45 protein-coding genes and 4 tRNA genes (1 of these 49 cut by a window edge) are annotated in these 47,312 nt (G+C 69.8%); 36 read left to right on the top strand and 13 right to left on the bottom strand.

Features of this window, described 5'->3' with window-relative positions; translation table 11 throughout:
* Positions 1-100: 100 nt before the first annotated feature.
* Positions 101-1,321, bottom strand: a complete 1,221-nt coding sequence (locus tag ACFYOP_RS24345) for a sensor domain-containing protein (RefSeq protein WP_356898639.1) — start codon at positions 1,319-1,321, stop codon at positions 101-103.
* Positions 1,322-1,498: 177 nt separating this feature from the next.
* On the opposite strand from ACFYOP_RS24345, the gene ACFYOP_RS24340 reads away from it, so the two are divergent.
* From ACFYOP_RS24340 to ACFYOP_RS24285, 12 genes are all read left to right on the top strand, one after another.
* Positions 1,499-1,897 (top strand): NADH-quinone oxidoreductase subunit A, encoded by a 399-nt coding sequence (locus ACFYOP_RS24340; RefSeq protein WP_356898638.1) that lies wholly within the window; start codon positions 1,499-1,501, stop codon positions 1,895-1,897.
* Positions 1,888-2,550 (top strand): NADH-quinone oxidoreductase subunit B family protein, encoded by a 663-nt coding sequence (locus tag ACFYOP_RS24335; protein WP_356898637.1) that lies wholly within the window; start codon positions 1,888-1,890, stop codon positions 2,548-2,550. The genes ACFYOP_RS24340 and ACFYOP_RS24335 overlap by 10 nt, the downstream gene beginning before the upstream one ends.
* The gene (locus tag ACFYOP_RS24330) at positions 2,547-3,755 is read left to right on the top strand and encodes an NADH-quinone oxidoreductase subunit C (protein WP_356898636.1); all 1,209 of its coding nucleotides are present in this window, start codon (positions 2,547-2,549) and stop codon (positions 3,753-3,755) included. The genes ACFYOP_RS24335 and ACFYOP_RS24330 overlap by 4 nt, the downstream gene beginning before the upstream one ends.
* Positions 3,752-4,717, top strand: coding sequence for a complex I subunit 1 family protein (locus ACFYOP_RS24325; RefSeq protein ID WP_356898635.1), 966 nt, complete (start codon positions 3,752-3,754; stop codon positions 4,715-4,717). Before ACFYOP_RS24330 ends, ACFYOP_RS24325 begins: the two co-directional genes overlap by 4 nt.
* Positions 4,718-4,719: 2 nt before the next feature.
* Complete coding sequence (locus tag ACFYOP_RS24320; protein ID WP_356898634.1) at positions 4,720-5,511, top strand: 4Fe-4S binding protein; 792 nt, start codon at positions 4,720-4,722, stop codon at positions 5,509-5,511.
* Positions 5,508-6,101, top strand: coding sequence for an NADH-quinone oxidoreductase subunit J (locus ACFYOP_RS24315; protein WP_356898633.1), 594 nt, complete (start codon positions 5,508-5,510; stop codon positions 6,099-6,101). Before ACFYOP_RS24320 ends, ACFYOP_RS24315 begins: the two co-directional genes overlap by 4 nt.
* Positions 6,101-6,478 (top strand): NADH-quinone oxidoreductase subunit NuoK, encoded by a 378-nt coding sequence (gene nuoK / locus ACFYOP_RS24310; protein ID WP_356898632.1) that lies wholly within the window; start codon positions 6,101-6,103, stop codon positions 6,476-6,478. The genes ACFYOP_RS24315 and nuoK overlap by 1 nt, the downstream gene beginning before the upstream one ends.
* Entirely contained in the window at positions 6,475-8,475 is a 2,001-nt protein-coding gene (locus tag ACFYOP_RS24305) for an NADH-quinone oxidoreductase subunit L (protein WP_356898631.1), read from the top strand. The genes nuoK and ACFYOP_RS24305 overlap by 4 nt, the downstream gene beginning before the upstream one ends.
* Positions 8,476-8,478: 3 nt before the next feature.
* On the top strand, positions 8,479-10,071 hold the full coding sequence (locus ACFYOP_RS24300) for an NADH-quinone oxidoreductase subunit M (RefSeq protein ID WP_356898630.1): 1,593 nt from the start codon (positions 8,479-8,481) through the stop codon (positions 10,069-10,071).
* Positions 10,068-11,609 carry an NADH-quinone oxidoreductase subunit N gene (locus tag ACFYOP_RS24295; protein WP_356898629.1) on the top strand — a complete coding sequence of 514 codons (1,542 nt, stop codon included), beginning with the start codon at positions 10,068-10,070 and terminating at the stop codon, positions 11,607-11,609. Before ACFYOP_RS24300 ends, ACFYOP_RS24295 begins: the two co-directional genes overlap by 4 nt.
* 182 nt (positions 11,610-11,791) lie before the next feature.
* On the top strand, positions 11,792-12,655 hold the full coding sequence (gene htpX / locus ACFYOP_RS24290; protein ID WP_356898628.1) for a zinc metalloprotease HtpX: 864 nt from the start codon (positions 11,792-11,794) through the stop codon (positions 12,653-12,655).
* Positions 12,652-13,044: a YccF domain-containing protein gene (locus ACFYOP_RS24285; protein WP_356898627.1), complete on the top strand. Its 393-nt coding sequence runs from the start codon at positions 12,652-12,654 to the stop codon at positions 13,042-13,044. Before htpX ends, ACFYOP_RS24285 begins: the two co-directional genes overlap by 4 nt.
* A 110-nt stretch (positions 13,045-13,154) precedes the next feature.
* On the opposite strand, the gene ACFYOP_RS24280 is transcribed toward ACFYOP_RS24285, so the two are convergent.
* Positions 13,155-14,420 carry an amino acid permease gene (locus ACFYOP_RS24280; RefSeq protein WP_356898626.1) on the bottom strand — a complete coding sequence of 422 codons (1,266 nt, stop codon included), beginning with the start codon at positions 14,418-14,420 and terminating at the stop codon, positions 13,155-13,157.
* Positions 14,421-14,519: 99 nt separating this feature from the next.
* Here ACFYOP_RS24280 and ACFYOP_RS24275 point away from each other — a divergent pair, with 99 nt between their 5' ends.
* A complete protein-coding gene (locus ACFYOP_RS24275; protein WP_356898625.1) occupies positions 14,520-14,789 on the top strand; it encodes a GlsB/YeaQ/YmgE family stress response membrane protein in 270 nt (89 codons plus the stop codon).
* A 66-nt stretch (positions 14,790-14,855) separates the two neighbouring features.
* On the opposite strand, the gene ACFYOP_RS24270 is transcribed toward ACFYOP_RS24275, so the two are convergent.
* The 3 genes from ACFYOP_RS24270 to ACFYOP_RS24260 form a co-directional block, all read right to left on the bottom strand.
* Positions 14,856-15,509 carry an alpha-ketoglutarate-dependent dioxygenase AlkB gene (locus tag ACFYOP_RS24270; RefSeq protein ID WP_356898624.1) on the bottom strand — a complete coding sequence of 218 codons (654 nt, stop codon included), beginning with the start codon at positions 15,507-15,509 and terminating at the stop codon, positions 14,856-14,858.
* 13 nt (positions 15,510-15,522) lie between these two features.
* Positions 15,523-16,029 (bottom strand): methylated-DNA--[protein]-cysteine S-methyltransferase, encoded by a 507-nt coding sequence (locus ACFYOP_RS24265; protein ID WP_356898623.1) that lies wholly within the window; start codon positions 16,027-16,029, stop codon positions 15,523-15,525.
* 212 nt (positions 16,030-16,241) lie between these two features.
* Positions 16,242-16,730: a YajQ family cyclic di-GMP-binding protein gene (locus ACFYOP_RS24260; protein ID WP_356898622.1), complete on the bottom strand. Its 489-nt coding sequence runs from the start codon at positions 16,728-16,730 to the stop codon at positions 16,242-16,244.
* Positions 16,731-16,924: 194 nt separating this feature from the next.
* Here ACFYOP_RS24260 and ACFYOP_RS24255 point away from each other — a divergent pair.
* Positions 16,925-17,006 (top strand) — tRNA-Tyr (locus ACFYOP_RS24255).
* Between the two features lie 100 nt (positions 17,007-17,106).
* Here ACFYOP_RS24255 and ACFYOP_RS24250 read toward each other — a convergent pair.
* The 3 genes from ACFYOP_RS24250 to ACFYOP_RS24240 form a co-directional block, all read right to left on the bottom strand.
* Positions 17,107-17,616, bottom strand: a complete 510-nt coding sequence (locus ACFYOP_RS24250) for a GyrI-like domain-containing protein (RefSeq protein ID WP_356898621.1) — start codon at positions 17,614-17,616, stop codon at positions 17,107-17,109.
* A gap of 160 nt (positions 17,617-17,776) precedes the next feature.
* On the bottom strand, positions 17,777-18,433 hold the full coding sequence (locus tag ACFYOP_RS24245) for an SDR family oxidoreductase (RefSeq protein WP_356898620.1): 657 nt from the start codon (positions 18,431-18,433) through the stop codon (positions 17,777-17,779).
* A gap of 99 nt (positions 18,434-18,532) precedes the next feature.
* Complete coding sequence (locus ACFYOP_RS24240) at positions 18,533-19,765, bottom strand: amidohydrolase family protein (protein ID WP_356898619.1); 1,233 nt, start codon at positions 19,763-19,765, stop codon at positions 18,533-18,535.
* 382 nt (positions 19,766-20,147) lie between these two features.
* Between ACFYOP_RS24240 and ACFYOP_RS24235 the strand changes: the two genes are divergently transcribed.
* The 6 genes from ACFYOP_RS24235 to ACFYOP_RS24210 all read left to right on the top strand — a co-directional run bounded on the left by ACFYOP_RS24235 (position 20,148) and on the right by ACFYOP_RS24210 (position 22,903).
* Positions 20,148-20,220 (top strand) — tRNA-Thr (locus ACFYOP_RS24235).
* 46 nt (positions 20,221-20,266) lie between these two features.
* A tRNA-Met gene (locus ACFYOP_RS24230) sits at positions 20,267-20,339 on the top strand.
* A 117-nt stretch (positions 20,340-20,456) separates the two neighbouring features.
* Complete coding sequence (gene rpmG, locus ACFYOP_RS24225; RefSeq protein ID WP_003956487.1) at positions 20,457-20,621, top strand: 50S ribosomal protein L33; 165 nt, start codon at positions 20,457-20,459, stop codon at positions 20,619-20,621.
* Positions 20,622-20,746: 125 nt separating this feature from the next.
* A complete protein-coding gene (locus tag ACFYOP_RS24220) occupies positions 20,747-21,199 on the top strand; it encodes a MaoC family dehydratase N-terminal domain-containing protein (RefSeq protein ID WP_356898618.1) in 453 nt (150 codons plus the stop codon).
* Positions 21,199-21,627 (top strand): MaoC family dehydratase, encoded by a 429-nt coding sequence (locus ACFYOP_RS24215; protein ID WP_356898617.1) that lies wholly within the window; start codon positions 21,199-21,201, stop codon positions 21,625-21,627. Before ACFYOP_RS24220 ends, ACFYOP_RS24215 begins: the two co-directional genes overlap by 1 nt.
* Before the next feature lie 118 nt (positions 21,628-21,745).
* Entirely contained in the window at positions 21,746-22,903 is a 1,158-nt protein-coding gene (locus ACFYOP_RS24210) for a UDP-N-acetylmuramate dehydrogenase (RefSeq protein WP_388452720.1), read from the top strand.
* Between the two features lie 103 nt (positions 22,904-23,006).
* Here ACFYOP_RS24210 and ACFYOP_RS24205 read toward each other — a convergent pair whose 3' ends face one another.
* Positions 23,007-23,639, bottom strand: coding sequence for an NAD(P)H-binding protein (locus ACFYOP_RS24205; protein ID WP_356898616.1), 633 nt, complete (start codon positions 23,637-23,639; stop codon positions 23,007-23,009).
* 88 nt (positions 23,640-23,727) lie between these two features.
* Here ACFYOP_RS24205 and ACFYOP_RS24200 point away from each other — a divergent pair, with 88 nt between their 5' ends.
* On the top strand, positions 23,728-24,342 hold the full coding sequence (locus tag ACFYOP_RS24200; protein WP_356898615.1) for a helix-turn-helix domain-containing protein: 615 nt from the start codon (positions 23,728-23,730) through the stop codon (positions 24,340-24,342).
* A 9-nt stretch (positions 24,343-24,351) separates the two neighbouring features.
* On the opposite strand, the gene ACFYOP_RS24195 is transcribed toward ACFYOP_RS24200, so the two are convergent.
* Together ACFYOP_RS24195 and ACFYOP_RS24190 are read right to left on the bottom strand one after the other, a co-directional pair.
* Positions 24,352-25,413, bottom strand: coding sequence for an adenosine deaminase (locus ACFYOP_RS24195; protein ID WP_356898614.1), 1,062 nt, complete (start codon positions 25,411-25,413; stop codon positions 24,352-24,354).
* 167 nt (positions 25,414-25,580) lie between these two features.
* A complete protein-coding gene (locus ACFYOP_RS24190) occupies positions 25,581-26,807 on the bottom strand; it encodes a pyridoxal phosphate-dependent aminotransferase (protein ID WP_356898613.1) in 1,227 nt (408 codons plus the stop codon).
* Positions 26,808-27,033: 226 nt separating this feature from the next.
* Between ACFYOP_RS24190 and ACFYOP_RS24185 the strand changes: the two genes are divergently transcribed.
* The 10 genes from ACFYOP_RS24185 to ACFYOP_RS24140 all read left to right on the top strand — a co-directional run bounded on the left by ACFYOP_RS24185 (position 27,034) and on the right by ACFYOP_RS24140 (position 40,372).
* Positions 27,034-27,106, top strand: a tRNA-Trp gene (locus tag ACFYOP_RS24185).
* 104 nt (positions 27,107-27,210) lie between these two features.
* Complete coding sequence (gene secE / locus ACFYOP_RS24180) at positions 27,211-27,498, top strand: preprotein translocase subunit SecE (RefSeq protein WP_356898612.1); 288 nt, start codon at positions 27,211-27,213, stop codon at positions 27,496-27,498.
* A gap of 73 nt (positions 27,499-27,571) precedes the next feature.
* Complete coding sequence (nusG, locus tag ACFYOP_RS24175; RefSeq protein ID WP_356898611.1) at positions 27,572-28,489, top strand: transcription termination/antitermination protein NusG; 918 nt, start codon at positions 27,572-27,574, stop codon at positions 28,487-28,489.
* Between the two features lie 167 nt (positions 28,490-28,656).
* Positions 28,657-29,091: a 50S ribosomal protein L11 gene (gene rplK / locus ACFYOP_RS24170; RefSeq protein WP_005313632.1), complete on the top strand. Its 435-nt coding sequence runs from the start codon at positions 28,657-28,659 to the stop codon at positions 29,089-29,091.
* Positions 29,092-29,171: 80 nt separating this feature from the next.
* A complete protein-coding gene (gene rplA, locus ACFYOP_RS24165; protein WP_356898610.1) occupies positions 29,172-29,900 on the top strand; it encodes a 50S ribosomal protein L1 in 729 nt (242 codons plus the stop codon).
* A gap of 149 nt (positions 29,901-30,049) precedes the next feature.
* On the top strand, positions 30,050-31,024 hold the full coding sequence (locus tag ACFYOP_RS24160) for a hypothetical protein (protein ID WP_356898609.1): 975 nt from the start codon (positions 30,050-30,052) through the stop codon (positions 31,022-31,024).
* 274 nt (positions 31,025-31,298) lie between these two features.
* Positions 31,299-31,829, top strand: a complete 531-nt coding sequence (gene rplJ, locus ACFYOP_RS24155; RefSeq protein WP_005313626.1) for a 50S ribosomal protein L10 — start codon at positions 31,299-31,301, stop codon at positions 31,827-31,829.
* Positions 31,830-31,938: 109 nt separating this feature from the next.
* A complete protein-coding gene (gene rplL, locus ACFYOP_RS24150; RefSeq protein ID WP_005313624.1) occupies positions 31,939-32,322 on the top strand; it encodes a 50S ribosomal protein L7/L12 in 384 nt (127 codons plus the stop codon).
* Positions 32,323-32,877: 555 nt separating this feature from the next.
* On the top strand, positions 32,878-36,360 hold the full coding sequence (gene rpoB / locus ACFYOP_RS24145) for a DNA-directed RNA polymerase subunit beta (RefSeq protein WP_356898608.1): 3,483 nt from the start codon (positions 32,878-32,880) through the stop codon (positions 36,358-36,360).
* 97 nt (positions 36,361-36,457) lie between these two features.
* Positions 36,458-40,372: a DNA-directed RNA polymerase subunit beta' gene (locus ACFYOP_RS24140; protein ID WP_356898607.1), complete on the top strand. Its 3,915-nt coding sequence runs from the start codon at positions 36,458-36,460 to the stop codon at positions 40,370-40,372.
* Positions 40,373-40,447: 75 nt separating this feature from the next.
* Here ACFYOP_RS24140 and ACFYOP_RS24135 read toward each other — a convergent pair whose 3' ends face one another.
* Both ACFYOP_RS24135 and ACFYOP_RS24130 read right to left on the bottom strand, forming a co-directional pair.
* Positions 40,448-41,512 (bottom strand): hypothetical protein, encoded by a 1,065-nt coding sequence (locus tag ACFYOP_RS24135; protein WP_356898606.1) that lies wholly within the window; start codon positions 41,510-41,512, stop codon positions 40,448-40,450.
* On the bottom strand, positions 41,509-41,799 hold the full coding sequence (locus ACFYOP_RS24130) for a hypothetical protein (RefSeq protein WP_356898605.1): 291 nt from the start codon (positions 41,797-41,799) through the stop codon (positions 41,509-41,511). Before ACFYOP_RS24130 ends, ACFYOP_RS24135 begins: the two co-directional genes overlap by 4 nt.
* A gap of 442 nt (positions 41,800-42,241) precedes the next feature.
* On the opposite strand from ACFYOP_RS24130, the gene rpsL reads away from it, so the two are divergent.
* From rpsL to ACFYOP_RS24105, 5 genes are all read left to right on the top strand, one after another.
* Complete coding sequence (gene rpsL / locus ACFYOP_RS24125) at positions 42,242-42,613, top strand: 30S ribosomal protein S12 (RefSeq protein WP_003948652.1); 372 nt, start codon at positions 42,242-42,244, stop codon at positions 42,611-42,613.
* A gap of 2 nt (positions 42,614-42,615) precedes the next feature.
* Positions 42,616-43,086 carry a 30S ribosomal protein S7 gene (gene rpsG / locus ACFYOP_RS24120; RefSeq protein ID WP_014047773.1) on the top strand — a complete coding sequence of 157 codons (471 nt, stop codon included), beginning with the start codon at positions 42,616-42,618 and terminating at the stop codon, positions 43,084-43,086.
* Between the two features lie 38 nt (positions 43,087-43,124).
* Entirely contained in the window at positions 43,125-45,251 is a 2,127-nt protein-coding gene (gene fusA / locus ACFYOP_RS24115; RefSeq protein WP_356898604.1) for an elongation factor G, read from the top strand.
* A 154-nt stretch (positions 45,252-45,405) separates the two neighbouring features.
* Positions 45,406-46,599: an elongation factor Tu gene (gene tuf, locus ACFYOP_RS24110; protein ID WP_356898603.1), complete on the top strand. Its 1,194-nt coding sequence runs from the start codon at positions 45,406-45,408 to the stop codon at positions 46,597-46,599.
* Positions 46,600-46,835: 236 nt separating this feature from the next.
* On the top strand, positions 46,836-47,312 hold the beginning of the coding sequence (locus tag ACFYOP_RS24105; protein ID WP_356898602.1) for a peptidoglycan recognition protein. 2,151 nt of this gene lie beyond the right edge of the window; only the first 477 of its 2,628 coding nucleotides appear in the window; it begins with the start codon at positions 46,836-46,838; its stop codon lies beyond the right edge, outside the window.

Genomic DNA, 47,312 nt, shown 5'->3' with positions numbered 1-47,312 from the left:
CACCCCCCAGGTCATGCCTTCGACAGGGGGACACAGTCATGCCGGGCCCGGAGGCCAGCGGTCCCGTTGCAGGACCGCGAAAAACATAACGGGGGGGGCGTCAGACGCCGGGTGTCCTGCACGCTTCACCGGGCCCGTGGGCCCCCTGAGCGGCCTCACGCGCGCGCCACGGGAGCTCGGCCGTGACCGTCGTCGGCCCGCCGGGCGGCGAGTCCAGGGTGAAGAGGCCGTCCACGGCGTTCAGCCGTTCGGCGAGGCCGGCCAGGCCGCTGCCGGCCGTCGTGTCGGCGCCGCCCTGGCCGTCGTCGGTGACCTGCAGCATCAGCCGGTCCTGCGAGCGCCACACCTCGACGGAGGCGCGGGTGGCGCGGGCGTGCTTGCTGACGTTCTGGAGCAGCTCGGAGACGGTGAAGTACGCGATGCCCTCGATCGCGGCCGCCGGCCGCTCGTCCAGGTCGACCGTGACGGTGACCGGAGCCGTACAGCGGGAGGAGACGGAGGAGAGCGCCGCGTCGAGGCCGCGGTCGGTCAGCACGGCGGGGTGGATGCCCCGTGCCAGGTCGCGCAGCTCCTGAAGGGCGAGCTTCACCTCGCCGTGCGCCTCGTCCACCATCGCGGCCGCCGCGTCCGGGTCCTCGAGGAGCTTCTCCTTCGCGAGACCGAGCCCCATCGCCAGCGCGACCAGCCGGGCCTGGGCGCCGTCGTGGAGATCGCGTTCGATACGGCGCAGGTCCGCCGCGGCCGTGTCGACGACGACGCCGCGGTCCGACTCCAACTCGGCGATGCGGCGTTCCAGTTCGTCGGACGGCGACAGCAGCCCGCGCACCATGGCGCGGTCCGCGTTGGACAGCCCGCGTGCGATGAAGGGGAGCACCGGCCAGAGCACGAACAGGCCCACCGTCATGACGGTGAAGGTGACGACACCCCAGGGCAGCCGGATGACCGAGTACAGCACCGTGCGCCAGGCCACCGGGTCCTTCAGACGGGACCACACCGACACGATCAGGCCGTCCCCGTGGCCCGGGCCGGGCAGCGGGCTCGGCTCGTCGACCCGTACACCGAGCAGCGCGCGCGCCCGGGCCCGCTCCAGCCGCCCGAGCAGGCGGGCGCCCATGAGCGCGAGGGCGAGCAGGGGAAGCCCGACCACCGAGAGGGTCAGTCCGGCGGAGGTCGTGATCGTGACCGTCACGTAGACGAACCCGAACAGTGCGGCCGGCAGGTTGCCGAGCAGATGCGCGATCTCCTTCCACGTGTGGCGGTCGAAGGCGAAGCGCGCAGGCGGCGGCCGGTCGTCGTCGGGGGTGGTGATGCTCGCGGTCATGGGGGCCAGCCTGCCGGGCCGGAACGCCGTACACCATGGGGTACATGGGTGGGGCGGAGTGGGGATAACCCCACCCGGGCCGCCCGATGCGTGACCGACTGCTTACGCTCTCTTTAGCAGGGCCTAGACTCCCGTGCGTACAGATCGTGCGACTGGTCAGGGAGCGAGGGGACGGACGTGCCGGAACCGACCGTGATCGTGCTCGCGACGGAATACTTCCGCGGCTACTCCGTCATCGGGCTGCTCGCGGTGCTCGGCGTGCTGTTCGTCGCCGTCGCGTTCACCGCCGGCCGACTGCTGCGACCGGTCGCACCGACGCCGGAGAAGCTGCTCACGTACGAGTGCGGAGTCGACCCGGTGGGCGAGGGCTGGGCGCACACCCAGGTCCGCTACTACGTGTACGCCTTCCTTTATGTGATCTTCGCGGTCGACTCGATCTTCCTCTTCCCGTGGGCGACGGTGTTCGCCGCCGACGGCTACGGCGCGACGACTCTCGTGGAGATGTTCATCTTCCTCGGCTTCCTGGCCGTGGGACTGCTCTACGCATGGAAGAAGGGGGTCTTGACATGGGCGTGACCCCGAATCCACACCCGAACCCGGCATCGGACGCGGTGCCGGCATCCGACCCGGTGCCGCTGCCGGAGCCGCGGCGACTGGGCGCGCTGGCGCGCCTGGCCCCGGAGCCGATGAAGGTGGTCCTCAACTGGGGCCGCCGCTACAGCCTCTGGGTCTTCAACTTCGGACTCGCCTGCTGCGCCATCGAGTTCATCGCCGCGTCGATGGCCCGGCACGACTTCATCCGGCTCGGCGTGATCCCCTTCGCGCCGGGCCCGCGCCAGGCGGATCTGATGATCGTGTCCGGCACGGTGACGGACAAGATGGCTCCCGCGGTGAAGCGGCTGTACGAGCAGATGCCCGAGCCCAAGTACGTCATCTCCTTCGGCGCGTGCTCCAACTGCGGTGGCCCGTACTGGGACTCGTACTCGGTGACCAAGGGCGTCGACCAGGTCATCCCCGTCGACGTCTACGTCCCCGGCTGCCCGCCCCGGCCCGAGGCGCTGCTCCAGGGCATCCTCAAGCTCCAGGAGAAGATCGCGCACGAGTCGCTCGGCGAGCGCTACGGGCCCGGCGGCGACACCCGCGGCGCGCGTACGACGCCCACCGCGGCGCTGCGGAGCGGTCTGGTCACACCGCCGCCCGCCTCGCCCGGCACCGAGGGGGAGCGGTGAACGCGCACCCTTACGACAGCCTTCCCGACGCCGTCACCGAGATCTTCGGCGAGGAGGCGACGGCCGAGCGGACGTACGAACTCCTCACGGTCGACGTCCCCGCCGGCTCCTGGATCGCGGCGCTGGAGATCGCCCGCGACAAGCTGGGCTGCACCTACTTCGACTGGCTCAGCGCCGTCGACGAGCCCGGCACCGGCTTCCGCGTCTGCGCGCACGTCGTATCGCTGGAGGGCCGTGCGGTGCGGCGGCTGCTGATCCGTACGACCGTTCCGCACGCCGCGCCGTCGCTGCCGTCCGCGGTGGACGTCTACGCGGGCGCGAGCTGGCACGAACGCGAGACGCACGAGATGTTCGGCGTCGACTTCACCGGCCATCCGAACCAGGTGCCGCTGCTGCTGCCGGAGACCTTCGAGGGCCATCCGCTGCGCAAGGACTTCGTGCTCGCCGCCCGGGTCGCCAAGGCGTGGCCGGGCGCGAAGGAGCCGGGCGAGTCCGAGCACGGCGGGCCCAAGCGCCGCCAGATGCTGCCGCCGGGCGTCCCGGACCCGAACGAGTGGGGCCCGCTCAAGGGCCAGCTCCCGCCCGCCCCGGCCCGGCCCGCCCGCGGGCGAGCCGCCGCGGCGGGCGCGGGTGCGGGCGCCGCAGGCGCCGGCGAACGGCCGGCCCGCCGTGCGCGCAGCGTCTCCGAAGGCTCGGCGAGTCAGTCCCCGGCGACCCCGCGCCGCGCACGCGGCGCGAGCGAGGGCTCGGCGTCCCAGGCGGAGGCCGCCGCGCCGTCCGGGCCGGTGGCGCCGACCTCCCCGCCGACCTCCCCGCCTGCGCCGTCCGGTGCGACGGACGCGGCGGGGACGCAGGCACCCCCGCGCAGCGCGGACGCACCGTGGCACCACGCCCGCCCGGCCTTCGGCGAGACCGGCGCCGAGGCGCCTGCCGATCCTGCGGCCGCCTCCACCGGTGAGGCCGGCCGGACCGAGCCCGGCCCCGAGGCGCCGGGGCCGGCGCCGGACGCTCCGGGACGGGACGACGCCCCCGCTGCCGACGCCCCCGGCCCGGACGACGCCCCCGGCCCGGACGACGCCCCCGCCTCCGACGTCCCCGCGCCCGAGGGCGGCGCTTCACGACCAGAAACCACCCGGCCCGCGTCCGGGTCCGACGACGGACCCGATGACGAGCCGAACCGACCCGCCGGAGGCGAGCCCGCGTGAACGACGCACTGGACGTCGCCCTCCGGCTCATCGTGGTCTTCGCCGTGTTCCTCGTCCTCCCGCTCGTCATCGGGCAGACCGAGCACAAGGTGATGGCCCATATGCAGGGCCGCCTCGGCCCCATGTACGCCGGCGGTTTCCACGGCTGGGCCCAGCTCGTCGCGGACGGCGTGAAGTTCGCGCAGAAGGAGGACGTGGTCCCGGCCGAGGCCGACCGCCGCGTCTTCCAGCTCGCTCCCGCCGTCGCGCTGCTTCCCTACCTCCTCGTCCTCGTGGTGATCCCGATCGGCCCGAGCGAAGGCGCCGTCGGTCAGGTCATCGACGCCGGCATCTTCTTCGTGCTCGCCGTGATGGGCGTCGGCGTGCTCGGCTCGCTCATGGCGGGCTGGGCGTCGGCCAACAAGTTCTCCCTGCTGGGCGGTCTGCGTACCGCCGCCCAGCTGCTCGCGTACGAGCTGCCGATGCTGCTGACCGCCGCCTCCGTCGCCATGGCGGCCGGGACGGTCTCGCTGCCCGGCATCCTGAACGCCTTCGAGTGGTGGTGGCTGCCCTGGCAGATCGTGGGCGCGATCGTCTTCTTCGTCGCGGGACTCGCCGAGCTGCAGCGCCCGCCGTTCGACATGCCCGTCGCCGACTCCGAGATCATCTTCGGCGCGTACACCGAGTACACCGGGCTGCGCTTCGCGCTCTTCCTCCTCGCCGAGTACGCGGGCATCGTCGTGCTGTGCGGACTGACCACCGTCCTGTTCCTCGGCGGCTGGCACGGCCCGTTCGGCGAGGACGGCCTCGGCTGGGTCTGGACCCTGCTCAAGACCGCGGTGCTCGCGTTCCTCATCATCTGGCTGCGCGTGACCTACCCCCGGATGCGCGAGGACCAGCTGCAGAAGCTCGCCTGGACCGTCCTCATCCCGCTCGCCCTCGCCCAGATCGCCCTCACCGGCATCGTCAAGGTGGTGATCTAGCCGTGTCCCCGATCCCAGGATCCGGTCTCGCCAAGGGCCTGGCCGTCACCCTGCGCACGATGACGAAGAAGACCGTCACCGCCCAGTACCCCGACGTCCAGCCCCAACTCCCGCCCCGCTCGCGCGGGGTCATCGGGCTGTTCGAGGAGAACTGCACGGTCTGCATGCTCTGCGCCCGCGAGTGTCCCGACTGGTGCATCTACATCGACTCCCACAAGGAGACCGTGCCGCCCGCGGCGCCCGGCGGCCGCGAGCGCAGCCGCAACGTCCTCGACCGGTTCGCCATCGACTTCTCCCTCTGCATGTACTGCGGTATCTGCATCGAGGTGTGTCCTTTCGACGCGCTCTTCTGGTCACCCGAGTTCGAGTACGCGGAGACGGACATCCGCGACCTCACCCACGAGCGGGACAAGCTCCGCGACTGGATGTGGACGGTGCCGGCGCCGCCCGCGCTGGATCCGGGCGCGGAGGAGCCGAAGGAGCTGGGCGCGGCCCGCAAGACGGCGGACAAGCTCGCGGCAGCCGAGGCGGCGGAGAGCGCCCCGCAGCCGGAGAGCACCCCTCCGCCGGCCGGCGGGAGCACCGCGGCCGGTGGCGGCCGCCCGGCTCCCGGCAGCACCCCGTCGTCCGAAGGCGCCCCCGCGTCCGAAGGCGGTCCGGTGGACGAAGGCGGCCCCGCGTCCGGCAGCACCCCGTCGTCCGAAGGCGGCCCCGCGTCCGAAGGTGGTCCGGTGGACGAAGGCGGCCCCGCGGCCGAAGGCGGTCCGGCATCGCGCCAGGGAGGTCAGGGATGACGCTCGCCGCAGCCGCGACGCACGGCTTCCTCTCCCCGTCCGGAGTCGAGATCGCCTTCCTGCTCGTGGGCATCGCGACCCTCGGCGCGGCCGTGATCACGGTCACGACCAGGCAGCTGGTGCATGCCGCCCTCTGGCTGGTCGTGGCGCTCGGCGGCCTCGCCGTCGAGTACCTCCTGCTCACCGCCGAGTTCATCGCGTGGGTGCAGGTCCTCATCTACGTCGGTTCCGTGGTCGTCCTCCTTCTCTTCGGTCTGATGCTCACCAAGGCGCCCATCGGCCGCTCCCCGGAGGCCGATTCGGGCAACCGGTGGGTCGCCCTCGCGGTGGCGCTGGCGGCCGCGGCCTCCCTGGTGTGGGTCGTCGTGGACGCCTTCCGCGCGACCTGGATCGACCTGGACGGGCCGGCCCAGGGCTCCACCAAGGTGTCCGGCGAGATCCTCTTCCGGTACTGGGTGCTGCCGTTCGAGGCGCTGTCCGTGCTGCTGCTCGCCGCCCTCATCGGCGCGATCGTGCTGTCCCGCAGGGACAAGGAGGAGCCGGTCCGAGGCCGGTCGGCCGACCGGCCGGCCCGAGAGGGGAACCGCTGATGCACCTCGCCTATCCCGCCGTGCTCGCCGCGCTCCTCTTCAGCGTCGGGCTGTACGGGGTGCTGGCCCGCCGCAACGCGATCCTCGTCCTGATGTCCGTCGAGCTGATGCTCAACGCCGTCAACCTCAACCTGGTCGCCTTCGACGTCTGGCTCCGCGACTCCCTGCACGCCGGCCAGGCGCTCACCCTCTTCGTCATCGCCGTCGCCGCCGCGGAGATCGGCATCGGTCTGGCGATCGTGCTCATGGTGTACCGCAACCGCGGCAGCTCGGACGTCGACCGCCTCCGCGACACCGCGGAAACGGCGCACGGGCCCGACGGCCCCGGCCACGACACATCCGCAGACCACGAGGAGAAGGCCGAGGCCACCACGTGACCACCACGACCCTCGCCGTCCTCGTCCCCCTCCTTCCGTTCCTGGGCGCCGTGGCCGGCCTGCTGCTGGGCCGCACCGCACCCGGCTTCATCCGTCCGCTCGCCGTGCTGCCGACGCTGGCGGCGGCCGCGCTCGCCGTCCTCGTCGCCGTACGCCAGGGCGGCGGCAAGGCGATCGACGCCGCCACGCAGCTCACGCCGACCGGCTCGGTCCCGATCGACCTCGCACTCCATCTCGACGGCTTCGCGGTCCTCGCGGCGATCCTGGTCGGGGTCGTCGCCTCCTGTGTGCAGATCTACTCGACGGGCTATCTGCGCGACGACCCGCGCTACCCCTCGTACGCCGCGCTGGTCTCGCTGTTCACCTCCGCCATGCTGCTCGTCGTCTACTCCGGCGACCTGATGGTGCTGCTGGTCGGCTGGGAGATCATGGGCATCTGCTCGTACTTCCTCGTCGGCCACTACTGGGAGACGCCCGAGGCGCGCGCCGCCTCCCTCAAGGCATTCCTGGTCACCAAGCTCGGCGATGTCCCCTTCCTGATCGGTCTGTTCGCGCTCGCGGCCGACGCGGGCACCTTCCGGATCACCGGGATCCTCGGAGCCGTCGCAGCCGACTCCATCGAGCACCCCACCCTCATCGCGCTGCTGCTCCTCGCCGGTGTGGCGGGCAAGTCGGCCCAGTTCCCGCTGCACACCTGGCTGCCCGACGCGATGGCGGGCCCCACTCCCGTCTCCGCGCTGATCCACGCCGCGACCATGGTCGCGGCCGGCATCTACTTCGTGGCCCGGCTCCTGCCTCTCTTCGCGGCCTCCGCGGCCGCCATGACCGTGCTCGCCGTGATGGCGGCCGTGACGATGGTGGGCTCGGCGCTCGCCGCCCTCGCCCAGGACGACATCAAACGGGTCCTCGCCTACTCGACCATCGGCCAGCTCGGCTACATGTCCGGCGCCCTGGCGGTCGGGGACCGCGGCGCCGCCGTCTTCCACCTCCTGTCCCACGGCGCGTTCAAGGCGCTGCTCTTCCTTGCCGCCGGCGTGATCATCCACGCCGCCGGCACCAACTCGCTCGCCGCCATGTCCCGTATGAGCGGCCTTGCCAGGCGCGTCCCCGACGCGTACTGGACGATGACCGTCGCTCTGCTCGCGCTGGCCGCGATCCCTCCCTTCGCCGGCTTCTTCTCCAAGGAAGCCGTCCTCGTGGCCGCCGAGCACACCGCGCTCGGCGACTCGGCCACCGCCCCCACGGCAGCCGGCTGGCTCGTGCTCGTCGCCGCCCTGCTGACCGCCCTGCTGACCGCGGCCTACGCGATCCGGCTGTGGCTGCTGGCCTTCCGCGGCCGGGGCACCACCGCCCCCGACCACGGCCGCCAGCCGCTCTCCATGACGACCGTGCTGTGGGTCCTCGCCGTCCCCTCCCTCGCCTTCGGGCTGACCGCCGGCCGGCTGCCCCGCTGGTTCGACGGCCACGCACTCACCCCGACCGTGACCACGGCCGTCCTCGGCACCGGCGTCGCCCTCGTCGGCGGACTCGTCACCTACGCGGCGTGGCGGCACTCCACCGCGGTCGCCGCCCGCCCCCCGATCGGTGCCGTCGCCGCCCACCCGGAAGCCGAACCAGCCGTCTCCGAAGCGGAGGCCATCGCCACCCACGTCCCCGCCTACGGCGACATCGCGGCCGCCCCCGACCCGGCCGATCCCGCCCGGCTGCTGCTCGGCCCGCTCCACCGGCACGCGGCCGCGGGCTTCCACGTCGACGCCCTCTACACGGCCCTGTTCGTCCGCCCCGTCCGGGCAGCCGCCCAACTGGTCCGCTTCCTGGACCGCGAGGTCGTCGACGCCTACGTACGCGGCTCCGGCACCGGCACGCGCTGGCTCGGCACGGCCGTCCGGCGTGCCCAGACGGGCAACGTCCAGACCTATCTGAGCGTGCTCCTCGCCGGATCGGTCGTCCTGGCGATCGCCGCCGTCGTCCTTTCCAACGTCAACGCCGGAACGTGAGCCGTGATCGATATCAGCGCGTCCGTGATGCAGTTCCTTCTCGCGTTCATCGTCGCCGGCCCGCTCGTCGGGGCCGCCGCAGCCCTGCTGCCCGCCCCGCCCGGGCTGCGCGGCAGCAGCCCCGACCAGGCGGTCCTGCGCCACGGCGTGACCGTGACCGGCGCGGTCCTGCTGGCCGTGGTGGTCCTCGCGCTCGGCTTCGACCACGACCGGCCGTCGGCGATGCAGGCCACGACGGACATCAGCTGGATCCCGGCACTCGACGTGCGGATCCACCTCGGCATCGACGGCATCTCGCTCCCCCTTCTCGTCCTTACGGCGCTGCTGACCTTCCTCTGCGCGCTCTACAGCTACTTCAAAATGCCCACGGGCCCGTCCGCGAAGGGCTTCGTGGCCCTGCTGCTCGTCCTCGAGTCCGGCACGCTGGCCACCTTCGCCGTACTCGATCTGCTGCTGTTCTTCCTGGCCTTCGAGATGGTGCTCATCCCGATGTACTTCCTCATCGTCCGCTGGGGCGGCGAGGCGAGGCAGCCCGCCGCCTGGAAGTTCATCCTCTACACACTGCTCGGTTCCGTGGTCATGCTGCTCGGCCTCCTGCTCATCGGGCTGAAGGCCGGCACCTTCGACATGGTGGCACTCGCCACTGACAACGGCCGGGGACTGACCGCATCCGTGCAGGTCATCGCCGTTCTGGCAATCGGTCTCGGCCTTGCGGTGAAGACGCCGATGTGGCCTCTGCACACCTGGCTGCCCGACGCCCACACCGCCGCGCCGACCGTCGGCTCGGTTCTCCTCGCCGGCGTGCTGCTGAAGATGGGTACGTACGGATTCGTCCGTATCGTCCTGCCGATCGCGCCCGACGGCATGCGGACCTTCGCGCCCTACCTCGCCGCCTTCGCCGTCGTCGGCATCATCTACGGCTCCCTCGCCTGCCTGGCCCTCGCCCGCCGCGGCGCCGGTGGTGACCTGAAGCGCCTGATCGCGTACTCGTCCGTCGGCCACATGGGCTTCGTACTGCTCGGCATCGCGACGATGACCCCGACCGGAGTGAACGGCGCCCTCTTCGCCAACATCGCCCACGGCCTCATCACCGGCCTGCTGTTCTTCCTCGTCGGAGCGGTCAAGGACCGCTACGGCACCGCGGATCTCGACACTCTCGCCGGTGCGACCGGAGCCGCTCTGTACGGCCGCGCCCCGCGCCTCGGCGGGCTGCTCGCCTTCGCGGCGGTCGCCTCGCTCGGGCTGCCGGGACTCGCCGGATTCTGGGGCGAGATGCTCACCCTGTTCGGAGCGTTCGACCCGGCCGACGGGCTCAGCCGGCCGGCCTTCCTCACTTTCATGGCGATCGGCGCCTTCGGCACCCTCCTCACGGCCGCGTATCTCCTCGTCGTCGTACGCCGCGTGTGCATGGGCGCCCGGCCGCCGGCGGGCGCGGACGAACAGCGGCCGGAGCCGTTCGCCGACATCCGTGCGTACGAGTTCGCCGCGTGGACCCCGCTCGTGGCGCTCACCGTCATCGCCGGACTGTGGCCCGCGGTCCTCCTCGGCCTCACCGATCCGGCCGTGCAGAAGCTCCTCGCAGGAGGCAAGTCGTGACCGTGGCAGCCGAGAGCGTCACCAGCCTCGTCCAGTCCGTCGACTGGGCGGCGATCGCGCCGCCCACGATCGTCGCGGTCGTCGCCGTGACCTGCCTCGTCGCCGACCTCTTCGTCGACGACCGGCGCAAGCCCCTGCTCGGGGCGGTCGCGATCACCGGACTCGTCGCCTCGATCGTCGCACTCGTACCGCTGCGCAAGGGCGACCGCTCGACGTTCTGTCTGACCGGCGACGCGGAGGTCTGCAGCTACACCGCCGACCACTTCACCCTGGTGATCCAGTTCCTGGTGCTCGGCGGGGCGCTGCTGACCGCGCTGCTGTCCCTCACGGACACCCGGGAGAAGCTTCCGGCGGGCGAATTCTGGTTCCTGCTGCTGGCGTCGGCGTCCGGTGCGGCGCTGCTGCCCGCCTCCCGCGACCTCGCCACCCTCGTCGTCGCCCTCGAAGTCGCTTCCCTGCCGGCCTTCGCGCTGGTGGGCCTCAGGCGCGGTGACCGGCTCTCCAGTGAAGCCGCCCTCAAGTTCTTCCTCTCCTCCGTCACCGCGACGGCCGTGACACTCCTGGGCGTCAGCTTCGTGTACGCCACGACGGGCACCCTCCACCTCACGCAGGTCGCCGCCGGCCTCGAGGACGTGCCAGGCCAGCTGGACACGCTCGCCAAGGCGGGCGTCGCGCTGACCCTCGTCGGCTTCGCCTTCAAGACGGCGGCGGTTCCCTTCCACTTCTGGGTGCCCGACACGTATGTGGGCGCGCCGCTGCCGATCGCGGGCTATCTCTCCGTCGTCGGCAAGGCCGTCGGCTTCACCGGTCTCATCCTGGTCACCGTCATCGCCTTCCCCGGATACGCCGACATCTGGGGCCCCGCGCTCGCGGTCCTCGCCGCCCTCACCATGACCGCCGGCAACGTCGCCGCGCTGCGTCAGTCCGCGGACCGCGCGTACAGCGCCGTACGCCTGCTGGCCTGGTCCTCCGTGGGCCAGGCCGGATATCTGCTGGTGCCGATCGCGGCCGCCGCGTACTCCAGCGACGACCAGATCGGCGCCACCGTCGCGTACGCCCTGATGTACGCCGTCGTGAACCTGGGCGCGTTCGCCGTGGCCGCCGTGGTGGCCCGTACCCGGCCGATGAACCGGATCTCCGACTACCGCGGTCTGTACGCCACCCGCCCTCTCACCGCCCTGGCCATGGGCTTCTTCCTGCTCTGCCTCGCGGGACTGCCCCCGGGCATCATCGGGCTCTTCGCCAAGGTGATGGTGTTCTCCGCCGCCGTGGACGCGGGCCTCGGGTGGCTGGCCGTCGTGATGGGCGTCAACGTCGTGATCGCCCTCTACTACTACCTGAAGTGGACGGCGGTCCTCTTCCGCGCCCCGCACGCGGCGGCGGCAGGCGAGCCCGCCCCGGCGGAAGCGGGCGGGCCCGCCCGCAGGAGTGTCCCCACGCCGGTGACCGCCGCCGTGGCCCTCGCCGCCGTCGCGGGCGTCGTCCTGTCCGGCTACCCCCAGCTGGTCCTGCGTTTCGCCGCGAACAGCCTGTTCTGAGCGGCCGGGACCAGAGACGGGTCGGGCCGGCCCGAGGTCTCACCCCAACGGCCGCGGCGGGGCCGGAGCGTGCAGGGGAACCAGTGTCCTTCGCCTGGCGTTGACCAGTACAGAAGGGTCCACTGAAGAGTGGAGCACCCCCATGCGAAGGGTCCCCTGCCGCACCACCTGGAGGGCGTACCGTGCACCGCCGGCACAACGGGCTGAAGACCGCCGTACTCCTTGGGGGACTGTCCGCACTCATCCTCGTCATCGGCAGCCTCTTCGGCCGGACGGGGCTGCTCGTCGCGCTCGCGGTGGCGCTGGGAACCAACGCGTACGCCTACTGGAACAGTGACAAGCTTGCCCTCCGCGCCATGCGCGCCCGCCCGGTCAGCGAGTTCGAGGCCCCGGCGCTCTACCGCATGGTCCGCGAACTCTCCACGGCCGCCCGCCAGCCCATGCCGCGTCTCTACATCTCGCCCACCCAGGCGCCCAACGCGTTCGCGACCGGCCGTAATCCGCGCAACGCGGCGGTCTGCTGCACCGAGGGCATCCTGCGCATCCTCGACGAGCGCGAGCTGCGGGGCGTCATCGGCCACGAGCTGAGCCACGTCTACAACCGGGACATCCTCATCTCCTCGGTCGCCGGCGCCCTCGCCTCCGTGGTGATGTTCATGGTGAACTTCGCCTGGCTGGTCCCCATCGGCCGCTCGGACGACGACGACGGGCCCGGCCTCGTCGGTATGCTGCTGATCATGCTGCTCGGTCCGTTGGCGGCCTCCGTCATCCGACTCGCCGTCAGCCGGTCCCGGGAGTACGAGGCGGACGCGTCGGGCTCCCAGCTCACCGGCGACCCACTGGCGCTGGCGAGCGCTCTCCGCAAGCTCGACGCCGGTACGAAGCAGCTCCCGTTGCCCCCGGAGCCGCGGCTCGAGACGGCGAGCCACATGATGATCGCCAACCCCTTCGGTCCCGGCCGCGGGCTCTCCAGAATGTTCTCCACCCACCCGCCGATGGCGGAACGAATCGCCCGACTCGAACAGATGGCAGGTCCTCGTCCGTGAAGACAATTCTGAACGTCATTTGGCTGTTCCTGAGCGGCTTCTGGCTGTTCCTCGGATACGTGCTGGCGGGAGTGATCCTCTGCATCACCGTCATCGGCATCCCGTTCGGCCTGGCGTCGTTCAGGATCGGCGTCTACGCCCTCTGGCCGTTCGGCTACACGACGGTGGAGCGCCGTGACTCCGGTGCGCCCTCGCTGGTGGGCAACGTTCTGTGGGTGGTCCTCGCCGGCTGGTGGCTCGCGCTCAGCCACATCGCCACGGGCCTCGTTCTCTGCGTCACGATCATCGGCATCCCCTTCGGCATCGCCAACTTCAAGCTGATCCCGGTGTCGCTGATGCCCCTGGGCAGGGAGATCGTCCGCACGGACCAGCCGTTCACCGCCCGCTGACGAACGCCCCTCGCCGAGCGGGGCGCAGGGTTCCTACGTCCCGCCCGGCGAGGGGCCCGTTCCTCAGCGCCGTGGCCGCCGAGCCGGATCGGTGGCCACGCTGACGCAGGTCAGCGGTCGCGGCGGCGGATCTGCGTCACGTACACCGCCGCGCCCAGCGCCAGCACGCCCGCACCGACGAGGACGGACGACAGCGGCAGCGAGAACGCCAGGGTCAGGCAACCCGCGATCCCGAACCCGGCCGTCAGCCTGACGATCCACGCCACTCGAACGGGTGTATCGCCCCGCGGCCCGGAACTCAGCGTCCAGGCGGAAGCGTTGGCGATGGTGTAGTACACGAGCACTCCGAACGACGAGAAGCCGATCGCCCCGCGCAGGTCCACGGTCGCCGCCACCACCGCGACGACGGCCCCCACAGCGACCTCCGCGCGGTGCGGCACCTGGAACCGCGGATGGACCGCGGCCAGTGCTCCCGGCAGATGGCCGTCCCGCGCCATCGCGAGAGTCGTCCTCGACACACCGAGAATCAGCGCGAGCAGAGACCCCAGCGCCGCTACGGCGGCGCCGACACGAACCACCGGCGCCAGCCAGGAGGCTCCGGCGGCCCGCACGGCATCGGCGAGCGGAGCCGTCGCCTGCCCCAGGCCCCCGGCGCCCAGTACGGAAAGGACCGCGACAGCGACACACGCATAGACGACCAGGGCGATGCCCAGCGCCAGCGGAACGGCCCGGGGGATCGTACGGGCCGGATCGCGCACCTCCTCGCCCAGCGTCGCGATCCGCGCGTACCCGGCGAAGGCGAAGAACAGCAGCCCCGCAGATTGAAGCACCCCGCCCAGCGACGCGTCGGCGGCGGGTTGCAGTCGCCCGAACTCCGCGGAACCGCTGCCGAGCAGCGCCACCACCACAGCGGCGAGCACCGCCAGCACCGCCGCGACGATCAGCCGCGTCAGCCACGCCGACTTCTGAACGCCCCCGTAGTTCACGGCAGTCAGCGCGACCACCGCGGCGACCGCCACCGCATGCGCCTGCCCCGGCCAGGCATACGCACCGACCGTCAGAGCCATCGCCGCGCACGAAGCCGTCTTCCCCACGATGAACGCCCACCCGGCCAGGCACCCCCAGAACTCGCCGAGCCGCTCCCGCCCGTACACATAGGTGCCGCCCGACGCGGGGTACACGGCGGCGAGGCGTGCCGACGACATGGCGTTGCAGTAGGCCACCACCGCGGCCAGGGCCAGCCCGAGCAGCAGGCCGGAGCCGGCCGCCAGCGCGGCCGGACCCAGGGCGGCGAAGATCCCCGCCCCGACCATCGACCCCAGACCGATCACCACCGCGTCGAGGACCCCGAGCGACCGTCGCAACTCCCGTGTCATGAGCCGCACCCTACTGATCGTCGCAACCACGGCCGTGCCGTGTAGCGTCCTCGTCAACATCACCAACCAACATCACCGTACGGAAGGCAGGTTCACGGCATGACCATCATCGGCTGGATCGTTCTCGGACTGCTGGCCGGGGCCATAGCCAAGATCCTGCTGCCGGGGCGCGACCCGGGCGGTCTGGTCGGCACCACTCTGATCGGCGTCGCCGGGGCGTTCATCGGCGGCTGGATATCGTCCCGCTTTCTGGACCGCGAGATCGCCAACCAGTTCTACGACGGGCCGACTTGGCTGGCGGCCATCGGCGGCGCGCTCGTCCTGCTGATCGCCTACCGGATCCTGTTCGGCCACTCCCGCTCACGCTGACCGAGCGGGGCGGAGCAGGCGAGGCCGGGCCGGGCCGGGTGTCCGGCCGGACAGGCGCAGTCCGCGTCAGCCCGTCAGCCCGGTCTCCCGCAGCGTGATGTTCAGCCGTCCGCCGCCCATCCCGGCCGCCGGGTCACCCGTACCGGGAAGCACCTTCGTCACGCCGTGATACGCGAAGCGGGAAGCGCCGCCGAAGACGAACAGGTCACCGGACGCCAGTTCCACATCCGTGTACGGGCGGCCCCTCGTCTCGGTGTTCCCGAAGCGGAACACACATGAGTCGCCGATGCTCAACGAGACGACCGGCGCCGCGGACCGCTCCTCCTTGTCCTGGTGCATCCCCATCCGGGCCGCGCCGTCATAGAAGTTGATCAGCGCGGTGTCGGGGGCATAGCCCTGATGCTCTCCGTACGCCTCGACCAACGCCTCGCGTCCCAGCTCCGCCAGCCACTCGGGGAACGCGGCGACGGGCGCGCCGTTCACGTCGTCCGCCGTACGGGAGTATCTGTACGGCTGCCAGTGCCAGCCCACGCACACCGTCCGCACCGACATCACACCGCCGCCGGGCAGCACCGTGTGCCGGATCGGCACCGGCCCGCGCGCCCATTCCCGGCAGGCGTCCACCAGCTCCCGCCGGCGCTCCGCCGGCAGCCAGCCGGGCACATGCACCGCGCCGGGGGCGACGACGGCCCGCTCCCGGGGGAACAGCGCTCCACTCATGAGGCGGCCCCCCTCACGGCACCAGCGCCCCCTCCAGTCCGAGGAGCCGGGCCTTGGACTCCAGGCCGCCCGCGTACCCCCGCAGCGCGCCGTCCGCGCCGATCACCCGGTGGCAGGGCCGCACGACGAGCAGCGGATTGCGCCCGATCGCCGTCCCCACGGCCCGCACGCCCACCGCGGAGGTGCCGACGGCATCGGCGATCTCCCGATAGGTGGTCGTCCGCCCGTAGGGCACGCCCTCGACCGCCCGCCAGACGCCGCGCTGGAACGGAGTGCCGGCGTCGGCGTACTCGATGTCGAAACGGGTCAGCCGTCCGGCGAAGTACGCCGCGAGCTGGCGTCCGATCTCCGCGAAGGCGTCGCGGTCGCGGCGCCAGCCGTCCTGGACGACGGCCCCGCCCTTCTGCCCGGGCAGCGAGAGGGAGGCCAGCGCGGTGCCGCCCGTGGCCGTCGCCGATGCCCGGCCGACCAGCAGCAGCTCACCGAGCGGGCTGTCGACGGTCTCGTACACGGTCGTCATGGCTCACGTGCTCCTCACGATGGTCGGGGCCGGGGCCTTCCGTCCGCCCCGCTCCTCCGAGTCTGCGGCTTCGGCCCCGCCGAGGCTGGCGGAATTCGGACGTCGCCGCCGGAGTCGAGCCCGGCCCCGCCTGGCCGGGGAACGGCGCACGGGACGGGGGCGGAGCGGACCAGCCGCTCCGCCCCCGGTAGCCCCCGGCGCGCCCGCAGACGTCAGCGGTAGTTCACGAACTGCAGAGCGAAGTCGAAGTCCTGCCCCTTGAGCAGCGCCTGCACGGCCTGCAGATCGTCGCGGCTCTTCGAGCTGACGCGCAGCTCGTCGCCCTGGACCTGCGCCTTGACGCCCTTCGGGCCCTCGTCACGGATGATCTTCGCCACCTTCTTGGCGTTCTCCTGCGAGATGCCCTCCTCGATCGAGGCGAAGATCTTGTACTCCTTGCCGGAGAGCTGCGGCTCGCCGGTGTCCAGCGCCTTCAGCGAGATGCCGCGCTTCACCAGCTTGCTCTGGAAGACGTCCAGGATTGCGTTGACGCGGTCCTCGGAGTTCGCCTGCATCAGGATCTTCTCGCCGGACCAGGAGATCGAGGCACCGACGTTCTTGAAGTCGTAGCGCTGGGAGATCTCCTTCGCGGCCTGGTTGAGGGCGTTGTCGACCTCCTGCCGCTCGACCTTCGAGACGATGTCGAAACTGGAGTCGGCCATGTCCTGTGGCTCCTTGTATCGGGTGCGTGGAGGCGCGGCCGGGACACCCCGTACCGCTCGGCCAAGCCTAGCCACCCCCGCCCGCCCCGGGCGCTGATCAATCCGGTGGCGAAGCACCCCTGCACATCAGGTATCGTTTACGTCGTTGCCACGGAGCACGGCCCACAGCGGCCCGTCCACCGGCGACATCCCATGGCGGTGTGCCCGAGTGGCCAATGGGAGCGGACTGTAAATCCGTCGGCTTAGCCTACCCAGGTTCGAATCCTGGCGCCGCCACGCGAAGAGATGGCCCCTGATCTGCGGAAACGCAGGCCAGGGGCCATCGTCGTATGCCCGGGCGTGGGAAGCCCGCCCGCCCTTCGGCGTCGCGCCGCCGTCAGTCGGCCAGGCGGAAGGCGAGCTCGATCCGCCATTTCGACATGTCCGGCTCCATCCGCGGGTCGGTCAGATACGACTCGGTCCGGCACCCCCAGTGCTCCACGCCGGCGACGACGGTCATGTCCCACTCCCGCCCCTCCCGCGCCGCCCACTCACGCAGCGCGGTGACGGCGTCGCGGAGCTGGGCGGGGTGGCCGGAGTGGATGAGGGTCGCGTAGCGGCCCGGGGGCAGGACGGCCACGCCGATGTCGCCTTCCGGCTCCGGCGCCACCATCACGGGCACGGCGGCCTCGATCACCGACTCGCCGTCCAGGTCGAGGGTGTTGTAGCGGAAGAACGGTGCTCCCGCGAGCTCCGCGCCCTTGCCCGCCAGCCACTTGACGAGCTCGGGCAGCCGGTCGGCGATCAGGGCGAAGGCGTCCATCCGTACCGAGCCGCGGATGTACGCGTAGAGCCGCTCCTCGCGCTCCCCGACCACCGGCAGGGCCTGCTGTGTGTGATTGCTCATGTCCTGATGACCTCACGAACCTCTCGACCCCGGGAAGCTCGGCGACCTCAGAGACCTCAGAGACCTCAGCGACCTCAACGACCGTGCGGCAGAAGGGCATTAGCCTTGCGGCATCGAGACGGCGCGTCGAGCGCGCCGAGCGACGCCGTGACCGGCGGCTTCAGTTGCCCGCGACGTCCTTCACCGCCACCGCGACCGGTGTCGAACCGCTGATCAGCTCCAGCGTCAGCCCCGCCGTGGCCGGTGTCTCGATCATCTCCGCGAGCACCGCCGCCACATCGTCCCGCGGCACCGGTCCGCGTCCCGTCGACGCCGCAAGGCGCACCAGGCCCTTGCCCGCGTCGTTCGTGAGCTGCCCGGGTCGCAGAACGGTCCAGTCGAGGCTGCTCTTGCCGCGTACGTAGTCGTCGGCGGCGCCCTTGGCCCGCAGGTACACGTCGAAGACGTCGTCGCCCTCGTGTGCGGCGTCCGCGCCCATCGACGAGATGACGATGTAGCGCCGTACGCGCGCCCGTTCGGCCGCGTCGGCGAAGAGCACCGCCGCGCCGCGGTCGACGGTGTCCTTGCGTTCCGTGCCGCTGCCCGGGCCGGCTCCGGCGGCGAACACCGCGGCGTCCGCGCCCTGCAGCACGGCGGCGACCTCTTCCGTGGAGGCGGTTTCCAGATCGAGGGGCACCGGTTCGGCTCCGGCCGCGCGCAGGTCGTCGCCCTGGTCGCGATTGCGGATGATGCCGGCGACCTCGTGGCCGGCCGCGGAGAGCAGCCGTTCGAGACGGAGGGCGATCTGACCATGTCCACCAGCGATGACAATGCGCATGTCTACGACCGTACGTCCGAAGCCCGCTTCCCGCTCAGACAGCCGTGCGGCAGTCGGCCAGTAGTCGTCCAGCGGCCTCGCCCGCGGGGCGACGCGGCGTCACGGGCTCGCGTCCGGCCGTCCCTGGCGCGGCAGTTCGAACGCCACCGCCGCGGCCGAGTCGCAGTACTCGCGCACCGCGCTCGTCCGGGCCACCACCCGCCCCCGGTGGATGACGATCCGGCTGTACGCGAGCGACAGCACGCCCGAGATCCCCGTCCCCCGCACCGCGAGCAGCTCCGCCGGGAAGCCGGCCTCGACCCGCACCGCCGGCAGCCCCATCACCGCGCGGGCGGTGCCGGCCACGCAGCCGTACGCGTCCGCAGGCCGCATTCCGGCCTGGGACGACAGCAGGTACGCGGCCTCCAGCGGGTCCCCGCGCCCCACCGGGTTGCTCACGTCCCGCAGCGCCCCGCTGCCCGCCGCGACCCGGACGCCCGCCGCCCGCAGCAGCCGCACCGGCGCGTTGCCGCGCTGCTCCACGCCGGCGCAGCCGCCCTGGGGCAGTGAGACGACGGCGACGCCCGCCGCCGCGAGCCGGTCCGCGGTCCGGGAGGCGATGTCCCTGGGCAGCCGGGCCAGACCGGCGCACGGCCCGACGGTCACGCCGGGCCGCAGTCCGCCCGCCATGGCGGCGAGCCGCGCCAGCCGCGCCGGGTCGTCCCCATGGGTGTGGAGGTCGACGGGGCATCCGTACTCGGCGGCGATCTCGAGGACCGTCTCCACGTAGCCGGTGGGGTCGGGGTCCGCGTCGGGGCAGCCGCCCACCACGCCGGCGCCCATCTTCAGCGCGTCCCTGAGGACGGCCAGACCGTCCGCGCCGGCGACGCCCGTCAGCAGCCGGGGCACGGCGACAGCCGTCAGGTCGGCCAGTCCGAGCAGCGAGCGGCGGGCCTGCAGCACCGCCTCCAGCGGCCCGAGGCCTTGTACGTCGCCGATCCGCACGTGCGAGCGCAGCGCCGTCGCCCCGTGGCCCAGTTGCAGCAGCGCGGCCTCGGTGGCGCGCCGCTGGACGTCCCGCGTGTCGTAGGAGACGGGGCCCGGGTTCTCGGCGCTGAGCGCCGTGTCGCCGTGGAGATGCGGCTCCGCGGGGGCGGGCAGCAGCAGGAAGCCCGTCAGGTCCACCCGGGAGGAGTGCGGCGGGAGGGAGCCCGCGGTGCCGACCGCCTCGATACGGCCGCCGCTGAGCCGTACGTCGACCGTCCGGCCGTCCGTGAGCCTCGCACCGCAGAGCAGCAGCGCGGTGGAGTCCGCGGTGGCCCCGTCGGGGGGCTGCGGCTGGCTGTCGGGCATCGCGCTCCTGCGTGGGGCGGTCGGACTCGGGCGGCGTCCGCGTACTGCCCGGGTGGCGTTTCGCACACTGCCGGGCGGTGTGGAGCCGTGGCGTGGGAGCCGGAGGGGGTCACACAGCGTGGGACGAGCGTAGGGGCGCTCGGGGTGCGCTTCGAGGAGGAGCGCAATAGTCGTACCGGTGCGGTCGCAGGTGGCCTACGAGTTGGGCCGGTGCCGCCGGCGCGGGGCCGGTGAGGGGCGTGTGACGTGCGAGGTCGGCGGGGCCGACGGCGGACGGCACGCCGCGGAGCGCCATGGTGAGCACCGGCCGGAAGGGCCCCGCAGGGCGCACCGAAACGGATTTGGGCGAACGGCGGCAGACCGTGTAATGTCTTCATCGCTCGCCCCAATAGCTCAGTCGGCAGAGCGTCTCCATGGTAAGGAGAAGGTCTACGGTTCGATTCCGTATTGGGGCTCTGATGTAGGTGTTCCTCGCCTTCGGGCGAGGGGAACCGACATCGCAGCGGTGTAGCTCAGTCGGTAGAGCAAGCGGCTCATAATCGCTGTGTCACCGGTTCAAGTCCGGTCACCGCTACACACAGTAGCCGATTGTGGGGTCGGTCCTCCGGTCGGCTACTCTTTTATGCGTCCCCATGGCCTTTACGGCATGGAGGTGCACCATCCGTCCATCGTCCGTCCAAGGAGCACTCACGTGGCTGCCACCGACGTCCGCCCGAAGATCACGCTGGCCTGCGTGGAGTGCAAGGAGCGGAACTACATCACCAAGAAGAACCGGCGTAACAACCCGGACCGTCTTGAGATGAAGAAGCACTGCCCGCGCTGCAACTCGCACACCGCGCACCGCGAAACTCGCTGAAACAGGCTCGTACACGAGGCCGTCCCCTTTGGGGGCGGCCTCGTGTCGTTTGTGGCGGGCCGTCGATCGCGACGCCTGCCGGCACATTCAGACATGGTGATCAACATTCAGGAGGGAGCCAGTCCATGGCGCTCGACCAGTCGTTCGTGGGGCGGACCTATCCGCCCACCGCGCCGTACGAGGTGGGCCGGGAAAAGATCCGTGAGTTCGCCGAGGCGGTGGGTGACGCGAATCCCGTCTACACCGACCCCGAGGCGGCCCGGACGCTCGGTCACTCCGATGTGATCGCTCCCTTGACCTTCGCCTTCACGATCACCTTCAGCGCCGCCGCGCAGGTCGTCCGGGACCCGCAGCTGGGACTCGACTACAGCCGCGTGGTGCACGGCGACCAGAAGTTCGCGTACCGGCGGCCGGTACGGGCGGGGGACCGGCTGACGGTCACCTCGACCATCGAGGCGGTCAAGTCCCTCGCGGGCAACGACATCCTGGACATCCGCGGCGACGTGCACGACGAGACCGGCGAACTCGTCGTGACCGCGTGGACGAAGCTGGTGGCCCGTGCCGCCGAGGAGGCGTGATGGCAGCGAAGATCGCTTACGCGGACGTCGCGGTCGGCACCGAGCTGCCGGCGCAGAGCTTCCCCGTGACCCGGGCCACGCTCGTGCAGTACGCGGGCGCCTCCGGTGACTTCAACCCGATCCACTGGAACGAGAAGTTCGCCACCGAGGTCGGCCTGCCGGACGTCATCGCCCACGGCATGTTCACCATGGCGGAGGCGGCCCGTGTCGTGACCGACTGGGTCGGCGACCCGGGCGCGGTCGTCGAGTACGGGGTGCGCTTCACCAGGCCCGTCGTCGTCCCGAACGACGACAAGGGCGCACTGATCGAGGTGAGTGCCAAGGTGGCGGCGAAGCTGGACGGCAACCGGGTCCGGGTGGACCTCGTGGTGACCAGCGACGGCCAGAAGGTACTCGGCATGTCCCGCGCGGTGGTCCAGCTGGTCTGACGGGCGCGCCGTTCGGACGGCGTCCGGTGAAACGGCAGGAGTAAGGGGCGCCCGCCCATGGAGGGCGCCCCTTACCGCGCTCTCGGCCCCGCACCCGACGCGCCCGCCCTGACGTCCCGTGGGAGCAGGGCATCGCCTCCGCGGCGAGCAACGCTCAAGGGGCGCACCGCCAGGACCGCCCCGCCCGGACGGTCGGGCCGCGGACCGTACTCTTGTCCCCGTGCAGGAACTTCACGACGCCCCCCTCGCCCCCCTGACCACCTTCCGGCTCGGCGGCCCCGCCACCCGTCTCGTGGTGGCCACCACCGACGACGAGGTGATCGCCGCCGTGCGCGAGGCGGACGAGGCCGGTACGCCGCTGCTGATCATCGGCGGCGGCAGCAACCTGGTCATCGGCGACAAGGGCTTCGACGGCACCGCGCTGCGCATCGCGACCCGCGGTGTCGAGCTGCGCGGGTCCGCCCTGGAGCTGGCGGCGGGGGAGACCTGGACCGACGCCGTCGCCCGGACCGTCGAAGCGGGCCTCGGCGGGGTCGAGTGCCTCGCCGGCGTCCCCGGCTCCGCGGGCGCGACCCCCATCCAGAACGTCGGCGCCTACGGCCAGGAGGTCGCCTCGACGATCACCGAGGTCGTCGCGTACGACCGCCGCAGCGGCGAGACGGTCGTCCTGCCGAACGCCGACTGCGGCTTCGCCTACCGGCACAGCCGCTTCAAGCAGGACCCCGACCGCTATGTCGTGCTCCGCGTCCGCTTCGAGCTGGAGGACGCGGGTGGCCTGTCCGCGCCCGTGAAGTACGCGGAGACCGCCCGTGTCCTCGGGATCGAGGTGGGGGAGCGCGTCCCGGTCGCGACCGCCCGCGAGACCGTGCTCCGGCTGCGTGCGGGCAAGGGCATGGTCCTGGACGCCGCCGACCACGACACCTGGTCGGCCGGGTCCTTCTTCACCAACCCGGTCCTCACCGCGGCCGAGTACGAGACCTTCCTCGCCCGCGTACGCGACCGGCTCGGCGACGCGGTCGCCCCGCCCGCCTACCCCGCGGGCGACGGCCGCACCAAGACCTCGGCCGCCTGGCTGATCGACAAGGCCGGTTTCCCCAAGGGTTACGGCTCCGGGCCGGCCCGGATCTCGACCAAGCACACGCTCGCGCTCACCAACCGGGGCCAGGCCACCACGGAGGACCTGCTGGCCCTGGCCCGCGAGGTCGTGGCCGGGGTGCGGGACGCGTTCGGCGTGACGCTGGTCAACGAGCCGGTGACGGTCGGCGTCAGCCTGTAAACCCGCTTCTCCGCCGCCCGAGCCGCCGCTCCGTCACCGCTGCCGCCCGAGCCACCGCTCCTCCGCCGCCCGAGCCCCCGCTCCGTCACCGCCGCCGCCCGCCTCAGTAGGCGACGCCGACGCCCCTCTTGAGGGTCGCCGGGTCGTCGGCCATGGACAGCATCGCGTGCGCGACGTCGGCCCGGCCGATCGACCGCGCGCTGCGCGGGTTCCCGCCGACGGCGGTGCGGTACTCGCCGGTCAGCGGCCTGTCCACCAGCTTCGGCGGCCGTACGGACGTCCAGTCGGTCGCGCTGCGCGCCAGTTCGGCCTCCATGGCCCGCAGGTCGTCGTAGACCGGTTTCAGGACCGCCCCCACGACCGACATCATCGCGCGGTCCAGCAGCGGTTCCCGCTGCGGCGGCGTACCGAGCGGGGCCGCGCTGACGACCAGCAGCCGCCGCGTCCCCTCGGCCTCCATCGCGGCCACCACCGCCCGCGTGAGCCGGGCCGTGATCCCGGCGTCGGACCTGCTGCGGGCGCCGAGACCGGAGAGCACCGCGTGCTGCCCGGCCACGGCCGGACGCAGTTCCTGCGGATCCCTCAGGTCGGAGCGCACCACCTCGAGCGCTTCCCCCGTCACGCCGAACCGCGCCGGATCGCGGACCACGGCGGTGACCTGATGGCTCGCCGCCAGGGCCTGTCCGACGATCTCCTGGCCGATGCCGCCGGTCGCGCCGAACACCGTGAGCTTCATCGCGCACCCTCCTAGGGTGGGTAAGTATTCACTCACCTCTAGAGTGAGTGTGCACTCACTCACTCGTCAAGCCCGGTCAGGAGCGCGCATGGACCAGAAGCCGACCCGCGTACGCATCATCGACGCCGCGCGGGAACTGATGCTCTCCCTCGGCCTCGCGCGGACGACCACCAAGGAGATCGCCAAGGCCGCGGGCTGCTCGGAGGCGGCGCTCTACAAGCACTTCTCCAGCAAGGAGGAGCTCTTCGTGACGGTGCTGGCCGAACGACTGCCCAAGCTCGGCGCCCTCCTGCACCGGCTGATCGCCGACCCCGGCGACGCGAGCGTCGAGCAGAACCTCACCGACATCGCCCGCCGTGCCGCCCTCTTCTACGAGCAGACGTTCCCCATGGCCGCGTCGCTGTACGCCGAACCGCAGCTCAAGCAGCGCCACGAGGAGGCCATGCGCGAGATGGGGACCGGCCCGCACCGGCCGATCGAGGGCCTCGACGCCTATCTGCGCACCGAGCAGCAGGCCGGGCGCATCAGCCCCGACGCCGACACCCACGCCGCCGCGTCCCTGCTGCTGGGAGCCTGCGCCCAGCGCGCCTTCGCCTACGAGATGAGCCCGGACCGCAGGCCACCGCAGTCCCTCGACGCGTTCACGGCCGGTCTCGCCCGGACCCTGCTGCGGGGAATCGCCGTCGACGACGGCCCGCGCTGAGCGGCGCCGTCAGGCCACCGGGCCGGCCAGCCAGTCGTCCACCCCGGCGAGCAGTTTCTCCTTGGTCTCCTGCGGCGCCGCCGAACCCCGCACCGACTGGCGTGCCAGGTCCGCCAGCTCCGCGTCCGTGAAGCCGTGGTGATGGCGGGCCAGCTCGTACTGGGCCGCCAGCCGGGAACCGAACAGGAGCGGGTCGTCGGCGCCCAGGGCCATCGGGACACCGGCCTCGTACAGCGTCCGCAGCGGCACGTGCTCGGGTTTCTCGTACACGCCGAGCGCCACGTTCGACGAGGGGCACACCTCGCAGGTGATGCCCCGCTCGGCGAGCTTGCGCAGCAGCCGCGGGTCCTCCGCCGCCCGGACGCCGTGCCCGATGCGGGAGGCGCGCAGATCGTCCAGACAGTCCCGTACGGACGCGGGGCCGGTCAGCTCGCCGCCGTGCGGAGCCGCCATCAGCCCGCCCTCACGCGCGATGGCGAACGCGCGGTCGAAGTCCCGGGCCATGCCCCGCCGCTCGTCGTTGGACAGTCCGAAGCCGACGATGCCCCGGTCCGCGTACCGCACCGCGAGACGGGCGAGGGTCCGGGCGTCCAGCGGGTGCTTCATCCGGTTCGCCGCGACCAGCACGCGCATCCCGAGCCCGGTCTCCCGCGAGGCGGTGTCCACGGCGTCGAGGATGACTTCCAGCGCCGGGATCAGCCCCCCGAGCCGGGGCGCGTACGAGGTCGGGTCGACCTGGATCTCCAGCCAGCCCGAGCCGTCCCGGATGTCCTCCTCCGCCGCCTCGCGCACCAGCCGCTGGATGTCCTCCGGATCGCGGAGGCAGGAGCGGGCCATGTCGTACAGCCGCTGGAAGCGGAACCAGCCGCGCTCGTCGGTGGCGCGCAGCTTCGGCGGCTCGCCCCCGGTCAGCGCCTCCGGGAGGTGCACGCCGTGCTTGTCGGCGAGCTCCAGCAGGGTGCCGGGCCGCATCGACCCGGTGAAGTGCAGGTGCAGATGGGCCTTCGGCAGCAGGCTGACGTCTCGAACGTACGGAGGGTTGTGGGGGTGTCCACCTGAAGAGTGCAGCATTCATGGATCCTGCCGCACCGACCCCGCCCCGGGCAGCCCTTTTCCCCGATCGGGTTCTTGCCCGAACGCAGAAACGGAAGACGGGGGACGGCGGAGACCGCCCGCAACGCCGGAGCGGCGCCTCCCCGTGAAGGGGAGACGCCGCTCGCTTCCGGACGCGGGACGCTCTAGGCCTTCGCCTCGGCCAGCAGCTTCTGGATCCGGGACACGCCCTCCGCCAGGTCCTCGTCGCCCAGCGCGTAGGAGAGGCGCAGATAGCCCGGGGTGCCGAACGCCTCGCCCGGGACCACCGCGACCTCGACCTCGTCGAGGATCAGGGCCGCGAGCTCCACGGAGGACTGCGGACGCTTGCCGCGGATCTCCTTGCCCAGCAGCCCCTTCACGGACGGGTACGCGTAGAACGCGCCCTCGGGCTCCGGGCACACGACGCCGTCGATCTCGTTGAGCATCCGCACGATGGTCCGGCGGCGGCGGTCGAAGGCGCTGCGCATCTCGGCGACCGCGTCCAGGCTGCCGGAGACCGCGGCCAGCGCCGCGATCTGCGCCACGTTGGAGACGTTGGACGTGGCGTGCGACTGGAGGTTGGTCGCGGCCTTGACGACGTCCTTCGGGCCGATGATCCACCCGACGCGCCAGCCGGTCATCGCGTACGTCTTGGCGACGCCGTTGACCACGACGCACTTCTCGCGCAGAGCCGGGACGAGCGCCGGCAGTGAGGTGAACTTCGCGTCGCCGTAGACCAGGTGTTCGTAGATCTCGTCCGTCATCACCCACAGGCCGTGCTCGGCGGCCCACTCGCCGATCGCGAGCGCGTCGGCCTCGCTGTAGACGGCGCCGGTCGGGTTGGACGGCGAGACGAAGAGGACGACCTTGGTCTTCTCCGTGCGCGCCGCCTCCAGCTGCTCCACGGAGACGCGGTATCCGGTCGTCTCGTCGGCGACGACCTCGACCGGCACCCCGCCCGCGAGCCGGATCGACTCGGGGTAGGTGGTCCAGTACGGCGCCGGGACGACGACCTCGTCACCCGGGTCGAGGATCGCGGCGAACGCCTCGTAGATCGCCTGCTTGCCGCCGTTGGTCACCAGGATCTGGGCCGGGTCCACCTCGTAGCCGGAGTCACGGAGCGTCTTCTCCGCGATGGCCTTCTTCAGCTCGGGCAGACCGCCGGCCGGGGTGTAGCGGTGGTACTTCGGGTTGCGGCAGGCCTCGACGGCAGCCTCGACAATGTAGTCGGGGGTGGGGAAGTCGGGCTCGCCGGCGCCGAAGCCGATCACCGGACGCCCGGCGGCCTTGAGGGCCTTGGCCTTGGCGTCGACGGCGAGGGTCGCGGACTCGGAGATCGCGCCGATGCGCGCGGAGACCCGGCGCTCGGTGGGAGGGGTTGCAGGGCTCATGCGGCCCATGGTCCCAGACGGCATTCGGCGGCGGCACACAGGTTTCGAAGAGCGGACAGAAGCGGTCAGTCATGGTCCGCGGGACCGGTCCGAAACGGACCGCGGGGCTTTGTGTTCGACGCCGGGCCTGGGAACACGTACACTCACTGGCTGTTGGCCCTCACCAGCCACGTCCGAGCCGGGCACTTAGTGCATCCGGACGGATGCGGTAGGTTGGGAACCACAAAGGGTCGTAGCTCAATTGGTAGAGCACTGGTCTCCAAAACCAGCGGTTGGGGGTTCAAGTCCCTCCGGCCCTGCTACACACTGCGCCACGCTGTGTGCGCATGAAGTATTTCGATGCACAGCCGTGCGGCTCATCCGGACGCGGCACGGCCACGACCCGGGAATCAGGTGAGAGATCGTGACGGACGCCGTAGGCTCCATCGACATGCCTGATGCCGAGGACGAGAGCGCCGACTCGAAGAAGAAGGCCCGCAAGGGCGGCAAGCGCGGCAAGAAGGGCCCGCTCGGCCGCCTGGCCCTCTTCTACCGTCAGATCGTCGCCGAGCTGCGCAAGGTCGTCTGGCCGACGCGTAACCAGCTGACGACGTACACCACAGTGGTGATCATCTTCGTCGTGATCATGATCGGTATCGTGCTCGCGCTCGACTTCGGCTACCAGGAAGCCGTCAAGTACGTCTTCGGCTGATCCGCGGAGGGCGCCGGACTCGGCGCCCCTTTCGCATGTTCCACCCATCTGTATCCAGGAAGAAGCAGCCACCGTGTCTGACCCGAACCTGAACGACGCCGACCGTTCCGGCGAGAGCTTCGAGTCCGCCGAGGACGAGCTCGACATCGTCGAGGCGGCGGACGCCGTGGAGCCGGACCAGGCCGAGGCTGCCGACCCCGTGGCCGGCGAGCCGGCCGAGGACGAGGCTCTGCATGTCGAGAGCGTCGACGAGACCGGTGACGAGACCCCCGAGCCCGCCGACGCCGAAGCCGAAGCCGAAGCTGAGCCCGACGCAGAGGCGGACGCCGACGCGCAGGAGCCCGAAGAGGCCGAGGAGGAGCCGGCGGCCCCGGTCGACCCGGTCACCGCGCTCCGCGACGAGCTCCGCGGCCTGCCGGGCGAGTGGTACGTGATCCACACCTACGCGGGCTACGAGAAGCGCGTGAAGGCCAACCTGGAGCAGCGTGCCGTCTCGCTCAACGTCGAGGACTTCATCTACCAGGCCGAGGTCCCCGAGGAAGAGATCGTCCAGATCAAGAACGGCGAGCGCAAGAACGTCCGGCAGAACAAGCTGCCCGGTTACGTGCTCGTCCGCATGGACCTGACGAACGAGTCCTGGGGCGTCGTCCGCAACACCCCCGGCGTCACCGGCTTCGTGGGCAACGCCTACGACCCGTACCCGCTGACCCTGGACGAGATCGTCAAGATGCTCGCCCCCGAGGCCGAGGAGAAGGCCGCCCGCGAGGCCGCCGAGGCCGAGGGCAAGCCGGCTCCGGCCCGCAAGGTCGAGGTCCAGGTGCTGGACTTCGAGGTCGGCGACTCGGTCACCGTCACCGACGGTCCGTTCGCGACGCTGCAGGCCACGATCAACGAGATCAACGCCGACTCGAAGAAGGTCAAGGGCCTCGTCGAGATCTTCGGTCGCGAGACCCCGGTCGAGCTGAGCTTCGACCAGATCCAGAAGAACTAGCTCCTTCTGGACACACGGCTTCCGAACAGGTCAGACCGCCTCTCGCAGGTTGTCTGACCTGCTCGGTTTTTGGCCGCGCACAGATACCCGTTATCGTTGCGCGGTATGCCTGCATCCGGATGATCGGATGACGGGCGGAACACTCTCACTAGGACCCGGAGAGAGCAATGCCTCCCAAGAAGAAGAAGGTCACGGGGCTTATCAAGCTCCAGATCCAGGCCGGTGCGGCCAACCCGGCTCCGCCGGTCGGCCCCGCACTGGGTCAGCACGGCGTCAACATCATGGAGTTCTGCAAGGCCTACAACGCCGCGACCGAGTCGCAGCGTGGCATGGTCGTGCCGGTGGAGATCACGGTCTACGAGGACCGTTCCTTCACCTTCATCACCAAGACTCCGCCGGCCGCCAAGCTGATCCTCAAGGCCGCGGGTGTGGACAAGGGCTCCGGCGAGCCGCACAAGACCAAGGTCGCCAAGCTGACGGCTGCCCAGGTCCGCGAGATCGCCACGACCAAGCTCCCCGACCTGAACGCCAATGACCTCGACGCCGCGTCGAAGATCATTGCTGGCACCGCCCGTTCCATGGGCATCACGGTCGAGGGCTGACAGCCCCCTCGTAGGCCTCAGTGGCAGGACCAAGCGCTGGTCCGCACCACGACTCCACGCTCAACACATCAGGAGCAGAAGTGAAGCGCAGCAAGACTCTCCGCGCTGCGGACGCCAAGATCGACCGGGAGCGCAACTACGCCCCGCTCGAGGCGATCCGTATCGCCAAGGACACCGCAGCCACCAAGTTCGACGGCACCGTCGAGGTCGCCTTCCGTCTGGGCGTTGACCCGCGTAAGGCCGACCAGATGGTCCGTGGCACCGTCAACCTTCCGCACGGCACCGGCAAGACCGCCCGGGTCCTGGTCTTCGCGACCGGTGACCGTGCTGCGGCCGCGGAAGCCGCGGGCGCCGACATCGTCGGCTCCGACGAACTGATCGACGAGATCTCCAAGGGCAACCGCCTGAACGAGTTCGACGCGGTCGTCGCCACCCCGGACCTCATGGGCAAGGTCGGCCGCCTCGGCCGCGTGCTCGGTCCGCGTGGCCTGATGCCGAACCCGAAGACCGGCACCGTCACGATGGACGTCGCCAAGGCCGTCACCGAGATCAAGGGCGGCAAGATCGAGTTCCGCGTCGACAAGCACTCGAACCTGCACTTCATCATCGGCAAGGTCTCCTTCGACGAGACGAAGCTGGTCGAGAACTACGCGGCCGCGTTGGACGAGATCCTTCGTCTGAAGCCGTCCGCCGCGAAGGGCCGCTACATCAAGAAGGCGACCCTGACCACCACGATGGGCCCCGGCATCCCGCTGGACTCCAACCGCACCCGCAACCTCCTCGTCGAGGAGGACCCGGCCGCGGTCTGAGACCGACGGCCAGGGCGGCCCTGACGGGCCCGCGTCGTGATCCGGCCCCCGCCGCTCCTCGGAGCGGCGGGGGCCGGTTTGTTTCACTCCTGGGTGTCGGTGGGGTGGGCTACGGTTCAAGAGATCGGTACGAACCAAGGGGTGGGAAGATGATCATGTCCGCATGGGGACGGCGCGCAGGCGTCTCGCTGACGGCCGTCGCGTTGGTCGCCGGTGTGTCGGGGTGCCAGAGCGCCGAGAAGAAGGCCGCGGAGGCCCCGTCGGCGAAGCCGCCGACCCAGTCCCGCGGGGCGGTGACGCAGGCGCTCACGGCGGCCTACGAGAAGACCGCGGCCGCCAAGTCCGCCAAGGTGCGGGTGACCCTCTCGATGCCGGCGGCCGCGGGGGGCGGCGGCAGCATGGAGATGACGGGGACCATGGGCTGGGACCCCGCGGCGATGGACATGACCATCAAGGGCGGCGCGTTCCCGGCGGCCACGCCGGACGCGCCCGAGCAGATCCGCATGGTGATGCTGGACGAGGTCATGTACATGGACATGGGTGCGAAGGCGCCCATCGACATGGACGGCAAGCGCTGGATGAAGATGGACCTCGGCGCCATGGCCGCGCTGTCCGGCGACGAGACCCTCCAGGAGCCGCTGACCGGCGGGCTGGACGAACTGAACCAGGACCCGGCCCAGCAGCTCGCGCTGCTCCTCCAGTCGCCGAATCTCAAGCACATCGGCCCTCAGAGGATCGACGGCGTGGACACCCAGCACTACAAGGGCTCGCTCACGGTCGCCGAGATGCTCGAGGCCGACACGTCGCTCGACGTCCTCACGCCCGAGGAGCGCAAGGAGCTGCTGGCGGGCATCGACGAGTCCGGCATCGAGGGCTACGACACCGAGGTCTGGGTCAACGAGGACGGCTATCCGGTGCGGATGGACATCGGCATCGACAGCCCCATGGGCACCGTCGAGATGGTGGCGAACTACTCGGACTACGGCGTGAAGTCCGAGGTCAAGGCACCGCCGGCGAGCGAGACGTTCGACTTCACGAAGATGCTGGAGGGCCTCGGCGAGGAGTTCGGCGCCGGTGACACGGGCGACGGGCCGGGGAGCGCGGACGGCGTCGGCGCCGCCTGACGAATGCTGCGGATGACCCGATTTGCCTGAGCGGGACCTGCTCCCGTACTCTTCCGAGGAAGCCAAAGACCGCTGGTCGTTGCCGTGCTCTCCTCCGAGGGTCCGGTGGCCGAAGGATCCGCTCAGAAGCGGACGACCCGCGCAGGTGCCTTGAGGAAGCAAGCTCCCGGAAGTGATTCCGGTCGAGCTGAGCCCCGTGCGCCTGCGCCGGGGCGTTTCGTTTTGTTCGGCGCCTTCTGAGCGGTCCTCATCACCCGGAAGGAGGCCGACGCTCATGGCAAGGCCCGACAAGGCTGCCGCGGTGGCCGAGCTGACGGAGTCGTTCCGCAGCTCGAACGCCGCCGTGCTGACCGAGTACCGGGGTCTCACCGTGGCTCAGCTCAAGGAGCTGCGCCGTTCGCTCGGTGAGAACGCCCAGTACGCCGTGGTGAAGAACACGCTGACCAAGATCGCGGCCAACGAGGCCGGGATCAACTCGCTCGACGACCACTTCACTGGTCCGACGGCGGTTGCCTTCATCACCGGTGACCCGGTGGAGTCGGCGAAGGGTCTTCGTGACTTCGCCAAGGACAACCCGAACCTGATCATCAAGGGCGGTGTCCTTGATGGCAAGGCGCTGTCCGCCGATGAGATCAAGAAGCTCGCGGACCTCGAGTCCCGCGAGGTTCTGCTCGCCAAGCTGGCGGGCGCCATGAAGGGCAAGCAGTCCCAGGCTGCCGCGCTCTTCCAGGCGCTTCCCTCGAAGTTCGTCCGCACCGCGGAGGCGCTTCGTGCCAAGAAGGCCGAGCAGGGCGGTGCCGAGTAATTCGGCTCGCGCATTGACCGCCGCCTGAGGCAGCGGTCGCAGCGGGCCGAACGTACGCCCGCCTCACATGTACACACGGCACCTGCCGAATGAGTGGAAGGACGCCATCATGGCGAAGCTGTCCCAGGACGACCTGCTTGCGCAGTTCGAGGAGATGACCCTCATCGAGCTCTCCGAGTTCGTGAAGGCCTTCGAGGAGAAGTTCGACGTCACCGCCGCCGCCCCGGTCGCCGTCGCCGCTGGTGGCGCCGCTGCCGCCCCGGCCGAGGCCGAGGCCGAGCAGGACGAGTTCGACGTCATCCTCACCGGCGCCGGTGAGAAGAAGATCCAGGTCATCAAGGTCGTGCGTGAGCTGACCTCGCTGGGTCTGAAGGAGGCCAAGGACCTCGTCGACGGCACCCCGAAGCCGGTCCTCGAGAAGGTCGCCAAGGACGCCGCGGAGAAGGCTGCCGAGTCCCTCAAGGCCGCCGGCGCCTCCGTCGAGGTCAAGTGACCCCAGGGAGTCTGCTGACTCCTCGCGTGTAACGCACGCACACCGAAGGGCGATCATCCAACTGGGTGGTCGCCCTTCGGCATACCCGCCGAGGCTGCCTTGCTCTTCGCCCTCCGGGGAGTATGGTGATCATCGCCGTGCGCCCCTCACGGCGGCAGGCAGGACCCGGAGCAGCAGCTCAGGGGCGGGGGCCTTGACGAACCGCACGCAGCGCGCAATTCTCAGGACGCGTCGTCACACGGATCCTTGTTCCGAGGCATGGATCGGCGACCGAACGGGCAGTATCGAGGTGCGCCTCACGGCGCACAGGGTTCGCAGCGGAGATGAGAACAACGAGGGATTCGAGGGTCGCCAAGACCCGCACTGGACATCAGTGTGCCAAGTGGCTACACTGACCCTTTGCGCTGCCTGTTAGCTGCCCTCTGCCCGTCACCAGGGGCATGCCCGTGATTGAGCATCGGATGAAGAACAGCCCCTAGCTGGGGTTTCTCCCTCCATGCACACCATGGGACCGGTACGCGCGTAGTGAGTCCGAGCCCTCGGAAGGACCCCCTCTTGGCCGCCTCGCGCAACGCCTCGACCGCGAATACGAACAACGGCGCCAGCACTGCCCCGCTGCGCATCTCCTTTGCAAAGATCAAGGAGCCCCTCGAGGTTCCGAACCTCCTCGCGCTGCAGACCGAGAGCTTTGACTGGCTGCTCGGTAATGCCGCATGGAAGGCTCGTGTCGAGGCGGCTCTCGAAAGCGGACAGGACGTCCCCACCAAGTCCGGTCTGGAGGAGATCTTCGAGGAGATCTCCCCGATCGAGGACTTCTCCGGGTCGATGTCGCTGACCTTCCGCGACCACCGCTTCGAGCCCCCCAAGAACTCGATCGACGAGTGCAAGGAGCGCGACTTCACGTACGCGGCCCCGCTCTTCGTCACGGCCGAGTTCACCAACAACGAGACCGGCGAGATCAAGTCCCAGACGGTCTTCATGGGCGACTTCCCGCTCATGACCAACAAGGGCACCTTCGTCATCAACGGCACCGAGCGTGTCGTCGTGTCGCAGCTGGTCCGCTCGCCGGGTGTCTACTTCGACTCCAACATCGACAAGACGTCCGACAAGGACATCTTCACGGCCAAGATCATCCCGTCCCGGGGTGCCTGGCTCGAGATGGAGATCGACAAGCGCGACATGGTCGGTGTCCGCATCGACCGCAAGCGCAAGCAGTCCGTCACCGTCCTCCTGAAGGCTCTCGGCTGGACCACCGAGCAGATCCTCGAGGAGTTCGGCGAGTACGAGTCGATGCGCGCCACCCTGGAGAAGGACCACACCCAGGGCCAGGACGACGCGCTGCTCGACATCTACCGCAAGCTGCGTCCGGGCGAGCCCCCGACGCGCGAGGCCGCTCAGACGCTGCTCGAGAACCTCTACTTCAACCCGAAGCGCTACGACCTCGCCAAGGTCGGCCGCTACAAGGTGAACAAGAAGCTCGGCGCGGACGAGCCGCTGGACGCTGGCGTGCTCACGTCGGACGACGTCATCGCCACCATCAAGTACCTGGTCAAGCTGCACGCCGGCGAGACCGAGACGGTGGGCGAGTCCGGTACCCAGATCGTCGTCGAGACCGACGACATCGACCACTTCGGCAACCGTCGTCTGCGCAACGTCGGCGAGCTCATCCAGAACCAGGTCCGCACGGGTCTGGCTCGTATGGAGCGCGTCGTGCGTGAGCGGATGACGACCCAGGACGTCGAGGCGATCACGCCGCAGACCCTGATCAACATCCGGCCGGTCGTCGCCTCCATCAAGGAGTTCTTCGGCACCAGCCAGCTGTCGCAGTTCATGGACCAGAACAACCCGCTGTCGGGTCTCACCCACAAGCGCCGTCTGTCGGCGCTCGGCCCGGGTGGTCTCTCCCGTGAGCGGGCCGGCTTCGAGGTCCGTGACGTGCACCCGTCGCACTACGGCCGCATGTGCCCGATCGAGACCCCTGAAGGCCCGAACATCGGTCTGATCGGCTCGCTCGCGTCCTACGGCCGGGTCAACGCGTTCGGTTTCGTCGAGACCCCGTACCGCAAGGTCACCGACGGCCAGGTCACCGACGAGGTCGACTACCTGACCGCCGACGAGGAGGACCGCTTCGTCATCGCCCAGGCGAACGCGACCCTGAGCGACGAGCTCCGGTTCACCGAGGCCCGTGTTCTGGTCCGCCGCCGTGGCGGCGAGGTCGACTACGTCCCGCCGACCGAGGTCGACTACATGGACGTCTCGCCGCGCCAGATGGTGTCGGTGGCGACCGCCATGATCCCGTTCCTCGAGCACGACGACGCCAACCGTGCCCTCATGGGCGCGAACATGATGCGCCAGGCCGTTCCGCTCATCAAGGCGGAGGCGCCGCTCGTCGGCACCGGCATGGAGTACCGCTGCGCCACCGACGCCGGTGACGTCATCAAGGCGGAGAAGGACGGTGTCATCCAGGAGGTCTCGGCCGACTACGTCACCGTCACCAACGACGACGGCACGTACACCACGTACCGCATCGCGAAGTTCTCCCGCTCCAACCAGGGCACCTCGGTGAACCAGAAGGTCATCGTCTCCGAGGGCGACCGCGTCATCGAGGGCCAGGTCCTCGCCGACGGCCCCGCCACCGAGAACGGTGAGATGGCGCTCGGCAAGAACCTGCTCGTGGCGTTCATGCCGTGGGAGGGTCACAACTACGAGGACGCGATCATCCTGTCGCAGCGCCTCGTGCAGGACGACGTCCTCTCCTCGATCCACATCGAGGAGCACGAGGTCGACGCCCGTGACACCAAGCTCGGCCCCGAGGAGATCACCCGGGACATCCCGAACGTCTCCGAGGAGGTCCTCGCGGACCTCGACGAGCGCGGCATCATCCGTATCGGCGCCGAGGTCGTCGCCGGCGACATCCTGGTCGGCAAGGTCACGCCCAAGGGCGAGACCGAGCTGACCCCGGAGGAGCGCCTGCTCCGCGCGATCTTCGGTGAGAAGGCGCGCGAGGTCCGTGACACCTCGCTGAAGGTGCCGCACGGCGAGACCGGCAAGGTCATCGGTGTGCGCGTCTTCGACCGCGAGGAGGGCGACGAGCTTCCCCCGGGCGTCAACCAGCTGGTCCGCGTCTACGTGGCCCAGAAGCGCAAGATCACCGACGGTGACAAGCTCGCCGGCCGTCACGGCAACAAGGGCGTCATCTCGAAGATCCTGCCGATCGAGGACATGCCGTTCCTGGAGGACGGCACCCCGGTCGACATCATCCTCAACCCGCTGGGCGTCCCGTCCCGAATGAACCCGGGACAGGTCCTTGAGATCCACCTCGGCTGGCTCGCCAGCCAGGGCTGGAAGGTCGAGGGCAGCGAGGAGTGGATGCAGCGACTGCAGGTCATCGGCGCCGACGAGGTCGAGCCCGGCACCAACGTCGCCACCCCGGTCTTCGACGGCGCCCGCGAGGACGAGATCGCCGGCCTCTTCGAGGCCACGATCCCGAACCGCGACGGCAACCGGATGGTCCAGCCGTCCGGCAAGGCCAACCTGTTCGACGGCCGCTCCGGCGAGCCGTTCCCGGACCCGATCTCGGTCGGGTACATGTACATCCTCAAGCTCCACCACCTGGTCGACGACAAGCTGCACGCCCGTTCGACCGGTCCGTACTCGATGATCACCCAGCAGCCGCTGGGTGGTAAGGCCCAGTTCGGTGGCCAGCGGTTCGGAGAGATGGAGGTGTGGGCACTCGAGGCGTACGGAGCGGCCTACGCCCTCCAGGAGCTGCTGACCATCAAGTCCGACGACGTGACCGGCCGCGTGAAGGTCTACGAGGCCATCGTCAAGGGCGAGAACATCCCCGAGCCCGGCATTCCCGAGTCCTTCAAGGTGCTCATCAAGGAAATGCAGTCGCTCTGCCTCAACGTGGAGGTGCTCTCCTCGGACGGCATGTCCATCGAGATGCGCGACACGGACGAGGACGTCTTCCGCGCCGCGGAGGAGCTCGGTATCGACCTGTCCCGGCGTGAGCCGAGCAGCGTCGAAGAGGTCTGACGGGCCTGGCGGGGGCTCCCACACAGGAGCCCCCGCCATCCCCGGGACCGTTCAGACCATGATTGAGACACGACCCCGAAAGAGGGATTGACGCACAGTGCTCGACGTCAACTTCTTCGACGAGCTGCGGATCGGCCTGGCCACCGCGGACGACATCAGGACCTGGTCCCACGGCGAGGTCAAGAAGCCCGAGACCATCAACTACCGCACCCTCAAGCCCGAGAAGGACGGACTCTTCTGCGAGAAGATCTTCGGTCCGACCCGGGACTGGGAGTGCTACTGCGGCAAGTACAAGCGTGTCCGCTTCAAGGGCATCATCTGTGAGCGGTGTGGCGTCGAAGTCACCCGTGCCAAGGTGCGCCGCGAGCGGATGGGCCACATCGAGCTCGCCGCTCCCGTCACCCACATCTGGTACTTCAAGGGCGTCCCGTCGCGCCTCGGCTACCTGCTGGACCTGGCGCCGAAGGACCTCGAGAAGGTCATCTACTTCGCCGCTTACATGATCACGTTCGTGGACGAAGAGCGCCGCACGCGCGATCTGCCGTCGCTGGAGGCCCATGTCTCCGTCGAGCGCCAGCAGGTCGAGAACCGCCGCGACGCCGACCTCGAGGCCCGCGCCAAGAAGCTCGAGACGGACCTCGCCGAGCTCGAGGCCGAGGGTGCCAAGGCCGACGTGCGCCGCAAGGTGCGCGAGGGCGCCGAGCGTGAGATGAAGCAGCTGCGCGACCGCGCCCAGCGCGAGATCGACCGTCTCGACGAGGTGTGGAACCGCTTCAAGAACCTCAAGGTCCAGGACCTCGAGGGCGACGAGCTGCTCTACCGCGAGCTGCGTGACCGCTTCGGCACGTACTTCGACGGCTCGATGGGCGCCGCGGCGCTGCAGAAGCGCCTGGAGTCCTTCGACCTCGACGAGGAGGCCGAGCGCCTCCGCGAGATCATCCGCACCGGCAAGGGCCAGAAGAAGACCCGTGCGCTCAAGCGCCTCAAGGTCGTCTCCGCGTTCCTGCAGACGTCCAACAGCCCCAAGGGCATGGTGCTCGACTGCGTGCCGGTCATCCCGCCGGACCTGCGTCCGATGGTGCAGCTGGACGGTGGCCGCTTCGCGACCTCCGACCTGAACGACCTGTACCGCCGGGTGATCAACCGCAACAACCGTCTGAAGCGCCTGCTCGATCTCGGCGCCCCCGAGATCATCGTGAACAACGAGAAGCGGATGCTCCAGGAGGCGGTCGACGCCCTCTTCGACAACGGCCGTCGTGGTCGCCCGGTCACGGGCCCCGGCAACCGTCCGCTGAAGTCGCTGTCCGACATGCTCAAGGGCAAGCAGGGCCGCTTCCGTCAGAACCTGCTCGGTAAGCGAGTCGACTACTCGGCGCGTTCCGTCATCGTCGTCGGCCCGCAGCTGAAGCTGCACCAGTGCGGTCTGCCCAAGGCCATGGCGCTGGAGCTCTTCAAGCCGTTCGTGATGAAGCGCCTGGTCGACCTGAACCACGCGCAGAACATCAAGTCGGCCAAGCGCATGGTCGAGCGTGGCCGCACCGTGGTGTACGACGTCCTCGAAGAGGTCATCGCCGAGCACCCGGTGCTGCTGAACCGTGCGCCCACGCTGCACCGCCTCGGCATCCAGGCCTTCGAGCCGCAGCTGGTCGAGGGCAAGGCCATCCAGATCCACCCGCTCGTCTGCACCGCGTTCAACGCGGACTTCGACGGTGACCAGATGGCCGTGCACCTGCCGCTCTCCGCGGAGGCGCAGGCCGAGGCGCGCATCCTGATGCTGTCCTCGAACAACATCCTCAAGCCGGCCGACGGCCGTCCGGTCACCATGCCGACCCAGGACATGGTGCTGGGCCTCTTCTTCCTGACCACGGACGAGGAGGAGCGCAAGGTCATCGGTGAGGGCCGCTCCTTCGGTTCCACCGCCGAGGCGATCATGGCGTTCGACGCCCGGGAGCTCTCGCTCCAGGCGAAGATCGACATCCGCTTCCCGGTCGGCACCATCCCGCCGCGCGGCTGGACGCCGCCGGCGCAGGTGGAGGGCGACGACTCCTTCGGCGAGGGCGTGTGGCAGCAGGGGGACTCGTTCCGTCTGCGCACCACCCTGGGCCGCGCGCTCTTCAACGAGCTGCTGCCCGAGGACTACCCGTTCGTCGACTACACGGTCGGCAAGAAGCAGCTCTCCGAGATCGTCAACGACCTCGCAGAGCGCTACCCCAAGGTCATCGTGGCGGCGACGCTCGACAACCTGAAGGCGGCCGGCTTCTACTGGGCGACCCGTTCCGGTGTCACCGTTGCCATCTCGGACATCGTGGTCCCCGACGCCAAGAAGGCGATCGTCAAGGGCTACGAGGACCTGGACGAGAAGGTCCAGAAGCAGTACGAGCGCGGTCTGATCACCAAGGAAGAGCGCACGCAGGAGCTCATCGCGATCTGGACCAAGGCGACCAACGAGGTCGCCGAGGCCATGAACGCGAACTTCCCGAAGACCAACCCGGTCTCCATGATGGTCAACTCGGGTGCTCGCGGAAACATGATGCAGATGCGTCAGATCGCGGGTATGCGTGGTCTGGTGTCGAACGCCAAGAACGAGACCATCCCGCGTCCGATCAAGGCGTCCTTCCGTGAGGGCCTGTCCGTGCTGGAGTACTTCATCTCCACGCACGGCGCCCGTAAGGGTCTGGCGGACACCGCCCTGCGTACCGCCGACTCGGGTTACCTGACCCGTCGTCTGGTGGACGTCTCGCAGGACGTCATCATCCGCGAGGAGGACTGCGGCACCGACCGCGGCCTCAAGCTCAAGATCGCGGAGCGTGGCGCCGACGGCAGCCTGCGCAAGACCGAGGACGTCGAGACCTCTGTCTACGCCCGGATGCTCGCCGAGGACGTCGTCGTCGAGGGCAAGGTCATCGCGCCGGCCAACGTCGACCTCGGTGACGTGCTCATCGACGCGCTGGTCGCGGCCGGTGTGGAGGAGGTCAAGACCCGCTCGGTCCTGACCTGTGAGTCCGCGGTCGGCACCTGTGCGTACTGCTACGGCCGTTCGCTCGCGACCGGCAAGCTGGTCGACATCGGTGAGGCGGTCGGCATCATCGCCGCCCAGTCCATCGGTGAGCCCGGCACGCAGCTGACGATGCGTACCTTCCACACCGGTGGTGTGGCCGGTGACGACATCACCCAGGGTCTGCCCCGTGTCGTCGAGCTCTTCGAGGCTCGTACGCCCAAGGGTGTCGCCCCGATCTCGGAGGCGGCCGGCCGCGTCCGTATCGAGGAGACCGAGAAGACCAAGAAGCTCGTCGTCACCCCGGACGACGGCAGCGACGAGACGCCGTTCCCGATCTCGAAGCGTGCCCGTCTCCTGGTCGGCGAGGGCGACCACGTCGAGGTGGGCCAGAAGCTCACCGTGGGTGCCACCAACCCGCACGACGTGCTGCGGATCCTCGGTCAGCGCGCGGTCCAGGTCCACCTGGTCGGCGAGGTCCAGAAGGTCTACAACTCGCAGGGTGTGTCGATCCACGACAAGCACATCGAGATCATCATCCGGCAGATGCTGCGCCGTGTGACGATCATCGAGTCCGGCGACGCCGAGCTGCTGCCCGGCGAGCTGGTCGAGCGGTCGAAGTTCGAGACCGAGAACCGTCGTGTGGTCACCGAGGGCGGTCACCCCGCCTCCGGCCGTCCGCAGCTGATGGGTATCACCAAGGCCTCGCTGGCGACCGAGTCGTGGCTGTCGGCGGCGTCCTTCCAGGAGACGACCAGGGTTCTGACGGACGCGGCGATCAACGCCAAGTCCGACTCCCTGATCGGCCTCAAGGAGAACGTCATCATCGGTAAGCTCATCCCGGCCGGTACGGGTCTGTCCCGCTACCGCAACATCCGGGTCGAGCCGACCGAGGAGGCCAAGGCCGCGATGTACTCGGCCGTCGGCTATGACGACATCGACTACTCGCCGTTCGGCACGGGCTCCGGCCAGGCCGTTCCGCTGGAGGACTACGACTACGGTCCGTACAACCAGTAAGAGCGTGTGAAGAAGGGCGGTCACCCCACGGGGTGGCCGCCCTTCGGCGTTCTCGTGCGGTCGGGCCCGGGGCCGTCAGGTCCCGGGCGCGGACAGGGCCCAGGCGTCGTCACTGTCGACGAAGACGGCGCCGACGCCCTGCAGGCCGAGCCGCAGGGACGACCGGCCCCGGCCCTCGGCGATCAGCCGGCCGGCGCGGGGGTCCGCGGCACGGGGCTCACGGATGGCGAAGTCCCCGTCGCCCCGGTGCTCGAACGTGGCCACGCGGTGCCCGGCGCGGTTCAGCAGCACCTCCGAGGCGTCGCCGTGCACCGTGCCGTCGAGGGCGCGCGCCCGGCGGGCGGGGAGCAGGGCGGCCCGCCACGGTCCGTCCGTGATGATCTCGATGGTGACGGCGTCGTCGACGGGGGCCGGTGCGGGCACGCGGACCAGGGCCGGGCCCCGCTCGCGGGAGGCCAGCTTCACGGCCCGCCGGCCCCGGCGGCCGCCGACCCTCGCGCACACCAGGAAGCCGCCGGGGGAGGTCCCCTCGAAGGCCAGGAGGCACTTGCCCGTCCAGCCCTCGGGCCGGGGCATCCGCAGAGTGGCCGAGCCGCTGCCGTGGCTCCAGACGGCCGGGTCGTTCTCCGTCCGCCGGTCGTCGCCGCCGGTGGACAGCCGCTCCAGGGCCTGGTGCCCGCGGGCGAGGATCCGCGGCACCAGGCCCGGTTCCGCGTGTTTGGCCTCCTCGTAGACGTCGAGGGCGATCTGCCAGTCGGCCGCGTGGGCGCCGCCGGCCAGGGGGCGGCGCGCGAGCAGCTCCCCGTACCGGGTGACGGCCTGCTCGGCGGCCTGCTGCCCGGACAGGGGCCGCGCGGACGGCAGCAGGGCCTGCGGTACTGCTGCCGGGGTTCCGGCCCGCTCGCGCAGCCGGCGCAGACGGAGGCAGAGCGCGGTGCCGGAGCCGAGCAGCAGGGCGAACAGGAGCACCGGGGCGGCTGCCGTCCCGCCCGCCGCCGCGCTCAGCAGTGCCAGGGCCGCCACGAAGCACCCCAGGTGGGTCAGGACCGTACGGACCCGGGTCGCGGTGCGCACACCGGGCAGCGGGCGCCAGGAGCCGGTCGTGGCGAGGGCGGCGGCGGGCGACGGGCGGGGTCTCATGGCGTCTCCCGGGGCTGGGGCTGTCCGAGGAGCGCGAAGTGGACCCTGCGCAGTGCCCGTGCTCCCACCGCGAGCACGGGTGGCACGTCCGCGGGCGGGAGGGCGTGGGCGAGGGCGAGCACGTCCACGACGACGGCGTAGTCGTCGACGACGGCCCGCGGCACTCCCGGCGCGCTCACGGCGGCCGCGTAGCCGCCTGCCACATCCGCGTATTCCATGATGGTCAGGCGCACGTCGACGGTGGTGTCGTCGAGGTCGTGGGCGGTTCGGGCTCGGTGGTCGGTCACGGCGGACCTCCTCGTACCGGACGGTTCGGCTCACCGCATTGTCCGGGCGCGCCGGTGCCCGGGTCAGGGGATGCCGGGGGCTGTCTTGGGCGCCCCGCGTTGCCGACTTCCGGCAATCCGGCGGCGTTCGTCCGAGGCCGCGTCCGGCGCGGGGCGGGGGTCCGCGGGCGGGTGACGGGTGCGCAGGTAGTGAGGGTCGTCCCGCGCGTGGGCATTTGTTTTGACCGGAGTCCATGCGGTAGGTACGCTCAGACCTTGTGCCTGGGGTGTGCCTGGGCTCGTGTGCGTGTCTTCAACCGCAACGCGAGTCAGATATCGGCCACCGCAATCTGTGTTCCTTCCACCTCTCGGTGGAGGTCCGCAGTATTCGACACACCCGACCGCGTGGGTCGGAGATGTTCCAGGTTAGCTTCACTGACGGCACACAGAAACCGGAGAAGTAGTGCCTACGATCCAGCAGCTGGTCCGTAAGGGCCGGCAGGACAAGGTCGAGAAGAACAAGACGCCCGCGCTCGAGGGTTCCCCTCAGCGTCGTGGCGTCTGCACGCGTGTGTTCACGACCACCCCGAAGAAGCCGAACTCGGCCCTCCGTAAGGTCGCGCGTGTGCGTCTGACCTCCGGCATCGAGGTCACGGCCTACATCCCGGGTGAGGGACACAACCTGCAGGAGCACTCCATCGTGCTCGTGCGTGGTGGCCGTGTGAAGGACCTGCCGGGTGTTCGTTACAAGATCATCCGCGGCTCGCTCGACACCCAGGGTGTCAAGAACCGCAAGCAGGCCCGCAGCCGCTACGGCGCCAAGAAGGAGAAGTAAGAATGCCTCGTAAGGGCCCCGCCCCGAAGCGCCCGGTCATCATCGACCCGGTTTACGGTTCTCCTCTGGTGACCTCGCTCATCAACAAGATCCTGCTCAACGGCAAGCGTTCCACCGCCGAGCGGATCGTCTACGGCGCGATGGAGGGTCTTCGTGAGAAGACCGGCGCCGACCCGGTCATCACCCTCAAGCGTGCTCTCGAGAACGTGAAGCCGTCTCTCGAGGTCAAGTCCCGCCGTGTCGGTGGCGCCACCTACCAGGTGCCGATCGAGGTCAAGCCCGGTCGCGCCGCCACCCTCGCGCTGCGCTGGGTCGTGGGTTACTCCCGCGCCCGCCGTGAGAAGACCATGACCGAGCGCCTCATGAACGAACTGCTCGACGCCTCCAACGGCCTCGGCGCTGCGGTCAAGAAGCGTGAGGACACGCACAAGATGGCCGAGTCCAACAAGGCCTTCGCGCACTACCGCTGGTAGTCGCTACCCACATCGAGACCGAGAGAAGATTGAGCCTTATGGCCACCACTTCGCTTGACCTGGCCAAGGTCCGCAACATTGGGATCATGGCCCACATCGACGCGGGCAAGACGACGACCACCGAGCGCATCCTGTTCTACACCGGTGTGAGCTACAAGATCGGTGAGGTCCACGACGGCGCTGCCACGATGGACTGGATGGAGCAGGAGCAGGAGCGCGGCATCACGATCACGTCGGCCGCGACGACCTGTCACTGGCCGCTCGAGGACGTCGATCACACGATCAACATCATCGACACGCCGGGTCACGTCGACTTCACGGTCGAGGTGGAGCGTTCGCTCCGCGTCCTCGACGGTGCCGTCACCGTGTTCGACGGTGTCGCCGGTGTCGAGCCGCAGTCCGAGACCGTCTGGCGCCAGGCGGACCGCTACGGCGTCCCGCGCATCTGCTTCGTCAACAAGCTCGACCGCACCGGTGCCGAGTTCCACCGCTGTGTCGACATGATCGTGAACCGCCTCGGCGCGACCCCGATCGTGATGCAGCTGCCGATCGGCGCCGAGGCCGACTTCAAGGGCGTCGTCGACCTCGTTCGTATGAAGGCTCTTGTCTGGTCCGCCGAGGCCACCAAGGGCGAGATGTACGACACCGTCGACATCCCGGCCACGCACGCCGAGGCCGCCGAGGAGTGGCGCGGCAAGCTGATCGAGACGGTCGCGGAGAACGACGAAGAGATCATGGAGCTGTACCTCGAGGGCCAGGAGCCCACCGAGGAGCAGCTGTACGCCGCGATCCGTCGTATCACCATCGCTTCCGGCAAGGGCGGCGACACCACGATCACCCCGGTGTTCTGTGGTACCGCCTTCAAGAACAAGGGCGTCCAGCCCCTGCTCGACGCCGTTGTGCGCTACCTCCCCTCCCCCCTGGACGTCGAGGCCATCGAGGGCCACGACGTGAAGGACCCGGAGACGGTCGTCTCGCGCAAGCCGTCGGAGAGCGAGCCGCTGTCGGCCCTCGCGTTCAAGATCGCGAGCGACCCGCACCTCGGCAAGCTCACCTTCATCCGGGTCTACTCGGGTCGCCTGGAGGCCGGCACCTCGGTGCTGAACTCCGTCAAGGGCAAGAAGGAGCGCATCGGCAAGATCTACCGCATGCACGCGAACAAGCGTGAGGAGATCGACGCGGTGGGCGCCGGCGACATCGTCGCCGTCATGGGCCTGAAGCAGACCACCACCGGTGAGACGCTGTGCGACGAGAAGAGCCCGGTGATCCTGGAGTCCATGGACTTCCCGGCGCCGGTCATTCAGGTCGCGATCGAGCCCAAGTCCAAGGGTGACCAGGAGAAGCTGGGTGTCGCCATCCAGCGGCTCGCGGAGGAGGACCCCTCCTTCCAGGTTCACTCGGACGAGGAGACCGGCCAGACCATCATCGGTGGTATGGGCGAGCTTCACCTCGACGTCCTCGTCGACCGTATGCGCCGCGAGTTCAAGGTCGAGGCGAACGTCGGCAAGCCGCAGGTCGCGTACCGTGAGACGATCCGCAAGACCGTCGAGCGCCACGACTACACGCACAAGAAGCAGACCGGTGGTACCGGTCAGTTCGCCAAGGTGCAGATCGCGATCGAGCCGATCGAGGGCGGCGACGCCTCGTACGAGTTCGTGAACAAGGTCACCGGTGGCCGCATCCCCAAGGAGTACATCCCTTCGGTGGACGCGGGCGCACAGGAGGCCATGCAGTTCGGCATCCTGGCCGGCTACGAGATGACCGGCGTTCGCGTCATTCTTCTCGACGGTGGTTACCACGAGGTCGACTCCTCCGAGCTGGCCTTCAAGATCGCCGGTTCGCAGGCCTTCAAGGAGGCCGCGCGCAAGGCTTCGCCCGTACTGCTCGAGCCGATGATGTCCGTCGAGGTCACCACGCCCGAGGACTACATGGGTGAGGTCATCGGCGACATCAACTCCCGCCGTGGTCAGATTCAGGCCATGGAGGAGCGCCACGGCGCTCGCGTCGTGAAGGGCCTCGTGCCCCTCTCGGAGATGTTCGGCTACGTCGGAGACCTCCGCAGCAAGACCTCGGGTCGCGCAAGCTACTCGATGCAGTTCGACTCCTACGCCGAGGTTCCCCGGAACGTCGCCGAGGAGATCATCGCGAAGGCCAAGGGCGAGTAACTCACCCGAGTTGACGCTTTAGGCTTGTCACCGGAGCCTGCTGGGGCATTTCCTCCGACATCACGGAGGGAATGCCCCGGGCCCCGGCATCCCAGCAAAGATCACCTGGCGCCGATGAGTAAGGCGTACAGAACCACTCCACAGGAGGACCCCAGTGGCGAAGGCGAAGTTCGAGCGGACTAAGCCGCACGTCAACATCGGCACCATCGGTCACATCGACCACGGTAAGACGACCCTCACGGCCGCCATTACCAAGGTGCTGCACGACGCGTACCCGGACCTGAATGAGGCCTCGGCCTTCGACCAGATCGACAAGGCTCCTGAGGAGCGCCAGCGCGGTATCACCATCTCCATCGCGCACGTCGAGTACCAGACTGAATCGCGTCACTACGCCCACGTCGACTGCCCCGGTCACGCGGACTACATCAAGAACATGATCACGGGTGCTGCCCAGATGGACGGCGCCATCCTCGTGGTCGCCGCCACTGACGGCCCGATGCCGCAGACCAAGGAGCACGTGCTCCTGGCCCGCCAGGTCGGCGTTCCGTACATCGTCGTCGCCCTGAACAAGGCCGACATGGTGGACGACGAGGAGATCCTGGAGCTCGTCGAGCTCGAGGTTCGTGAGCTGCTCTCCGAGTACGAGTTCCCGGGCGACGACCTGCCGGTCGTCAAGGTCTCGGCGCTCAAGGCGCTCGAGGGCGACGCCGAGTGGGGCCAGTCCGTCCTCGACCTGATGAAGGCCGTCGACGAGTCCATCCCGCAGCCCGAGCGTGACGTCGACAAGCCGTTCCTGATGCCGATCGAGGACGTCTTCACGATCACCGGTCGTGGCACCGTCGTCACCGGTCGTATCGAGCGTGGTGTCCTCAAGGTCAACGAGACCGTCGACATCGTCGGTATCAAGACCGAGAAGACCACCACCACGGTCACCGGCATCGAGATGTTCCGCAAGCTGCTCGACGAGGGCCAGGCCGGTGAGAACGTCGGTCTGCTCCTCCGTGGCATCAAGCGCGAGGACGTCGAGCGCGGCCAGGTCATCATCAAGCCCGGTTCGGTCACGCCGCACACCGAGTTCGAGGCCCAGGCCTACATCCTGTCGAAGGACGAGGGTGGCCGTCACACCCCCTTCTTCAACAACTACCGCCCGCAGTTCTACTTCCGTACCACGGACGTGACCGGCGTCGTCACCCTCCCCGAGGGCACCGAGATGGTCATGCCGGGCGACAACACCACCATGTCCGTCCAGCTGATCCAGCCGGTCGCCATGGAGGAGGGCCTGAAGTTCGCCATCCGTGAGGGTGGCCGGACCGTGGGCGCCGGCCAGGTCACCAAGATCAACAAGTAATTGTTGTTCTGACCGACCTGTGCCGCTCCGGACGGAGCGTCATATGAGGGCCCCCGGCCCGCCGTTCTCGGCGGGCCGGGGGCCCTCGCCGTTGCGCCGTCGGGACGAAACATGGCGGCCCGGTGGCGATTCACCGACACCCCGGTAACGGGAGTGTCAGTTGATGCCCGTACTATCACGCGGGTCAGCTGTGACATGTCCACTAAGGGGTGGGGACAACTTTGAGATTGGGACGAGTGCGCGGCACAGCCGTCGCCGCTGCCCTCGGTGTCGTTGCGGTCCTGGGCGTCCAGGGGATCGCGGGCGGTTCCGAAGCTGAAACGCAGGCACAGAAGAAGGCCGACGAGACCCCGTCGGCATACAGCGCCCGGGCCAAGGAGAACGGCCCGGTCAAGAGCAAGGTCCACAAGCTCGCCCTGAAGTCCCAGGGCAAGGGCGAGGCGGCGCTCTCGCGGCGCGGCACCGAGCCGTTCGGCATGCTGGGCGTCTCGTGGCCCGACCCGGACGCCGAGGTCGCGGGCACGATCGAGGCCCGTACGCGCAGCGCGGAGACCGGCGAGTGGTCCGACTGGATCGAACTCGAGCCGTATCTGCCCGGCCTCGACGGTGAGCGCCCCGCGGAACGCGGCTCGACGGAGCCCGTCTGGGTGGGACGCTCCAACGGCGCCGAGGTAAGGGTGAGCGACGGAGCGGCTGCCGGGAAGCTGCCGGCC

Origin of the sequence: Streptomyces sp. NPDC006294 (genome assembly GCF_042870895.1) — a bacterium.
In the GTDB taxonomy this organism is placed as follows: Bacteria; Actinomycetota; Actinomycetes; order Streptomycetales; family Streptomycetaceae; genus Streptomyces.
The sequence above is the reverse complement of the archived record's forward strand: the minus strand, read 5'-3'. Positions and strand labels throughout refer to the sequence as shown.

Coding starts and splice junctions, on each gene's coding strand:
- ACFYOP_RS24345 (WP_356898639.1), bottom strand. CDS start 1,321: ATGACCGCGAGCATCACCACCCCCGACGACGACCGGCCGCCGCCTGCG.
- ACFYOP_RS24335 (WP_356898637.1), top strand. CDS start 1,888: ATGGGCGTGACCCCGAATCCACACCCGAACCCGGCATCGGACGCGGTG.
- ACFYOP_RS24315 (WP_356898633.1), top strand. CDS start 5,508: ATGACGCTCGCCGCAGCCGCGACGCACGGCTTCCTCTCCCCGTCCGGA.
- nuoK (WP_356898632.1), top strand. CDS start 6,101: ATGCACCTCGCCTATCCCGCCGTGCTCGCCGCGCTCCTCTTCAGCGTC.
- ACFYOP_RS24280 (WP_356898626.1), bottom strand. CDS start 14,420: ATGACACGGGAGTTGCGACGGTCGCTCGGGGTCCTCGACGCGGTGGTG.
- ACFYOP_RS24275 (WP_356898625.1), top strand. CDS start 14,520: ATGACCATCATCGGCTGGATCGTTCTCGGACTGCTGGCCGGGGCCATA.
- ACFYOP_RS24270 (WP_356898624.1), bottom strand. CDS start 15,509: ATGAGTGGAGCGCTGTTCCCCCGGGAGCGGGCCGTCGTCGCCCCCGGC.
- ACFYOP_RS24265 (WP_356898623.1), bottom strand. CDS start 16,029: ATGACGACCGTGTACGAGACCGTCGACAGCCCGCTCGGTGAGCTGCTG.
- ACFYOP_RS24260 (WP_356898622.1), bottom strand. CDS start 16,730: ATGGCCGACTCCAGTTTCGACATCGTCTCGAAGGTCGAGCGGCAGGAG.
- ACFYOP_RS24250 (WP_356898621.1), bottom strand. CDS start 17,616: ATGAGCAATCACACACAGCAGGCCCTGCCGGTGGTCGGGGAGCGCGAG.
- ACFYOP_RS24245 (WP_356898620.1), bottom strand. CDS start 18,433: ATGCGCATTGTCATCGCTGGTGGACATGGTCAGATCGCCCTCCGTCTC.
- ACFYOP_RS24240 (WP_356898619.1), bottom strand. CDS start 19,765: ATGCCCGACAGCCAGCCGCAGCCCCCCGACGGGGCCACCGCGGACTCC.
- ACFYOP_RS24220 (WP_356898618.1), top strand. CDS start 20,747: ATGGCGCTCGACCAGTCGTTCGTGGGGCGGACCTATCCGCCCACCGCG.
- ACFYOP_RS24215 (WP_356898617.1), top strand. CDS start 21,199: ATGGCAGCGAAGATCGCTTACGCGGACGTCGCGGTCGGCACCGAGCTG.
- ACFYOP_RS24205 (WP_356898616.1), bottom strand. CDS start 23,639: ATGAAGCTCACGGTGTTCGGCGCGACCGGCGGCATCGGCCAGGAGATC.
- ACFYOP_RS24200 (WP_356898615.1), top strand. CDS start 23,728: ATGGACCAGAAGCCGACCCGCGTACGCATCATCGACGCCGCGCGGGAA.
- ACFYOP_RS24195 (WP_356898614.1), bottom strand. CDS start 25,413: ATGCTGCACTCTTCAGGTGGACACCCCCACAACCCTCCGTACGTTCGA.
- ACFYOP_RS24190 (WP_356898613.1), bottom strand. CDS start 26,807: ATGAGCCCTGCAACCCCTCCCACCGAGCGCCGGGTCTCCGCGCGCATC.
- rplK (WP_005313632.1), top strand. CDS start 28,657: ATGCCTCCCAAGAAGAAGAAGGTCACGGGGCTTATCAAGCTCCAGATC.
- ACFYOP_RS24160 (WP_356898609.1), top strand. CDS start 30,050: ATGATCATGTCCGCATGGGGACGGCGCGCAGGCGTCTCGCTGACGGCC.
- rplJ (WP_005313626.1), top strand. CDS start 31,299: ATGGCAAGGCCCGACAAGGCTGCCGCGGTGGCCGAGCTGACGGAGTCG.
- rplL (WP_005313624.1), top strand. CDS start 31,939: ATGGCGAAGCTGTCCCAGGACGACCTGCTTGCGCAGTTCGAGGAGATG.
- ACFYOP_RS24135 (WP_356898606.1), bottom strand. CDS start 41,512: ATGAGACCCCGCCCGTCGCCCGCCGCCGCCCTCGCCACGACCGGCTCC.
- rpsG (WP_014047773.1), top strand. CDS start 42,616: ATGCCTCGTAAGGGCCCCGCCCCGAAGCGCCCGGTCATCATCGACCCG.
- fusA (WP_356898604.1), top strand. CDS start 43,125: ATGGCCACCACTTCGCTTGACCTGGCCAAGGTCCGCAACATTGGGATC.